The 57,671-nt window shown below is 66.4% G+C and carries 45 protein-coding genes and 4 pseudogenes (1 of these 49 running past the window's edge); 29 read left to right on the top strand and 20 right to left on the bottom strand.

The features are described from left to right. Nucleotides 1-686 carry the 3' portion of a tripartite tricarboxylate transporter substrate binding protein gene (locus A3A5_RS0123445; RefSeq protein WP_018312935.1) on the top strand. 289 nt of this gene lie to the left of the window's left edge, so the window shows 686 of its 975 coding nt (coding positions 290-975); its start codon lies beyond the left edge, outside the window; its stop codon occupies nt 684-686. A gap of 190 nt (nt 687-876) precedes the next feature. Here the strand turns inward: A3A5_RS0123445 and A3A5_RS45090 are convergent. The 3 genes and pseudogenes from A3A5_RS45090 to A3A5_RS0123435 all read right to left on the bottom strand — a co-directional run. Beyond that, nucleotides 877-1,079: pseudogene (locus A3A5_RS45090) on the bottom strand (fatty acid--CoA ligase); the annotation flags it as partial. A 15-nt stretch (nt 1,080-1,094) separates the two neighbouring features. Then, on the bottom strand, nt 1,095-1,943 hold the full coding sequence (locus tag A3A5_RS0123440; RefSeq protein ID WP_018312934.1) for a TauD/TfdA family dioxygenase: 849 nt from the start codon (nt 1,941-1,943) through the stop codon (nt 1,095-1,097). A gap of 25 nt (nt 1,944-1,968) precedes the next feature. Beyond that, nucleotides 1,969-2,949: a quinone oxidoreductase gene (locus tag A3A5_RS0123435; RefSeq protein ID WP_026201039.1), complete on the bottom strand. Its 981-nt coding sequence runs from the start codon at nt 2,947-2,949 to the stop codon at nt 1,969-1,971. Between the two features lie 192 nt (nt 2,950-3,141). Between A3A5_RS0123435 and A3A5_RS0123430 the strand changes: the two genes are divergently transcribed. The 4 genes and pseudogenes from A3A5_RS0123430 (at nt 3,142) to A3A5_RS0123415 (ending at nt 6,093) form a co-directional block, all read left to right on the top strand. After that, nucleotides 3,142-4,140 carry an AraC family transcriptional regulator gene (locus tag A3A5_RS0123430; RefSeq protein WP_018312932.1) on the top strand — a complete coding sequence of 333 codons (999 nt, stop codon included), beginning with the start codon at nt 3,142-3,144 and terminating at the stop codon, nt 4,138-4,140. 32 nt (nt 4,141-4,172) lie between these two features. After that, nucleotides 4,173-4,349 (top strand): annotated as a pseudogene (locus A3A5_RS39255) (type II toxin-antitoxin system HicB family antitoxin); the annotation flags it as partial. 103 nt (nt 4,350-4,452) lie between these two features. Further along, a pseudogene (gene pip, locus A3A5_RS39250) lies at nt 4,453-5,408 on the top strand (prolyl aminopeptidase). A gap of 31 nt (nt 5,409-5,439) precedes the next feature. Beyond that, on the top strand, nt 5,440-6,093 hold the full coding sequence (locus tag A3A5_RS0123415) for a glutathione S-transferase family protein (protein ID WP_018312928.1): 654 nt from the start codon (nt 5,440-5,442) through the stop codon (nt 6,091-6,093). Here A3A5_RS0123415 and A3A5_RS0123410 read toward each other — a convergent pair. Further along, entirely contained in the window at nt 6,051-7,358 is a 1,308-nt protein-coding gene (locus A3A5_RS0123410) for an SGNH/GDSL hydrolase family protein (protein ID WP_018312927.1), read from the bottom strand. The two genes, A3A5_RS0123415 and A3A5_RS0123410, sit on opposite strands and share 43 nt — an antisense overlap. A 135-nt stretch (nt 7,359-7,493) precedes the next feature. Here A3A5_RS0123410 and A3A5_RS0123405 point away from each other — a divergent pair, with 135 nt between their 5' ends. Then, on the top strand, nt 7,494-8,399 hold the full coding sequence (locus A3A5_RS0123405; RefSeq protein WP_018312926.1) for a LysR family transcriptional regulator: 906 nt from the start codon (nt 7,494-7,496) through the stop codon (nt 8,397-8,399). 101 nt (nt 8,400-8,500) lie between these two features. Here the strand turns inward: A3A5_RS0123405 and fabG are convergent, their stop codons facing one another. Then, complete coding sequence (gene fabG, locus A3A5_RS0123400; protein WP_011617927.1) at nt 8,501-9,232, bottom strand: 3-oxoacyl-ACP reductase FabG; 732 nt, start codon at nt 9,230-9,232, stop codon at nt 8,501-8,503. Nucleotides 9,233-9,302: 70 nt separating this feature from the next. Further along, a complete protein-coding gene (locus tag A3A5_RS0123395; protein WP_018312925.1) occupies nt 9,303-10,532 on the bottom strand; it encodes an NAD(P)/FAD-dependent oxidoreductase in 1,230 nt (409 codons plus the stop codon). A 299-nt stretch (nt 10,533-10,831) separates the two neighbouring features. Here A3A5_RS0123395 and A3A5_RS0123390 point away from each other — a divergent pair, with 299 nt between their 5' ends. Together A3A5_RS0123390 and A3A5_RS0123385 are read left to right on the top strand one after the other, a co-directional pair. Beyond that, nucleotides 10,832-11,866: an aldo/keto reductase gene (locus A3A5_RS0123390; RefSeq protein ID WP_018312924.1), complete on the top strand. Its 1,035-nt coding sequence runs from the start codon at nt 10,832-10,834 to the stop codon at nt 11,864-11,866. A gap of 224 nt (nt 11,867-12,090) precedes the next feature. Then, the gene (locus A3A5_RS0123385; protein WP_026201038.1) at nt 12,091-15,318 is read left to right on the top strand and encodes a transglycosylase domain-containing protein; all 3,228 of its coding nucleotides are present in this window, start codon (nt 12,091-12,093) and stop codon (nt 15,316-15,318) included. On the opposite strand, the gene A3A5_RS0123380 is transcribed toward A3A5_RS0123385, so the two are convergent. Together A3A5_RS0123380 and A3A5_RS0123375 are read right to left on the bottom strand one after the other, a co-directional pair. After that, a complete protein-coding gene (locus tag A3A5_RS0123380) occupies nt 15,291-15,542 on the bottom strand; it encodes a GlsB/YeaQ/YmgE family stress response membrane protein (RefSeq protein WP_018312922.1) in 252 nt (83 codons plus the stop codon). The two genes, A3A5_RS0123385 and A3A5_RS0123380, sit on opposite strands and share 28 nt — an antisense overlap. Nucleotides 15,543-15,664: 122 nt before the next feature. After that, complete coding sequence (locus A3A5_RS0123375; protein WP_018312921.1) at nt 15,665-17,221, bottom strand: methyl-accepting chemotaxis protein; 1,557 nt, start codon at nt 17,219-17,221, stop codon at nt 15,665-15,667. A gap of 415 nt (nt 17,222-17,636) precedes the next feature. Here A3A5_RS0123375 and A3A5_RS0123370 point away from each other — a divergent pair, with 415 nt between their 5' ends. The 11 genes from A3A5_RS0123370 to A3A5_RS0123325 all read left to right on the top strand — a co-directional run bounded on the left by A3A5_RS0123370 (nt 17,637) and on the right by A3A5_RS0123325 (nt 35,307). Continuing rightward, a complete protein-coding gene (locus A3A5_RS0123370) occupies nt 17,637-18,293 on the top strand; it encodes a PepSY-associated TM helix domain-containing protein (protein WP_018312920.1) in 657 nt (218 codons plus the stop codon). Between the two features lie 54 nt (nt 18,294-18,347). Next, a complete protein-coding gene (locus tag A3A5_RS0123365; protein WP_026201037.1) occupies nt 18,348-18,872 on the top strand; it encodes a DUF2271 domain-containing protein in 525 nt (174 codons plus the stop codon). Nucleotides 18,873-18,890: 18 nt separating this feature from the next. Further along, on the top strand, nt 18,891-19,730 hold the full coding sequence (locus A3A5_RS0123360) for a DUF4198 domain-containing protein (RefSeq protein WP_026201036.1): 840 nt from the start codon (nt 18,891-18,893) through the stop codon (nt 19,728-19,730). 14 nt (nt 19,731-19,744) lie between these two features. Next, nucleotides 19,745-20,752: an FAD:protein FMN transferase gene (locus A3A5_RS0123355; protein WP_018312917.1), complete on the top strand. Its 1,008-nt coding sequence runs from the start codon at nt 19,745-19,747 to the stop codon at nt 20,750-20,752. Between the two features lie 11 nt (nt 20,753-20,763). Further along, a complete protein-coding gene (locus A3A5_RS0123350) occupies nt 20,764-22,347 on the top strand; it encodes a sulfite reductase subunit alpha (protein WP_026201035.1) in 1,584 nt (527 codons plus the stop codon). A 125-nt stretch (nt 22,348-22,472) separates the two neighbouring features. Further along, nucleotides 22,473-24,905 (top strand): penicillin acylase family protein, encoded by a 2,433-nt coding sequence (locus A3A5_RS0123345; RefSeq protein WP_018312915.1) that lies wholly within the window; start codon nt 22,473-22,475, stop codon nt 24,903-24,905. A gap of 176 nt (nt 24,906-25,081) precedes the next feature. Then, nucleotides 25,082-27,394, top strand: a complete 2,313-nt coding sequence (locus tag A3A5_RS0123340; protein ID WP_018312914.1) for a type VI secretion system Vgr family protein — start codon at nt 25,082-25,084, stop codon at nt 27,392-27,394. Nucleotides 27,395-27,397: 3 nt separating this feature from the next. After that, on the top strand, nt 27,398-29,692 hold the full coding sequence (locus A3A5_RS39245) for a M23 family metallopeptidase (protein ID WP_018312913.1): 2,295 nt from the start codon (nt 27,398-27,400) through the stop codon (nt 29,690-29,692). Between the two features lie 500 nt (nt 29,693-30,192). Further along, a complete protein-coding gene (locus A3A5_RS42110; RefSeq protein ID WP_081623972.1) occupies nt 30,193-30,453 on the top strand; it encodes a PAAR domain-containing protein in 261 nt (86 codons plus the stop codon). 2 nt (nt 30,454-30,455) lie between these two features. Then, nucleotides 30,456-31,739, top strand: coding sequence for a hypothetical protein (locus A3A5_RS0123330; protein WP_018312912.1), 1,284 nt, complete (start codon nt 30,456-30,458; stop codon nt 31,737-31,739). Further along, nucleotides 31,720-35,307, top strand: a complete 3,588-nt coding sequence (locus A3A5_RS0123325; protein ID WP_051108573.1) for an ImcF-related family protein — start codon at nt 31,720-31,722, stop codon at nt 35,305-35,307. The genes A3A5_RS0123330 and A3A5_RS0123325 overlap by 20 nt, the downstream gene beginning before the upstream one ends. A gap of 24 nt (nt 35,308-35,331) precedes the next feature. On the opposite strand, the gene A3A5_RS0123320 is transcribed toward A3A5_RS0123325, so the two are convergent. Continuing rightward, the gene (locus A3A5_RS0123320; RefSeq protein WP_018312910.1) at nt 35,332-36,009 is read right to left on the bottom strand and encodes a type 1 glutamine amidotransferase domain-containing protein; all 678 of its coding nucleotides are present in this window, start codon (nt 36,007-36,009) and stop codon (nt 35,332-35,334) included. Between the two features lie 116 nt (nt 36,010-36,125). Between A3A5_RS0123320 and A3A5_RS0123315 the strand changes: the two genes are divergently transcribed. Further along, nucleotides 36,126-37,082 (top strand): LysR family transcriptional regulator, encoded by a 957-nt coding sequence (locus A3A5_RS0123315; RefSeq protein ID WP_018312909.1) that lies wholly within the window; start codon nt 36,126-36,128, stop codon nt 37,080-37,082. Here A3A5_RS0123315 and A3A5_RS0123310 read toward each other — a convergent pair. After that, on the bottom strand, nt 37,069-37,761 hold the full coding sequence (locus A3A5_RS0123310) for an SDR family NAD(P)-dependent oxidoreductase (protein WP_018312908.1): 693 nt from the start codon (nt 37,759-37,761) through the stop codon (nt 37,069-37,071). The two genes, A3A5_RS0123315 and A3A5_RS0123310, sit on opposite strands and share 14 nt — an antisense overlap. A gap of 184 nt (nt 37,762-37,945) precedes the next feature. Then, a complete protein-coding gene (locus A3A5_RS0123305) occupies nt 37,946-38,908 on the bottom strand; it encodes a LysR family transcriptional regulator (RefSeq protein ID WP_018312907.1) in 963 nt (320 codons plus the stop codon). A 220-nt stretch (nt 38,909-39,128) separates the two neighbouring features. Between A3A5_RS0123305 and A3A5_RS0123300 the strand changes: the two genes are divergently transcribed. From A3A5_RS0123300 to A3A5_RS0123280, 5 genes are all read left to right on the top strand, one after another. Further along, entirely contained in the window at nt 39,129-40,076 is a 948-nt protein-coding gene (locus A3A5_RS0123300) for a hydroxymethylglutaryl-CoA lyase (protein WP_018312906.1), read from the top strand. 8 nt (nt 40,077-40,084) lie between these two features. Further along, nucleotides 40,085-41,242: a CaiB/BaiF CoA-transferase family protein gene (locus A3A5_RS0123295; RefSeq protein ID WP_018312905.1), complete on the top strand. Its 1,158-nt coding sequence runs from the start codon at nt 40,085-40,087 to the stop codon at nt 41,240-41,242. Between the two features lie 76 nt (nt 41,243-41,318). Beyond that, on the top strand, nt 41,319-42,311 hold the full coding sequence (locus A3A5_RS0123290) for a tripartite tricarboxylate transporter substrate binding protein (protein WP_018312904.1): 993 nt from the start codon (nt 41,319-41,321) through the stop codon (nt 42,309-42,311). Nucleotides 42,312-42,362: 51 nt separating this feature from the next. Next, nucleotides 42,363-42,887, top strand: coding sequence for a gamma carbonic anhydrase family protein (locus A3A5_RS0123285; protein ID WP_018312903.1), 525 nt, complete (start codon nt 42,363-42,365; stop codon nt 42,885-42,887). Nucleotides 42,888-42,973: 86 nt separating this feature from the next. Beyond that, entirely contained in the window at nt 42,974-43,354 is a 381-nt protein-coding gene (locus tag A3A5_RS0123280) for a DUF427 domain-containing protein (RefSeq protein WP_018312902.1), read from the top strand. A gap of 277 nt (nt 43,355-43,631) precedes the next feature. On the opposite strand, the gene A3A5_RS0123270 is transcribed toward A3A5_RS0123280, so the two are convergent. The 3 genes and pseudogenes from A3A5_RS0123270 to A3A5_RS0123260 form a co-directional block, all read right to left on the bottom strand. Continuing rightward, nucleotides 43,632-44,051: a hypothetical protein gene (locus A3A5_RS0123270; protein ID WP_018312901.1), complete on the bottom strand. Its 420-nt coding sequence runs from the start codon at nt 44,049-44,051 to the stop codon at nt 43,632-43,634. Nucleotides 44,052-44,312: 261 nt separating this feature from the next. Beyond that, a pseudogene (locus A3A5_RS45085) lies at nt 44,313-44,360 on the bottom strand (hypothetical protein); the annotation flags it as partial. Nucleotides 44,361-44,902: 542 nt separating this feature from the next. After that, complete coding sequence (locus tag A3A5_RS0123260) at nt 44,903-47,065, bottom strand: TonB-dependent siderophore receptor (protein WP_018312899.1); 2,163 nt, start codon at nt 47,063-47,065, stop codon at nt 44,903-44,905. Between the two features lie 617 nt (nt 47,066-47,682). Between A3A5_RS0123260 and A3A5_RS0123255 the strand changes: the two genes are divergently transcribed. From A3A5_RS0123255 to A3A5_RS0123245, 3 genes are all read left to right on the top strand, one after another. Beyond that, nucleotides 47,683-49,353 carry a phospholipase D family protein gene (locus tag A3A5_RS0123255; protein WP_018312898.1) on the top strand — a complete coding sequence of 557 codons (1,671 nt, stop codon included), beginning with the start codon at nt 47,683-47,685 and terminating at the stop codon, nt 49,351-49,353. Nucleotides 49,354-49,441: 88 nt separating this feature from the next. Continuing rightward, a complete protein-coding gene (locus A3A5_RS0123250) occupies nt 49,442-50,536 on the top strand; it encodes a Zn-dependent alcohol dehydrogenase (RefSeq protein WP_018312897.1) in 1,095 nt (364 codons plus the stop codon). 71 nt (nt 50,537-50,607) lie between these two features. Next, nucleotides 50,608-51,540: a LysR family transcriptional regulator gene (locus tag A3A5_RS0123245; RefSeq protein ID WP_018312896.1), complete on the top strand. Its 933-nt coding sequence runs from the start codon at nt 50,608-50,610 to the stop codon at nt 51,538-51,540. A gap of 29 nt (nt 51,541-51,569) precedes the next feature. On the opposite strand, the gene A3A5_RS0123240 is transcribed toward A3A5_RS0123245, so the two are convergent. Then, entirely contained in the window at nt 51,570-52,076 is a 507-nt protein-coding gene (locus A3A5_RS0123240; protein WP_018312895.1) for a hypothetical protein, read from the bottom strand. 24 nt (nt 52,077-52,100) lie between these two features. Continuing rightward, entirely contained in the window at nt 52,101-52,790 is a 690-nt protein-coding gene (locus A3A5_RS0123235) for a helix-turn-helix transcriptional regulator (RefSeq protein WP_018312894.1), read from the bottom strand. 575 nt (nt 52,791-53,365) lie between these two features. Here A3A5_RS0123235 and A3A5_RS0123230 point away from each other — a divergent pair. Further along, nucleotides 53,366-54,178, top strand: a complete 813-nt coding sequence (locus A3A5_RS0123230) for an SDR family NAD(P)-dependent oxidoreductase (RefSeq protein ID WP_018312893.1) — start codon at nt 53,366-53,368, stop codon at nt 54,176-54,178. Nucleotides 54,179-54,246: 68 nt separating this feature from the next. On the opposite strand, the gene A3A5_RS0123225 is transcribed toward A3A5_RS0123230, so the two are convergent. From A3A5_RS0123225 to A3A5_RS0123210, 4 genes are all read right to left on the bottom strand, one after another. After that, a complete protein-coding gene (locus A3A5_RS0123225; protein WP_018312892.1) occupies nt 54,247-55,005 on the bottom strand; it encodes an SDR family NAD(P)-dependent oxidoreductase in 759 nt (252 codons plus the stop codon). A gap of 116 nt (nt 55,006-55,121) precedes the next feature. After that, entirely contained in the window at nt 55,122-56,093 is a 972-nt protein-coding gene (locus A3A5_RS0123220) for a quinone oxidoreductase (RefSeq protein WP_018312891.1), read from the bottom strand. 56 nt (nt 56,094-56,149) lie between these two features. Beyond that, the gene (locus tag A3A5_RS0123215) at nt 56,150-57,127 is read right to left on the bottom strand and encodes a tripartite tricarboxylate transporter substrate binding protein (RefSeq protein WP_018312890.1); all 978 of its coding nucleotides are present in this window, start codon (nt 57,125-57,127) and stop codon (nt 56,150-56,152) included. Nucleotides 57,128-57,202: 75 nt separating this feature from the next. Further along, nucleotides 57,203-57,671, bottom strand: a 469-nt coding sequence (locus A3A5_RS0123210) for a 3-keto-5-aminohexanoate cleavage protein (RefSeq protein ID WP_018312889.1), incomplete at its 5' end; no start/stop codon positions are given.

Genomic DNA, 57,671 nt, shown 5'->3' with positions numbered 1-57,671 from the left:
ATGTGCTGACCGAGATCCCGCATGTGCTCAAGCAGGGGTTCGACCCGCTGAAAGACGTCAGGCCCATCGCCGCCGTGGCGCGTTCGCGCATGGTGATGATTGGCGCGCCTGGCCTGCCCGCCAAGGACCTGAAGAGCCTGGTCAGCTACGTCCGGGCCAATCCGGGCAAGCTCAGCTTTGCCTCGTACAGCGCCGGCACCGCTTCGCACTACGCCGGCATGATCATGAACCAGAAGGCCGGGCTGGACTTGCAGCATGTGCCCTTCGCCGGTTCCGCGCCGGCGCTCACGCAAGTGATGGGCAATCAGATTGCCGTGATGTACGACGGCATGGTGACCTCGCTGCCGATGATCCGTGCCGGCAAGGTGCAGGTCTATGCCGTGGCGTCGAAGAGCCGCTCGCCGCTGCTGCCGCAGGTGCCGACCTTTGCGGAATTGGGTTACCCGGACATGGAGTTCAGCAACTGGGTGGGCGTGATTGCATCGTCAAAGCTGTCGCCCGAACTGGCCGAGAAGATCCACGCGGCTACCTACAAGGCCGCGGCTTCTGCCAAGGTGCGTGACCGGATGGAGGCGCTCGGCTATGAGCCGCTGCCGGCGCAGCCCCTGCCGCAACTTAGCGAATCAGTGCGCGCGGAGTTCGAGCGCAATGCCGGCATCGTCAAGGCATTCAATATCCAGCCCTGAGTCCGCAGCTGGGCTGCCCTTTTTTACTTGGTTCTTCGGCGATTAGCGGGGGATGGTGGGCTAGTGGTTTTGGTGTTGGGATTGCGGTTGGGTGTCGTGCTTGACGGGCGTGGGCCGTTTCGCCGGCGAAACGGGGCCCACGCCCGCCAAGCACGACACAACCGCAGTGCCGAACCCAAAAACCACGCGGGGTGCCGTGCGCTACCCCCTGCGCGGCCAGCGCGCTAGCCAGCCGGCCGACGCGCTGGCGGAATTCGCGATAGCTATGGCGCAGCTGCCCGCGATACGTGATCTGCTGGTCGCCGTAGAGCGACAGCGAATTGAGCAGCAGCTGCCTGACGAGCAAGGGATAGGCATAGGCCTGCGCGCCGCAGGCACAAGGTTTGGTTGGATGTCTGCCTGTCTCCGTCAGAACGGCACGTCGCCGATGATGCCGGCGCGCTCCATCTTGCGCACCGTGGGCGCATAGTCCTGCACCGCGTAATGCTGGGTGCAGCGGTTGTCCCAGATCGCCACGCTGTTCTTCTTCCAGCGCCAGCGCACCTGGTACTCCGGGATCTCCGCCTGCGCGCACAGGTAGTGCAGCAGATCGCCCGCGCCGGGCATGAAATCCTTGCCGAAGCGGACCACGTCGTCGCGGTGGTAGTTGGCAAAGTGCGAGGTGAAGGCGTTGACGAACAGGATCTTTTCGCCCGTCTCCGGGTGGGTGCGCACCACGGGATGCTCTACCATCGGGAACTGCGCCGCCAGCGCGGCACGCTTCTCCGGCGGCATATTGGCGCCGAAGGTGTGTTCGATGCTGTGCTTGGCGCGCAGGCCTTCAATGCGGGCCTTGATGTCCTGCGGCAGGCGCCGGTACGCCTCGCCCATGTTCACCCAGATGGTGTCGCCGCCCACTGCGGGTGTTTCCACGCAGCGCAGCACGCAGCCCATCGGCGGCGCCTGGCGCCAGGTGGCGTCGCAATGGAAGGAGTTCTCGTAGTGCTCGACCTTGCTGTCGGGCGACTTGTAGATCTGCACCAGGCCCGGGTGTTCCGGGTCGCTGCCCACCACCGGGTGGTCTTCCAGTTCGCCGAAGCGGCGGGCAAAGGCAACGTGTTCGGCGCGGGTAATGTCCTGGTCGCGCAGGAACAGCACCTTGTGCTGCAGCAGCAGCGCCTTGATCTCGGCGAACAGGCCGGCGTCGCGTGATGCATCGGCCAGGCTGACGCCGGTCAGTTCGGCGCCGATGGTGCAGGTCAGGGGTTCTGCGTGCATGGTGTTGTCTCCTCTGTTGTTGTTCTCAGATGACGAAGATCGACGAACCGGTGGTGCGGCGCGCCTCCAGGTCCTGGTGCGCCTGGACCGCGTCTTCCAGCGCATAGCGCTGGTTGATGCCGATGCGGATGCGGCCCGCGCCTACGTGGTCGAACAGCTCGCCCGCCAGAGCTTGCTTCTCCGCGGGGTCGGCGATGTAGTCGGCCAGCGCCGGGCGCGTCAGGAACAGCGAGCCCTTCATTGCCAGCAGCACCGGGTCGAACGGCGGAATCGGGCCCGACGCGGTGCCCACGCACACCATGGTGCCGCGCCGCTTGAGCGAATCCAGCGACGCCATGAAGGTGGTCTTGCCGACGCTGTCGAACACCACCGAAACCCCCACGCCGTCGGTCAGCTCGCGCACGCGCCCGGCCACGTCTTCGCGGGTGTACTGGATGATGTGGTCGCAGCCGTGCGCGCGCGCCACTTCGGCCTTGGCTTCGGTGGACACCGTGCCGATCACGGTCAGGCCCAGCAGCTTGGCCCACTGCGACACGATCAGCCCGACCCCGCCCGCCGCGGCATGCAGCAGGATGGTGTCGCCCTGGCTGAACGGATAGATGCGGCGCATCAGGTAGGCCGAGGTCAGCCCGCGCATGGTCATGGCCGCGGCGGTTTCGAAGGCAATGCTCTCGGGCAGGCGGATCAGCGGCGCGGCCGGCACCAGGCGCTCGGTGCTGTAGGCGCCCAGCGTGTTGACGAAGCCGGTATAGGTGACGCGGTCGCCCGCCGCCACGTTGGTCACGCCCGGGCCGACGGATACCACCACGCCGGCGGCTTCCACGCCCATGCCGCTGGGCAGGGGCACGGGATAGGTGCCGTTGCGGAAGTAGGTGTCGGCGTAGTTCAGCCCCACCGCCACGTGGCGGATGCGGACCTGGCCCGGGCCCGGCTCGCCCACTTCCATGTGTTCGTAGCGCAGCACTTCGGGGCCGCCGGTCTCGTACATGCGGACAACATTTGCCATGGTCTTGTCTCCTGGAATCTCATTGGTGCAGAACACGCTGCACATGCAGGGAACTGTAGAGATTGCCGCCCCGGCCCGCTTTGCATTGGCTACCGATGACTTTGCATTTCATGCCACATGGCCCTATGATCGCTGCTGCGGCGGGCAGGCTGCCCGCCGGCAACAGACAACGCATCGCAAGGCAACGCTGGCTTGGAAACCCTGATACGTGCTGCCGCACTGACCAACTTCCTGGAGGTTTCGCGCGACCTGGGCCTGGATCCGCAGCCGTTGCTGCGCCAGGCGCGGTTGCGGCGGGCCTGGCTGGACGATCCCGACCAGCGCATCCCGGTCAGCGCCTGCGTGGCGCTGCTGGAAGCCGCCGCGCAGGCCTCGGCCTGCCCGACCTTCGGGCTGCGCATGGCGGAGTCGCGCCAGTTGTCGGACTTTGGCGTGATGAGCCTGCTGATCAGCCAGCAGCCCACGCTGCGCGCCGCGCTGGCCACGACCATCCGTTACCGGCACCTGGTCAATGACTCGGTGGCGCTGTTGCTCGAAGATGCCGGCAGCGCCGTGGTCATCCGGCAGGAAGTGCTCAGTGACGCGCCCTCGCGGCAGGCCACCGAGCTGGCCATCGGCGTCGTATTCCGCATGTGCGCGCTGCTGCTGGGCCCGCGCTGGCAGCCGATCGGCGTGAGTTTCACGCATGCGGCGCCGGCCGATCTGCGCATCCATCGCCGCCTGTTCGGTTGCCCGCTGGAATTCAACGCGGAATGCAATGGCATCATCTGCCGCGCGGCCGACCTCGACGCGCCGAACCCGACGGCGGACCCGGTCATGGCACGCTACGCGCAGCAGTTCATCGACACGCTGCCCCGCGCCAACCCGCGGTCCATCGGCCATGAAGTGCGCGCCGCCATCTACCTGATGCTGCCGATGGGCCGCGCCACCTGTGAAGCCGTGGCCGAAGGCCTGGGCCTGAGCCTGCGCACCATGCAGCGCCAGCTCGACGACGCGGGCGAGACTTTCACTGAGATCCTGAACGACGTGCGGCGCGAACTGGCGCGACGGTACGTGGAGAATCCGCGCTATTCGCTGCTGCGGGTGTCGCAGTTGCTGGGGTATGGGTCGGCCAGTTCGTTTACACGGTGGTTTTCGGCGCAGTTCGGGATGGCGCCAGCCAACTGGCGCAGGGATCGCGCAGGGGGGTAGGAGGGCAGGGCGTCGTGCTGGCGTGCGGCCGCGGTGTCTGGATGCTCGTCGATATCGACCTGTCGCGCGTCAACACGAAGGCGGTGCGTGTGAATATCAGCCTGCCGGAGCGTCTGGTGCAGGCCATCGATGATGCTGCCAGAAACCGGCCTATGAGCCGGTCCGCATTCCTCGCAATGGCGGCGCAGCATGAGATGGAACATCACTAGACACGAGTCAGGTTGCGGGAGACGGCGTTGAGTCGCGGTTCCTGACGAAGGGCCATTCCCGCCAGCGTACACTGTGGCTCCCGACCTCCGGAGCCCCGCACCGATGCCTGACCTGCGCACCCTCTATCCTGAAATCGAGCCTTATGAAACCGGCACGCTGGATGTCGGCAACGGGCATGTCATCTATTACGAGCGCGTCGGCACGCTTGGCGCCAAGCCGGCGGTATTCCTGCATGGCGGCCGGGCGGTGGCATTTCCGCTGACCATCGGCGGCTGTTCGACCCGGCGCGCTATGACGTGCTGCTGTTCGACCAGCGCGGCTGCGGGCGCTCGACCCCGCATGCCGGGCTGGAGGCCAACACCACCTGGCACCTGGTCGACGATATCGAGCGCCTGCGCGCGCTGGCCGGCGTCGAGCGCTGGCTGGTGTTCGGCGGCTCATGGGGCTCGACGCTGGCGCTGGCCTATGCGCAGAAGCACCCGCAGCGCGTCAGCGAGCTGGTGCTGCGTGGCATCTACACGGTGTCGCAGGCGGAGCTGGATTGGTATTACCAATACGGCGTGTCCGAAATGTTCCCCGACAAGTGGGCGCGTTTCCAGGCGCCGGTGCCCGAGGCCGAGCGCGGCAACATGATGGCCGCGTACCGCAAGCTGCTGACCGGCGACGACCCGGACCAGCAGGTGGAGGCGGCGCGCGCGTGGAGCGTTTGGGAAGGCGAGACCATCACGCTGCTGCCGGACGCGGGCAATAGTGCCAAGCATGACGACGGGCACTTCGCGCTGGCGTTCGCGCGGCTGGAGAACCACTACTTCACGCACCGCTGCTGGCTGGAAGACGGGCAGCTGCTGCGCGACGCGCACAAGCTGGCCGACATCCCCGGCGTGATCGTGCACGGCCGCTATGACATGCCGTGCCCGGTGCGCTATGCCTATGCGCTGCACCAGGCGTGGCCCACGGCTGATTTCCACCTGATCGAAGGCGCCGGCCATGCGTGGACCGAGCCGGGCATCATGGACCAGCTGATTGCCGCGACCGATCGCTTTGCGGCGCAGCGGTAGCCGCCGCGTGCCGGAACCACAGGAGACCACGATGGAGCTGTTTGCCCACCCGTTTTCATCCTATTGCCAGAAGGTCCTCGTCGCGCTGTACGAGAATGCCATCCCGTTCAAGCTACGCATGCTATCGCCCGAGCATCCGCAGAACCTGGCCGAGCAAGCCAGGCTGTGGCCGCTCAAGCGCATGCCGGTGCTGGTCGACGGCAGCCGCTCGGTGCTTGAATCGAGCATCATCATCGAATACCTGGACCTGCATCACCGCGGTGCGGTGCGCTGGCTGCCGGAGTCGCCTGACGCCGCGCTGGACGTGCGCATGCTCGACCGCTTCTTCGACCAGTACGTGATGACGCCGATGCAGCGCATCGTCGCCGATTACCTGCGCCCGGCGGAGCACCGCGATGCCTTTGGCGTGGCCGAGGCACGCAAGTTGCTCGACGCGGCCTATGCCTGGCTGGAGCCAACGCTGGCCGACCGGGAATGGGCTGCGGGCGGCGCCTTTACGCTGGCCGACTGCGCCGCCGCGCCGTCGCTGTTCTACGCGGATTGGGTGCAACCGATCCCGGACGCGTACGGCAATGTGCGTGCCTATCGCCGCCGGTTGCTGTCGCGGCCATCGTTTGCGCGCGCGGTGGACGAGGCGCGTCCCTATCGCCCGCTCTTTCCGCCGGGTGCGCCGGACCGGGACTGACGGGCAAGGTCAGGCAGCGTCAGCGCGATCCGCGCCGCCATGGCGCGATAGCCCGCGTCGCCCGGATGCAGGTGGTCGCCGCTGTCGAACGCTGGCAGCAAGGCGCGCGGGCGCGCGGGATCACGCACCGCGGCGTCGAAGTCCACCACCGCATCAAACGCGCCGCCGTTGCGGATCCAGTCGTTGACCGCCAGCCGTACCGCTTCCTTGCCCGGGCTGTCATAGCCGCGGATGGGCGTATCGCGCAGCGCCCCCGCAAACGGCGTGATGGTGGCGCCGATCACGCGCACGCCGCGCGCATGGGCGCGCGCGATCAGGCGGCGATAGCCCTCGATCAGCTCGGCGGCCTGCGGCACCGCATCGCCCGGTGCAAAGGTGGAGCCAGGCCAGGCGATATCGTTGATGCCAATCGCGGCGATCACGGCGCGCACATGCGGCTGGCTCAGCACGTCGCGATCCAGTCGCGCCAGCGCGGACACCCCCATGCCATCGCGCAGCAGCCGGCCGCCGGAGATGCCGGCATTGAGCACAGCCACGCCGTTGCCGGCCGCACGCTGTGCCAGCACGTCCGGCCAGCGGCGGTTGGTGTCGGGGGTGGAGCCGTTGCCCTCGGTGATCGAATCGCCGATTGCCACCACGGCGCCCGCGTGCTCGGGCGCTTCGACCTGCACCTCGCTGAGCAGGACGCGTGCGCTGAATGATTGCGGCGCAGGCAGCATGGCCTGCGTGGCCGCGTTGCCGGCCGCGAGCCACGCGGTCTGACGGCCATCCCAATGGAACGACTCGATCGCGGTGGCTTGCGGCAGGTAGAGGCTGAGTGCAAGTTCGCCCAGTGCCGGGGCCTCGATGGCGACCGGATCGCTTGCCACGGCCTGGCCAGCCGGGATGATCACCGACGCGCTGCCGCCGAACGTCACCGCGCGGCTGCCCGCCGCGTCGATACTGCCCCCGCCGGCATGGTGCGCGAGTTGCGCCGCGCCGACCGCGACCGGGTGGTGGCCGTAGGGGTTGGACAGCACCACGCGCACGCGCTTGCCGCCCACGCTGAGGCGCACCACCTGGCGCAGCGTCTGGCCGGACAGCACCGTGGGCACGCCGGTCGGCAGCGGCTGGGCGCCGGGCTGCCACACCGGCTGCTGGCTTGCCATCCAGCTGGTCAGCCAGGCCGGGTCCTGCAAGGGGCTGGCCAGCGCCGCAGCGCTGGCGATGGTGGCTGAGAACGTCAGCGCGGTCAGGCGGCGCACGATGCGGGGAATGCGGAACATGGATTTGCCTCGGTTCGTGGACCGGCGTTGGTGCCGGGATGACGCCAAAGGTAGGTCATTCCAGAAATGACAGCTAGCGGGCAGAATGGCATATCACTCATTCCATGATGGAATGAGGTGGCACAAAGAAACAGCATGGACACCATCAGGGCAATGCAGATCTTCGTGCGCGCCGTGGAGCTGGGCAGCCTGTCGGCGGTGGCGCGCGAGCAGCAGTCGACCCAGCCGACCATCAGCAAGGCCGTGGCTGCCCTGGAGAAAGACATGGGCGTGCGGCTGCTGGAGCGCAGCACCACCAGCCTGTCGCCGACCGAGGCGGGGCGGCGCTTCTATGAGCGCGCGCGCCGCATGCTGGATGAATACGGCGAGGCGGTCAGCGATGCGCGTGGCATGTCCGGGCACCCGGCCGGGCGGGTGCGCGTCAGCGCGCCGGCCAGTTTCGGCGTGCTGCGGCTCAATGCGCTGGTGCTGGCGTTCCAGCAGCGCTATCCGGAGGTGGAGGTGGAGTTGCGGTTCGACGACCGCTTCGTCGACCTGGTGGAAGAGGGCGTCGACGTCGCGGTGCGCCTCGGCGCCTCGCTGCCGCCCAACGTGGTTGCGCGCCGCATCGCGGTGTCGCCGCGGCTGCTGGTGGCCTCGCCCGATTACCTCGCACGCCATCCGCGCATCCGGCAGCCGGCAGACCTGGCGCGGCACCAGATCCTGCGCTTCACCTGGCTGGCCGCTGGCGACAAGATCGTGCTCGACGGGCCTGGCGGGCAGGCGCTGGTCAGCGCGCCCGGCCGCTACCGCGTCAACAACTCGCTGGCGATGCGCGAGAGCTTCCTGGCCGGCGCCGGCTTTGGCATGACGCCGGCATGGCTGGTGCAGGACCTGCTCGACAGCGGTGCCTTGCAGCGCGTGTTGCCACGCTGGAGCGGTCCGGCGCAGGAAGCCTTCCTGGTCTATCCGTCGCGGCGCTACCTGCCGGCGCGGGTGCGGGTGTTGCTGGAATACCTGGCGCAGGCGATGGCAGGGTTGCCGGGGTTGATCCCGGTGTGAGCGGCCGGATGGCGCTTGATGCAACCGGCCCCGCGCCACCAGCATCGTCAACGGCAACGATGCTGACCCCGTTCATCGGGCCACGCTGGCGACGACGTTCTTTATCCGAACATCCCGCCGTTGACCGAGATCACCTGGCGCGTGATATAGCCGGCGTCGGGCGACATCAGGAAGGCCACGGTCGCTGCCACTTCATCGGGCGTGCCGAGCCGCCGCGCCGGGATCATGCGCAGCGCCTCGTCGCGCACGTGCTGCTCGACCATGTCGGTGTCGATCAGGCCGGGCGCCACGCAGTTGACCGTGATGGCGCGTTTGGCAAGTTCGATCGCCAGCGCCTTGGTGGCGCCGATGATGCCGGCCTTGGCCGCGCTGTAGTTGGTCTGGCCGCGGTTGCCCACCAGGCCCGAGACCGACGACAGCGTGACGATGCGCCCGGGCTGGCGCCGCTGCACCATCGGCATCACCACCGGGTTGAGCACGTTGTAGAAAGCGTCGAGGTTGGTGTGCACCACCTCGTCCCATTCGGCGCCGCTCATGGCCGGGAAGGCCGCGTCGCGCGCCAGGCCGGCGTTGCAGACCACGCCGTAGTAGCAGTCATGCGCGGCAATATCGGCCAGCAGCGCGGCGGCTGCTTCCTCGCGCCGGGCCACGTCGAAGCACAACACGCGGGCCTTGCGGCCGCAGGCGCGCACCGCGTCGGCGACCGAGTCGGCTTCGTCGCGGCGCGAGCGGCAATGCACCACCACGTCGTAGCCGTCGCGGGCCAGCCGCAGGGCGATGGCGCGACCGATGCCGCGCGACGATCCCGTTACCAGCACGGTCGGATTGGTCATACCTGGTGTCCTTGAAAAAAGTCCGCTGCGGGCGCAGGTGCGAAAGCGGAACGCGTGCGGATGCGGAGCATCATACGCGGCAGAATTCTTCCAGCACCGCCAGCCGGCGGCGCGGCTCGGCCACGAAGGGGTTGCTGCGGTCCCACGCGTAGCCGGCCAGGATCGACGAGATCATGTCGCGGATTTCGGAGTTGGCATTGGGATGGAAGATCAGCTGCTGGAAGCGGCCTTCGTACCAGGCTTCGACAAAAACGCGGAAGCAGTCCACGCCGGCCTTGAGCGGCTGGGCGAAGTCTTTCTCCCAGTCCACGGTGTCGCCGGCAAGCTGGCGCACCAGGCATTGGGCCGCCAGGCTGGCCGACTTGAAGGCGATGGTCACGCCGGACGAGAACACCGGGTCCAGGAACTCCCCGGCATTGCCGAGCAGCGCATAGCCGTTGCCCCACAGTGACTTCACATTGGCCGAATAGCCCGCGATCTGGCGCGCCGGGGTGTCCCATTGCGCCTGGCCAAGCAGCTTCGCCAGGCCGGGTTCCTCGGCCACCAGCGCCCGCAGCCGTTCGGTCTCGGTGCCGGTGTAGCGGTCCAGCAATGCCTTCTCGGCAACCACGCCCTGCGAGCAGCGGCCGTCCGAGAACGGGATGGTCCAGTACCAGACGTCCGGGTGTTGCGGATGCACGCTGATCAGGATCTTGTTGCGGTCGAAGGCGCCCGGCGCGATGCGGTCTTCCACGTGGGTGAAGAGCGCGCTGCGCACCGGGAAGCCCGACGGCGATTCCAGCTGCAGCAGGCGCGGCAGGATGCGGCCAAAGCCGGAGGCATCGAGCAGGAACTTCGCGCGCACCGTGTAGCGGCTGCCGTCTGGCGCACGCACGGTCACCTCCGGCTGCGTGCCGCTGACGTCGACGTCCTCGACCAGGTGCGAGAAGCGCACCTCGGCGCCCTGGCGCGCCGCCTCGCGGATCAGCACGTCGTCAAAGCGTGCGCGCTGTACCTGGTAGGTGGTGCCCCAGCCGGGCGAGAACTTCTCGCGGAAGTCGAAGGCGGTCTGCTGGTCGCCGCGCGAGAAGGCGGCGCCGTTCTTGTACTGGAAGCCGGCTTCCACCACCGCGCGCAGCATGCCTGCCTCTTCGATATAGGCCATGCTCTGCGGCAGCAGGCTTTCACCGATGGAAAAACGCGGGAACGTCTCCTTCTCGATCACCAGTACCGGAATCCCATGCTTGCGCAGCAAGCCGGCCGCGACCGAGCCCGCGGGCCCTGCGCCGATGATGACGACATCCGTGGTTTCCGTTTTCATGAGCTTCGATTCTTCTCTTCTATTGCATGGGGACGGTGGCGAGGGTTGGGCAAAGCGTCATCCTCGCGCGGCAGACGCAAGAATATGACTGCAAATTGGCTCCTGTTGGCCGGCCTGCAACATATTGAAACCATTCTCCCGGGCTGGATTATCGATGGACCGCGCAGAAAGCGCGGGGGGCCAGCAAGCCACGCCAACTCGGGGCAAAATGTGGAACCGTGGTCACAGCCTGCCATTTCCGTCTGTGCCCTGCGCTTACACCACCCCGAGGCCATCCCACCCCATCCGAAGGAGCCACCATGCCTGCCACCACTATGCCCTACCGCCGCCTAGGCGCCAGCAACCTGCGTGTTTCGGCACTTTGCCTGGGCACCATGATGTTCGCCGACCAGACCGATGAGGCCGAAGCCGCCCGCATCGTCGCCAGCGCGCGCGACCACGGCGTGAACTTCATCGACACCGCCGACGTGTACACCAAGGGCGCGTCGGAGCAGATGGTCGGGCGCCTGCTGACCGCCAACCGCCACGACTGGGTGCTTGCCACCAAGCTGGGAAACGCGATGCAGGCGGCGCCCAACCACGGGCACTATTCGCGGGTCTGGATCCTGCGCGCGGTGGAGGACAGCCTGCACCGGCTGGCGACGGACTACATCGACATTCTCTACCTGCACCGCGACTATCCCGGCACGAACCTGGAAGAGGCGGTGCGGGCAATGGGCGACCTGGTGCGCAGCGGCAAGATCCGCTACTGGGCGGTGTCGAACTTCCGCGGCTGGCGCATTGCGGAAATCGCGCGCCTGTGCGGCGAGCTGGGCGTGCCGCGCCCGGTGGCGTGCCAGCCCTACTACAACTTGCTGAACCGGATGCCGGAGGTGGAGATCCTGCCGGCATGCGAGCACTACGGGCTGGGCGTGGTGCCCTACAGCCCGGTGGCGCGCGGCGTGCTGACCGGCAAGTACGCGCCCGGGCAGGCACCGGGCGAGGGTACGCGCGCCGGCCGCGCCGACCGCCGCATGATGGAAACTGAGTTCCGTGAAGCATCGCTGGTGATTGCACAGCAGCTCAAGGTCCATGCCGAAGGGCGCGGGCTGACGCCGGGCCAGTTCGCCACGGCGTGGGTGCTGGCCAACCCGATCATCTCGTCGGTCATTGCCGGTCCGCGCACGCTGGCGCAATTCGAGGACTATCTGGGCGCGCCCGCTGCCGTCATCACGCCCGAGGAAGAATCGATGGTCGATGCGCTGGTGTCGCCGGGCCATGCCTCGACGCACGGCTACAACGACCCGGGCTACCCGTTCGGGGGACGACCCGTGGCACGCGCGCAGGCAGCCTGATGACCCGTTCGGACAGGGGGCGCAATGTGGCGCAGGCGCTGCCTGGAGTGATGCCTGTATGCAACGGCACGCTGCGCGTGCGCGCGCTTGCTGCAGGCTGCCTTTACTCCTACTAATATCAAGACAGGCGGCGCGCCGCGTGCGTGCGCCGCGAGAACATTGCGCTTCGAGCCGGTGCATGACAGCGCCTGCGCGCTGCATCGGCCCAACAGGGAAGCCCAAACGTGTCGCGTCGTGGCTGGATCTTCGCTGGCTTGGCGGTCGCCCTTGGTGGGGGCGCCTATGTCGTGTACAGCTTTGTCGCAAGCGAAGTGCGCAACTCGCACTTGCAGGCGCGGCTGATCGGTAGCCTGGGGCAGCGGCTGACATTCGAGATCCAGCCGGGCGCCAGCGACAGCATCCGTTTTCCGCATTCCGGCCCCTATGACGCCCGCATGGGCTACGGCCGCATGCCGCTCTTCGCACAGCGGCTGGAGCAGCGCGGCTACGTGCCCGCCGAGCAGGCGCGCATGTCGCCCGATATGGTGCGGATGATCGACGAAGGCCTGTTCACGCCCTATCGCGAGAAGAACCAGGCGGGCCTGCTGCTGCGCGACTGCAACGGGCTGACGCTGGCGTTCGAGCGTTATCCGCAGCGCCAGTACCCGGACTTCGGCGCAGTGCCGCCGCTGCTGGTGAGCGCCTTGCTCTATGTCGAGAACCAGGGCCTGCTCAACCCGGAATACCCCAATATGAACCCGGCGCTGGACTGGCGCCGGCTGTCGCGCGCGGTGCTTGACCAGGTGATCCGGCTTGCCGACAAGTCGCATGACGCGCCCGGCGGCAGCACGCTGGCCACGCAGATCGAGAAATACCGGCACTCGCCCGAAGGCCGCACCGCATCGGTCCCCGAAAAATTCCGCCAGATGGCGTCGGCGTCGCTGCGTGCCTACCTGGACGGCCCCGACACCCAGCGCGCGCGCGAGCGCATCGTGGTCGACTACCTGAACACGGTGCCGCTGTCGGCGCGCGCCGGCTTCGGCGAGATCAGCGGCATCGGCGACGGGCTCTGGGTCTGGTATGGCGAGGATTTCGGCGAGGTCAACCGGCTGCTCAAGGAAATGGACGTGCGCGCCCCTGAACCGCGCCAGGCGCAGGCCTTCAAGCGCGCGCTGTCGCTGATCATCTCGCAGCGCCGCCCGTCCTACCACCTGCGCCGCGACGACACCAACCTGGATGCGCTGACCGGCAGCTACCTGCGCCTGCTGGCTGCCAACAACATCATCACCGCCGAGCTGCGCGACGCGGCGCTGGCGCAGCCGCTGGACAAGGCCGCGCCGCCGCAGCGCCCGCCGCAGGAGCCGTTTGTCACGCGCAAGGCCGTCAACCGCGTGCGCACCGATATCACCCGGCTGACCGGGGTGGAGAGCCGCTACGACATGGACCGGCTCGACCTGACCGTCGACAGCACCATCAACCGCGAAGCGCAGCGCATCATCACCGAGACGCTGCAGCGCGTGAACAACAAGGCCGATGCGCGTGCCATGGGCCTGTACGGCCACAATCTGCTGCGCGACAATGACGATCCCTCCAAACTGGTCACAAGCTTCACCCTGTATGAGCGCGTGGGCAATGCCAGCGTGGTGCGGGTGCAGGCCGACAATATCGACCAGCCCTTCGATATCAACAGCGGCGCGCGCCTGAACCTGGGCTCCACGGCCAAGCTGCGCACGCTGGTGACCTACCTGGAAATCATCAGCGAACTGCATGCGCGATACGCCGGCATGACCCCCGCCGAGCTGGCCGCGGTGCCGCTGGCGCGCCAGGACGCGCTCAGCCGCTGGGCCGTCGATTACCTGGCCAAGGCGCGCAAGCCTGCCGAGCGCGAGCTGATGGCGATGCTCGAGGCCTCCATGGAACGCAAGTATTCCGGCAGTGCCGGCGAAGGCTTCTACACTGGCGGCGGCCTGCAGAGCTTTTCCAACTTCGAGCGCTGGGAAGGTGAGCGCATCATGACCGTGCGCATGGGCTTCCAGCATTCGGTCAACCTGGTGTTCATCCGCATGATGCGCGACATCGTGCGCTATGAAATGTTCCACGCCAAGCCGGACATGGGCGACCTGTTCGAAGACCGCAACGCGCCCGGCCGGCGCGAGTACCTGGAGCGCTTTGCCGACCAGGAAGGCAGCGCCTACATGACCGGTTTCTACCAGCGCTACCGCGGCAAGGATTCCGCGCAGCGCCTGGACACGCTGCTGGGCCGCGTGCGCATGACCATTCCGCACCTGAATGCGGTGCGCATGTCGGTGACGCTGCTGAGTGCGCGGCCGCACCTGGATGAGGAAAGCTATGTCCGCATCATGCGCGCGCGCCTGGGCGACAAGCAGCTGGCCAAGGAAGACCTGGCGGCGCTGTACCGCAAGTACGGCAAGGACAAGTTCAACCTGAACGACCGTGGCTACCTGTCGCGGGTGCACCCGCTGGAGCTGTGGATGGTGGAGTACCTGGACCAGCATCCCAACGCCACGCTGGCGGAGATCCTGCGCGCCAGCACCGCCGAGCGCCAGGAAGTATACAAATGGCTGTTCAAGACGCACAGCAAGGCGGGCCAGGACAACCGCATCCGCACGCTGCTGGAGCAGGACGCGTTCGCTCGCATTGCCCGGCGCTGGCAGCGGCTGGGCTATCCGTTCGATTCGCTGACGCCGTCCTATGCCAGCGCCATCGGCGCCTCGGGCGACCGACCGGCCGCGCTGGCGGAACTGGCGGGCATCCTGATGTCAGGCGGGATCGCCTCGCAGAACGCCGCGGTGTACAGCCTCGCCTTTGCCGATGGCACGCCCTATGCCACGCGCTACGTGCTGCAGCCGGCGCCGGGCAAGCGCCTGCTGCCGGAAGAAGTGACCGCCGTGGTGCGGCGCTCGATGATCGATGTGGTGGAAGGCGGCACCGCCAGGTCGATCCGGGGCGCCTTCACCATGCCGGGGCGCAATGGCGCCACGCTGACGGTGGCGGGCAAGACCGGCACCGGCGACCAGCGCTTCCAGGTTTACGGCCCGGGCGGACGGCTGATCTCGTCGCGCTCGGTCAACCGCTCGGCGACCTTCGTGTTCACGCTGGGCGATCGCTTCTTCGGCACCGTGGTAGTCAATGCCAGGGAACCCTACGCGGCGCGCTACAGCTATACCAGCGCGCTGGCGGTCAGGGTGCTGCGCGCGATCGCGCCGCAGATCTCGGCGATGGCGCCAGGCGGCGACCGAGCACTGCTGCGTTGCCGCGATACGTCGCCGGGGCTGCGCGCCCCGCGCACGCCGACACTGACCGAGGCCGTGCCCGGCGCGCCGCTGGCCCAGGCACAGCCGGCCAACCCTGCCAGCCCCGTGCGCGCACCGGACACGCCGGCGCTGGCCGACGCGCAGGACGCCGCCGGCGTGCGCCGCGCCAGTCAGCCCTTGCGCCGGACCATGCCGTAGATCACGAGCAGCACGATCGCGCCAATTACCGACGCAATCCAGCCGGCCGGCTGACCCGGCTGGTACCAGCCGAGGGCGCGGCCGACGTAGCCGGCAGCCAGTGAGCCCAGCACGCCCAGCACGATGGTCATGATCCAGCCCATCTTGTCGTCGCCGGGTTTGACCGCCCTGGCGATCAGGCCGACGATTAGGCCAACGAACACGGTGCGAATGAATGCCATCATGATGCGCCCTCCTGGTAGTGGTCTGAGTCCATGCCGGCCGCATGGGGCGGCCGGCTGCGCTTCATGATACACGCAGCAGTCTGGTGCGTATGACGCTCAAGTGACAAACGGCGGCGCTGCCGTCAGGCCTGCGCCAGCCGGAACTGGCCGACCGCGTGATGCAGCGCATCCGCCTGGTCTTCCAGCGAGGCGGCGGCGGCCGCGGCTTCTTCCACGAGTGCGGCGTTCTGCTGCGCCATCTGGTCCATCTGCGACACCGCCTGGTTGACCTGCTCGATGCCGCCGGTCTGCTCCTCGGTGGCCGCGCGCATCTCGGCCATCAGGTCGGTCACGCGCCTGACCGCGCCGACGATCTCATCCATCGCCTTGCCCGCGCTTTCAACCAGCACCGCGCCGTCGTCCACGCGCTGCGCCGAGTTGCCGATCAGCGCCTTGATCTCCTTGGCCGCGGTGGCGCTGCGCTGCGCCAGCGTGCGCACCTCGCCGGCCACCACCGCGAAGCCGCGGCCCTGGTCGCCGGCACGCGCCGCTTCCACGGCCGCATTGAGCGCGAGGATGTTGGTCTGGAAGGCAATGCCCTCGATCACGCCGATGATGTCGACCACCTTGCCCGAGGCGTTCTTGATCTCGCCCATGGTGTTCACCACCTGGCTGACAATGGTGCCGCCGCGCACCGCAATGTCCGACGCGCCTTCGGCCAGCTGGCTGGCCTGGCGTGCGTTCTCGGCGCTCTGGCGCACGGTGCTGGTGAGCTGCTCCATGCTGGCGGCGGTTTCCTGCAGCGACGCGGCCTGTTCTTCGCTGCGGCGCGACAGGTCGGCGTTGCCCGCGGCGATCTGCTTGGCCGCGCCCGCGATTGAATCGGCCGAGCCGCGGATGCTGCCGATCGCGCCGGTCAGGCGCGCCTGCATGCGCTGCATCGCATAAAGGACGCTGTGCTCGTCGCCGGGGCGAACCGCGACCTGGCTGCCGAGGTCGCCTTCGGCAATGCGCCCGGCGATGTGCGCCGTGGTGGCGGGCTCGCCGCCCAGCTGGCGCTGCAGGCTGGCGGCCACGCGCACCATCACCAGCGACATCAGCAAGCCAACCCCCAGCAGGATGCCGAACGCCTTCATCAGCTCGGCGCGGAACGCCGCCTCGATGTCATCCAGGTACAGGCCCGCGATGAAGTTCCAGTCCCATGGGCGGAAGTTGGCCACGTAGCTCAGCTTGGGCTGCGGCGCCTCGGCGCCGGGCTTGGGCCACAGGTATTCGATAAAGCCCTTGCCAGGCCCTTTGCCGAGCTCGGCGATTTCGCGGAAGAGGTAGACGCCGTTGGGGTCCTTGGTGCCTTCCATGGCCTTGCCGTTCATCTCGGGCTTGAACGGATGCATCAGCACCACCGTGTCCGAGCGCATCAGCGTGAAATAGCCATCGCTGCCGAAGCGCATCGCGCGCACGCGCTCGATGGCCTGATTCCTGGCCTCATCCTGCGTTAGCTTGCCGGCCTTGGCCAGCGCCTCGTACTCGGCCACCACCGAGAACGCGGTGTCGGTGACGTGGGCCAGGTCCAGGCGCCGCTCTTCCATGCGCAGCGTGCGGATCTGCCATGCGTTCCACAGCGTGATGCCGAGCAGGCAGACCCAGCTCAGCACCAGCGGCAATAACAGCTTCTTCTTCAGGCTCAGGTTGTGCAGCATTGCTTTCACTCCTCCATTCCGCGCTCTGCGCGTTTCTTATCGGCGACACGCCGGCGGCGTCATGCATCGGTGGCGCCTGTCGCATGCGTGTGAGTCATCGCCTTAACGGCGGAGGAGGCAACTAACTTGATTGGGGTAAATTCACCCCTTCAGGTGATGTGGTTGATTGGCTTACATCGTGCCGTCGTGCTTGTGCTTGCCGCCGCCGCTTCACGTTGTAATGCGCTGTAATCCAGCGCCATCCCCGGTTCGTTGCGATTTCAAATGCGAACGATTATCCTTCTCTCTTCCGCTAGCCATTGTGCAGACAATGGCACACCCGAGCGCCATGTGATGCGCACAAGGGGGCGCTCCAGCTATCCATACACAGGGCAAGACCGGGCCGCCACTTGGCTGCGCCCGCCGGCCAACCGCAATGACCGAACCCCAGCCGGCCTCCGGCCAGCAGCGCCGTGCGTTCTGGCTCAAGCATCTCCACCAGTGGCACTGGATCAGTTCCGCGATCTGCCTGATCGGGATGCTGCTGTTTGCCATCACCGGCTTCACGCTCAACCACGCCGCACAGATCGAGGCCAGGCCCGCGGTCGAGACGCGCCACGCCACCATGCCCACGCGCGTGCTCGACAAGGTGCGAGCCGAAGCACCGGCGGGCGATGCCCCGGCGCGTGACAAGAAGGCGCCGGTGCCGGCGGTGCTGGCCGACTGGCTGGCGCAGGCGCTGGCCATCGACGCCAGCGGACGCGAGGCCGAATGGTCCGCCGACGAGATCTACGTGGCGCTGCCGCGCCCGGGCGGCGATGCCTGGGTCAGCCTGGAACTCGACAGCGGCGAAGCCCAGTACGAGAAGACCACGCGCGGCGCCATCTCTTACCTGAACGACCTGCACAAGGGCCGTAACACCGGCGCGGCGTGGAGCCTGTTCCTGGATGTGTTCGCGCTGGCGTGCCTGATCTTCAGCGTGACCGGCCTGTTCCTGCTCAAGCTGCATGCGGCCGGGCGCGTGGCGACCTGGCCGCTGGTGGGGCTGGGACTGGTGGTGCCGGTGCTGCTGGCGATCCTGTTTATCCATTGAGTCAACCGTTCCAACCGTTTTCCTTCTGCATCTCACTGACGAGGTTTCTCCGATATGCGCCGAATGCTCTCCGTCACCCTGACCGGCATGGCCGCGGTTCCCCTGGCCGGCCCCGCGCTGGCCGCGGACCTGAACGTCAAGGTCGAAATCCCGCGCCTGACCGTGGCCGAGTACCACCGCCCCTATGTGGCGATGTGGGTCGAGCGTGCCGACCAGAGCCCGGTGCAGACCCTGGCGGTCTGGTACGACGGCAAGCTCAAGGACGGCGAAGGCACCAAGTGGCTCAAGGACATGCGCCAGTGGTGGCGCAAGGCCGGCCGCGACCTGCACATGCCGGCCGACGGCATCTCCGGCGCCACGCGCGCGCCGGGCGAGCACAGCGTGAGCTTCAGCGAGGGCAAGGCGCCGCTGGGCAAGCTGCCCGCGGGCAACTACCAGCTGGTGGTGGAAGCCGCGCGTGAAGTGGGCGGGCGCGAACTGCTGCGCGTGCCGTTCACGTGGCCGCCACAAGCCGCACAGACCGCCCGCGCCAAGGGCGAACACGAACTCGGCGGCGTGACCGTGGAACTGAAGCCGTAATCCTTCCGGAGCCAGACGATGAAACCTTCCCTTATCTCCGCCGCATCTTCCCGCATGGCCACACGCGTGACCGTGCTTGCCCTGGCTGCCCTGGCCCCGCTGGCCGCGCACGCGCATCGCCAGTGGCTGCTGCCGTCTGCCACCGTGCTGTCCGGCAGCGATCCGTGGGTGACCGTGGACGCTGCTGTCTCCAATGACCTGTTCTACTTCGAGCACGTGCCGATGCGGCTCGACAACCTGCAGGTGACCGCGCCCGACGGCAGCGCCGTCAAGGCCGAGAACGCGGCCACCGGCAAGTACCGCAGCACCTTCGACCTGCACCTGACCCAGCCAGGCACGTACCGCGTGGCGGTGGTCAACAACGGCCTGTTCGCCAGCTACAAGGTCGACGGCCAGGCCAGGCGCTGGCGCGGCTCGGCCGAGAACTTCGCCAGGGAAGTCCCGGCCGATGCGCAGGACCTGCAGGTTACCCAGGCCGAAGGCCGCATCGAATCCTTCGTCACCGCCGGCAAGCCCAGCGAGAAAGGCCTGCGCACCGTCGGCCGCGGCCTGGAACTGGCGCCGATCACGCACCCGAACGACCTGGTCGCGGGCGACACCGCCAGCTTCCGCCTGCTGCTCGACGGCAAGCCTGCCGGCAACCTGAAGGTCTCGGTGGTGCCGGGCGGCATCCGCTACCGCGACCAGCTGCAGGAGTTCAGCGCCACCACCGACGCCGACGGCAAGTTCAGCGTCAAGTGGCCGGCCCCCGGCATGTACTGGATGGAAGCCGAGGTCAAGGACGACAAGACCACCTTCAAGCAGGCCAGGTCGCGCCGCGCCGTCTATGCGGTGACGGTGGAAGTGCTGCCGCAATAAGCCGGTTGCCGGGTTTGCACCGCGTCCTGGTCCCCGTTGCGCTGTCCGCGCCTGCGCCGCCGCCCGCTGCCGACACGCGGCTGCAGCGCTGGACCGGCGCGACCATGGGCACGACCTGGTCGGTGGCGGCGCTGCTGCCGGCCGCGGCGGATGCCCACGGCATCGCAGCCGGCATCCGGGCCGTGCTCGATGGCGTGATCGCGCAGATGAGCAACTGGGAAGCGGGTTCTGACCTGAGTCGCTTCAACCACGCGGCTCCCGGCAACTGGCACGCGCTGCCGGACGACTGCTTCGCGGTGCTGCAATGCGCGCTGCAGGTGGCGCGCGACAGCGGGGGTGCCTATGACCCGAGCGCCGGTCCGCTGGTCGACCTGTGGGGCTTTGGCCCCGCCCCGGCGCGCACCGCGCCGCCGTCGCCAGACGTGGTGCAGGCCGCGCGCGGCCGCTGCGGCTGGGCGCGCATCGAAGTCGATGCCGTGGGCCGGCGTGCCCGGCAGCCAGGCGGCGTGTCGCTGGACTTCTGCGCCATCGCCAAGGGTTTTGCCGTCGACGCGGTGGCAGCCTACCTGTGTGAACAGGGCCTGGACCACCACCTGACCGAGATCGGCGGCGAACTGCGCGGCCATGGCGTCAAGCCCGACGGCATGCCGTGGTGGGTCGCGCTGGAATCACCACCCGGCCTGGACTGCGACGCCGGGGGGCAGACGCTGGTGGCGCTGCACGGCCTGTCCATCGCCACCTCCGGCGACTATCGCCGCTATTTCGACCGTGACGGCCGCCGCTACGCTCATACCATCGATCCGCGCACCGGCTATCCGGCCAGCCACGCGCTGGCCTCGGTCACGGTCATCCATGCGCAGTGCATGCTGGCCGATGCGATGTCCACCGCGCTGACCGTGCTGGGCCCAGAGGCCGGCATGGCGCACGCGCGCCGCCACGGCATTGCCGCGCGTTTCCTGGTGCGCACGCCGGGCGGTTTCGACGAACATCTTTCCCCGGCCTTTGCCGCGATGCTGGCATGAGCGCGAAGGCCATGCCGTCCGCCATCGCTGGCGCAAGCTGGCTTGCCGTTGCCGGCGGCGTCGCGCTGTCCGTGCTGGGGCCGTCGCGCATGGCCATGGCGGCCGGCGTGGTGGCAGCCTATGCGGGCTTCTGCAGCGCGGTGGTTGCCCACTATCGCCAGCGGCACGCGCGCGTGGCGGCACTGGCTGGCACGGAAGAAGGCGCAACGCTGATTGCCTATGCCTCCCAGACCGGGTTTGCCGAACAGCTGGCGCTGCAAACCGCCACCGCGCTGCAAGGCGCTGGCGTGCCGGTGCAACTGCTCTCGCTGGCCGATGTCGATGCGCGGCGCCTGCAGGCATGCCGCCAGGCGCTGTTCCTGGTCAGCACTACCGGCGAGGGCGACGCCCCCGACAGCGCATCCGGTTTTTCACGCCGCTTGCTGGCCGGCGCGGATGGCCTGCAGTCTTTGCGCTACGGCATCCTCGCGCTCGGCGACAGCAGCTACGCGCGCTTCTGCGCTTTCGGCCACACGCTCGACGGCTGGCTGCAGCGCCACCGTGCGCAGCCGCTCTTTGACCTGGTCGAAGTCGACAACGGGGACGCCGGCGCCCTGCGCCACTGGCAGAACCACCTGTCGGCCCTGAGCGGCGGCGCGGAGATTGCCGACTGGGAACGCCCGCGCTATGACAGCTGGCGGCTCGCGCAACGTCACCATTTGAACCCCGGCAGCCAGGGCGCGCCGGCGTTCCACCTGTCGCTGGCGCCGCAGGGTGATGCGGCAATGGACTGGCAAGCCGGCGACATCGCCGAGATCGGCCCGTGCCACGCGCCGGCCGAGGTTGAACGGCTGCTGGCGCGGCTTGGCCTGGACGGCGCCACGCCGGTGCGTTGCGATGGCCACGACACCATCCTGGTCGAGGCCATGGCCACGCGCATGCCATTGCCCGAACCGCACTTTGCGGCGATGCAGGGCCTGCCGCCGCAGCAACTGGTGGACACGCTGCCGCCGCTGCCGCACCGCGAGTATTCGATCGCCTCGCTGCCGCAGGACGGGCAACTCGAACTGCTGGTGCGGCAGACCCGCTACGACGACGGCCGCCTCGGCCTGGCCTCCGGCTGGCTGACCGAGCACGCGGCCGTGGGCGCCCGCATCGCGCTGCGCATCCGCACCAACCGCAGCTTCCACCCGCCGGCCGATGACCGGCCCCTGATCCTGGTCGGCAACGGCACCGGGCTGGCCGGGCTGCGCGCCCAGCTCAAGGCCCGCGCCGTGGCCGGGCAGCGCCGCAACTGGTTGCTGTTCGGCGAGCGCTCGGCACAGCATGACGCGCTCTTTGCCGGGGAACTGGCCGCATGGCAGGCCGACGGCACGCTGCAGCGCGTGGACCGCGCCTGGTCGCGTGACGGCGGCGCGCCGCGCTACGTACAGGACGCCCTGCGCGCACAGGCCGAGAGGGTGCGCCAGTGGGTGGCGGACGGCGCGGCCGTCTACGTTTGCGGCAGCCTGCAGGGCATGGCCGGCGGCGTCCATGACGCACTGGCAGGGATCCTCGGCGAAGACGCGCTGCGCCGGCTTGCCGATGACGGCCGCTACCGGCGCGACGTCTACTGAGCGAACCCGCAGCGGCACGCGCCGTGCGGAGATCGGCCGCGCGGCTCGCGCGCCGGCCGGGGATGCACTATCTTCGGTGTGAACTGCAAGACATCTGCAGCCAATCACAACACCGAGGAGACCTGATGTTACGCACCCCCCGCCGCCTGGCCGCTGCGCTGGCCCTGCTCGCCACCACCATCCCGGCCGCCATGGCCGAAGCTCCCGCCCGCAACAACGTGCTTGCCGTGCCCGGCCTGGAAAAGCCCGCCAGCGTGCTGGTCGACCGCTGGGGCGTGCCGCATATCTATGCCGGCACGCTCTACGACGCCTTCTTTGTGCAGGGCTTCATGGCCGCGCGCGACCGCCTGTGGCAGATCGACCTGTGGCGCAAGCGCGGACTCGGCGAGATGGCCAGGGACTTCGGCCCGGCCTATGCCGATGGCGACCGCATGGCGCGCGCGGTGCTGTTCCGCGGCGACATGTACCGCGAATGGCTGGCCTATGGCTCCGACGCCAAGCGCGTGGCCGAGGCCTTCGTGGCCGGGGTGAACGCCTATGTGGCGCTGACCGAGCAGAAGCCCGAGCTGCTGCCGCCGGAATTCCGCAAGCTCAACTACAAGCCTGCGCGCTGGCAGGCCGAAGACATCGTGCGCATCCGCCACCACGGCTTGACGCTCAACTTCACCGGCGAAGTCGAACGCGCCCAGCTCTATTGCCAGGCCAGGCAGGACGCCCCGCGTGCCGACTGGCTGCGCCGCGAACTCGATCCGCAGATCGAGCCCAGGCTCAACCCCGGCGTCGACCCCTGCACCGTGCCCGCAGCGGAACTGCGCCGCGCCTATGAACTGGCCACCGCCGCCGCGCGCTTCCCGAAGGAGGCGTGGGCCGCGGCACAGGCCGGCAGTATCCCGCTCGACCAGCTCTACGCACTGGTGGACCCCAACAGCGACACCGGCCGCAGCCTCGGGTCGAACAACTGGGTCATCGGCGGCAAGCGCACCACCACCGGCCGCCCGATCCTGGCCAACGACCCGCACCGCTCGCACGGCGCGCCCAGCCTGCGCTATATCAGCCACCTGAACGCGCCAGGGATGTCGGTGATCGGCGCGGGCGAGCCGTTCCTGCCCGGCATCTCGATCGGGCACAACGGCACCATCGCCTTCGGCCTGACGCGCTTCTACATGGACCAGGAAGACCTGTACGGCTACGAGCTCAATCCGGCCAACCCGCATGAGTACAAATACAAGGGCCGCTGGGAGCCGATGGAGACCATCACCGAAGAGATCGTGGTCAAGGGCGAGTCCACGCCGCGCAAGGTCACTATCGACTTCACCCGCCACGGCCCGGTGCTGGTCGCCGATGCCGGCCGCGCGCAGGCGTGGGCGCTGCGCGCCGCGTGGCTCGACTACGGCATGGCGCCGTACTTCGGCTCGATGGACTATATGCGCGCGCGCGATTGGGACCAGTTCCGCGCCGCCATGAACCGCTGGGGCGCGCCCGGCGAAAACCAGGTCTATGCCGACACCAGCGGCAACATCGGCTGGATCCCGGGCGGGCTGACCGTCAAGCGGCCCAACTGGGACGGCCTCACGCCGGTGGCGGGCGCTGGCCGCTACGAGTGGGCCGGCTACCGCAACATGGACGAGCTGCCGTGGGCCTTCAACCCCGCGCCTGGCTATATCGTCACCGCCAACGAGAACAACATCCCGCCCGAGCACCCCGCCGCGAAACTTGGCGTAGGCTACGAATGGAGCGACAGCTCGCGCGCGCGCCGGCTCAAGGCTCTGGTGGGAGCCAATACGCGCAGCTCGGTGCAGGACTCGATGGCGTGGCAGAACGACACTGTGTCGCTACCGGCGCAGCGCGCGGTCGCGATGCTGAAGGATGTGCGCAGCGACGACCCGCAACTGGCCCGCGGCCTGGACCTGCTGCGCAACTGGGACGGCAACGAGCGCGCGGACAGCGCCGCCGCGGCACTGTTCGAGGTCTGGTTCAGCAAGCACCTGCGCCAGGCCGTGGTGCGCGCCGCGCTGCCGCCAGAAGCCGCGCGGCTGGTGGGCGCAGGCGATGCCGCGCGCGTGCTGGCGGTGCGGGAGCAGCCCGGGCCGCGGATGCCGGCGGAGCGGCGCAATGCGGTGATGCTGGAATCGCTGAAAGCCGCCATGGCGGAACTCGAAGCCAAGCTCGGCCCCGATCCGCGCGCATGGCAATGGGGCAAGCTCCATACCGCCGTGTTCACGCATCCGATGGACCCGATCCTGAGCGACGCGGAACGCGATCAGTTCAACGTCAACGCCGGCCCGATCGGCGGCTCGGCCTTCACGCCGATGAACACCAGCTACCGCAATACCGACTTCCGCCTGACCGCCGGCGCGTCCTTCCGCATGGTGCTGGATGTGGGCAACTGGGATGCCTCGCGCGTGGTCAACACGCCGGGACAGTCAGGGAATCCGGCCAGCCCGCATTACCGGGACCTGGCGCCGTTGTGGGCGAAGGGGGAGTATTTCCCGCTGGTGTATACGCGCAAGGCGGTGGAGAAGGCTAGTCGGGAGCGGTTGGAGTTGGTGCCGCAGTGAGGGTGGTGCTGTCGTACGCCCGTATTTGATATAGGCTAATGCGCCTTGTGAAAATGGCCCTCTTCCGCGAGCGGGAGAGGGCCGTTGCATTTCTTCGACCCCAATTTCAGCATTGTCCGATTGAGTCTTCGCCAAGGCCACTTCTATGATCGGCCGTTGGCTACAACGGCGAAGACATGGACGCAATTGACGAATTCAACGGATACGGCGCCAGAGTGCCTGGGCGTCAGGCATATCATCTGATCGTCCCTGGTGCGGCCAGCGCGCCGGGGCTATCGGTAGTGTCATTCAAGGCGGTCGAGCGGCTGGGTGAGCCCTATCGCGTAACCGTCCAGCTGACCCACCCGCTGGCGGTGGATCGCGCCGAATACCTCAACCGGAACGGCACCTTTGTGATTGACGCAGGCGACGGCAGTGCGCCGCGCCAATTCGCTGGCTGGATTTCAGAATTTTCGCTCATCCGGCGCAGCCGCGATTTCATCGGCTACGAAATCGTGCTTCGGCCCCTCGTGGCACGGCTCGAACTGACCCACGCAAGCCGCATCTACCAGCACAAGACCGCTCCGCAGATCATCGAGGCGATCCTGCGTCAGCATGGTCTCGAGGGCCATCAATTTGCCTTCAGGACGCGCCGGCGCTACCCGGAGCACAAGTTCCGCCTTCAGTATCAGATGACAGATTGGGACTATGTCGGGCTGCTGATGAGGCAGGAGGGCCTGTACTGCTATTTCATCCCCGGCAAGTTTGGCGAGATGATCGTATTCGGCGACGACATCGATCACTACGTCTACCAGCCTGAACTACGCATGCCATATCGCGAGACTGCCGGCCTGGAGGCCGGCATCGAAGCCGTATTCGACATCCGCGTTCATGCGAAAACGGTGCCGCAATCCTTCTGCGTCGCGGACTACAACCCGGATCTGGCATGGGAGCGCCTCAAGCAGGAGGCGAACGTCGCCCGCAAGGACAGCACAACCTATGGCCAGCCTTATGTCTTCGGCACACACCATCTGGACGAGGCCAGCGCGAAATGGGAGGCGCAGTTGCGCCATGAGGCGGCATTGGCCAGTCAATGCCTCCTTGAGGGCGAGAGCAACGTCCTGGAGTTGCGCCCCGCGCGTGTCCTGCGCATGGACGAAGCCCTTTCGGATGCCCCCAACGGCCAGGTCGTCATCGAGGTCAGCCACAGCGGCGGGCGCGATCAGGCTTACCGCAATAGCTACAAGGCAATTCCCTCAGACCGGCGCTACCGACTGCCGCTGGAAGAGGAAAAATGGCCACGCATCCACGGCACCCTGAGTGCGCGCATCACGTCGCCGGGGCAGTACAAGTATGCGTACCTGACGCAGGAGGGTCGTTACGTCGTCCGCTTCGACCTGGACTTCGATGAATGGCCGAACGGCGGCGAGAGCGTGCCGCTGGCGCTCGCCAAGCCGTTCGCGGGAGCGCTGCAGACTGGGTTCCACTTCCCGCTGATCGACGGCACCTACGTGGAGGTGTCATTCCGGGACGGCAATCCGAACAAGCCGTACATCGCCCATGTCCAGCACAACAGCCAGCACGGAGACCTGATCACCAATCAGGACCGCTGGCTGTCGCGCAACGTGATCCGCACGCAGAGCGACAACAAGGTCGAGCTGGAAGACTGGGAGGGCCAGGAGCACGTCAAGCTGTCCACCGAGCATTCGGGCAAGAGCCAGCTGACCCTGGGCCACATTGTCAACGGCAAGCGCGTGCCGCGCGGCGAAGGCTTCGAGCTGCGCACCGATGCGCAGGGTGCCCTTCGGGCGGGCCGAGGCTTGCTGCTTACCGCATGGACGCAGCAGCGAGCCAACGGGCAGCAGCTCGACATGGATGTGGCCATGCAAGAGATGCGCGCCGTCCTCTCCCAGGCGCAGGCGCTGGCGAATGCGGCCACACAGTCCAAGGCCGAAATCGCTGACCTGAAGGCCGAGAACGCATGGCTGCGCAGCAGCGTGAATGAGCTGAAGCAGGCCGTCATGATGCTCACCGCACCCCATGGCATTGCCCTTGCCACCCCAGACCGCATCTCGGTCGCCGCGGGACGGGACGTCAATGTCGCCACGAAGGCTGGCTTCCACGTCAGCGCGCTCGAAAAGGTTGCCATCGCCGCCGGTGACGCGTTGTCGCTGTTCGCCTCGAGGCTGGGCGTCAAGGTGTTCGCAGCGAAAGGCAAGGTGGAAATCCAGGCGCAGAACGGGGCGCTCGATTTGTTCGCGGACAAGCAGGTGCATATCGCAAGCGCTGGCGAAGAGGTGGTCATCAACGCGGCCAAGAAGGTCGTGATAGGCAGCAGCGGGGCCCACCTGGTTTTCGACAACCATAGCGCCACATTCCATTGTGCTGGAGCGTTCAAGGTAAAAGCCGCCTCTTTCACATTCGAAGGTCCGGAAGGGCAAAGCCATGCATTGCCGAACCTGCCGAAGACCTGCCTGCAAGTCAGCGACCAGTATCCGTCGTCCCACTGAATCATGATCATCAGCCCTCCCTTCCTGCCGGCCGAAGTCCTGCAATCCACGGATCGGGCCAAGACCGATCCGATGATGGATCTCGTTGACCAGTACGAACTTGGTCATCATGGTGTCTACCCGATTGCATTTGACCGGCGCTGGCATCGTGGTGCGCATCTCGCACCCTCGTTTCAAAACGAACCCGTGCGCGCGATTGCCGATGGTGAAGTCGTTGCCTATCGTGTCAGCCAGAGGCCCATTTGTGATGGGAAGAAGAATAGCGACGGCAGCGACAGCCTGAACTCGAACACCGGCTTTGTGCTGCTCAGGCATGCCACTGACACGGGGGAAGGCCGGACCATCACCTTCTATTCGCTGTACATGCACTTGCGGGACCTTGACGGCATTCGAAATGCCGTGGGCCCGTTGCCAAACAATCCGCCCGAGACAGGATCATCCACCGTCCTGCCGGAATGGTTGTCCAATTCCATCGATGGCGTGCAGGTGCCCAAGAACCTGAAGGTCTATCGCAAGGACATGTTGGGCTACGCCGGTGCGTGCCACGGCCAACCGCACCTGCACTTCGAGATCTTCATGACCGAGGGTGACTTCAGGGCGTGGTTCGAGCAGTCGGGCCATGTCGTGGAACTTGGAAGCAGGAATCCCACTACGCCAGCATCGAAGGACTACTGGGGCCATAGCTACTTTGTGATCCCTGGTGGGCAGGTATTCGTCAGCAAGCCACCCAATGCGGTAGGCACGGCGGCAGCGTATTTCCCACCACTACAGTCGGGCACGCTGGACACCGGCAGCAAGCTGTACGTTGAAGCCTATTTCCACAAGGGGCAACGCTACACGCGCTCCTGGGTTGAAATGGCCGGAACTCTTATGCCCCTGACTCCCGCGCCTGTACCGGACACCTACGCCGACTACGAATACAAGATGTACGAGCGAGCCACCGCGCTCTACCCGCAATGCCCAAGCGATGGCTACGAACTGCTCCGCTTCGGCCGGATACTGAACGACCACCCCACACTGCCGGCAGCTGCCCAGCAGACCTGGGTGGCCGCGACCTTCGAGGCAGGCAAGCAGGGCTATATCGACATCAGCCAGCCGGCAATCCAGAAGCTGTCCGACGCGGACTTCCCGTTCTTTATGGGCTGGCAGAAGATCGAAGAAGGCAACACGCCATTCAGCCAGGATGGCATCTGCGATTACGACGCGTTGAGAAAAATCGTTGCTGTGGTTGAGGATGCCGAGACCTCTGCCGAAAGAGTGCGCCCCGCCCATGAACAGGAAGCCAAGCTGGCCGCTTACATAGCACACCATCGAGAGGTGCGGGAGAAGTTCAGGGGCTTCGTTTGCCAAGCGCCAAGCGAGTGGGATGCGAGCGGCAACGAGGCGCGCTACAAGAGGCTGAAGGATCCGGATGGGTTCTTCGGGAAGCGCAAGGAACTTGATCCGAATGGGTATGACGACTTCATCAGGTTCCTGAAGCGGTTTCAGTTTCTAGAGAAGACCTCGCTCGGCGGCGGCAAGAAATTTTGGTTCTTCCACCCGCTAGCTTTTATCCGTCATTTCAGGAAGTGCGGGTGGTTGAGTCAAAATGATTTTAAGAGAATCTATGATGAGAAAAACTATATATCGGTTGGGAAGCGTGGGATCGAATATAAGGAATGTTATAGGTATTCAATAAATCTCGTCTTGCGAAAGTATGCGCTAAATACTCAGGTTAGAGCCTCGCATTTTTTCGGGCAGTGTGCAATAGAATCATTCTATATGATGGTTGTGCGTGAAAGTTCTGTGGCGATTGCCAAGGCGGTTAAATCTAATCATGTGTCCATAGCGCCAGAAACGAATGGATATCTGCAGTCTCCACCCGCAGCACCATCTGATGTTGCGTATTTTATAAAATACGATGGTATATCTCAACTTGGCAACACTGATCCCGGAGATGGCGTTAAATTTAGAGGAAGGGGATTAAAGCAACTCACGGGAAGATATAACTATTCTCAGTACAGGGTATTTCGGGGGTGGTTGGATGCAAAATCCTATGATCATGCGTGGTTTAAAAAGAAAAAATCTGGCCCTGCAATGGATCATCCAGAGGTCGCTGGCAATGACCCGTTCACATGTGTCGACACCGCCGGTTTCTACTGCGCATATCGACACGTGGCGAAGGCGGCTGATGCGGGCGTTAGAGAGTTCGTTTCGCTCGCCGTATCAAAGATCGTGAACCCGTATGACGTGAAAAGCCCATCTTTGCGATGGGATGAAACAAAAAAGGCATATGCGATACTGGGAGACTCAAAATGAGGGGATTTTTCGTTATTGCAATTCTATTTCTTTATTTTGGCTTTGCGTTAGCTGCGCCTTCCATTCAGTCGTGTGATGGGTTGTACGCGGCCAAAATGGATGGTAATGGGGTATTGTTAATAAATCACGGTTTCCGGCGATTCGCATCGAAACGAATAGATCATAATCTCTCGGGTGGGGTGTTTAGCCTGGATAACTCGATATTAATCGTGTTCGGATCGCCAAGAAATGTAAATTCCAAAGGTCCCCAGGTCACCCGTCTCTCAATTATTAGTGTAAGACGACGGCCTTTTGTCATTATGAGGCAAATTTATGGTGGTGGAGTATATGATGCCGCGTTCAGCTCCGATCAGAATTTTGTTTCTGTAGAAAATAAATTTGGGATTGATGTATTGGATCTGACTCACAAGACATCCAAAATGTTCGCCCCCACGTATAGGGTTGGCTTCTCGACGCAGAAGTGCCTAAGTAAATAGGAATTAATAAAAACCGCAATAGACGTGGAATCTCCCATTCGCCTCGGCGACAGACTCGAAAACGGCGGCCAAGTCACAACCGCCTCGCCGACCATGACATTCATGAACCGCCCGCTCGCGCGCAAGGGGGATGCAGCGCATTGCGCCCGCCACGGCGCGACGACGATTGCAGAGGGTCATGACGGCTTTCGCGACCAGGACGGACGGCCCGTAGCCATGCACCACTACCGTTGCACGTGTGGCTGCCGGCTGATTTCGTCGCTCCTGAATGTCCATATCGCTTGAACATGCCCATCGATTTGTCCCCGGGTGGTGAGGCGAGTCCGTACCCGGCAGACGTTCGCCGCTTCTTGTCGTGGCTCGTCATCTGGGCCTTGTGCGTCGTCGTCGGCGCGGCTATCGCCTTGCTGCTGTGGCCCGTAGGGGTACCGGCACGTGGGACCCTGTTTTGGTGGCGCATTGCTGGCATACCGAATGGCGTCTTTCTGATCCTGCTAGGCATCGCGCGCGTCGGATACGAAGTGCAATGGCATCGCGCCAATCATTGGAATGTCCACAGGCAGAAATGGATCGACGCGCGCGTGCGAGAAGCGCAGCGCCCATTGCAGGTACTGGGGGCCAGCTATTGCCTGCCCCTTCAAGGGCACAAGGATCTTTCCAGCGCGTTGCGTGCGGCAAAGCCTCTGGTCGATCAGCGCGCACCGCGCACTCGTGCAGCACTGATCGCGCATAGCCGGTTCGATGAGGATTCGCTGTGCGCCCGTCTATTGGAAGGTGAATCACCGGCCGGGGACCATCCGGACGAGCCTGTGCAGCAAACGTTCGAGACGGTTTCCACCATTGTGCTGAAGATGGTCGATGCGCTGGTTCCGCTCGCGCAGCACCTGCAAGTGTTGTCCCAATATGGGCCTGGCCACGCCCCGGCGGTGCGCGTATTGGCCGAGGCCGAGATGGCGACGATTCGTCTGGCCCAAGTGCAGGAAGCGCTGGGCCGCATTGGATTTCCGCACCTCGAATGCCAGACAGTACCGGCGTCCGATGCACTGATGGTTGCCGATGCATGGCTCGATCTGCGTGAATGGCGGCCGCTACTGGTGATTGCCGCTGAATGGCACGATGCCAATCCTCCGGCCAACAGTGGGGAGGGGTGTGTTGCCGTGTTGCTCAATCCCGGCTGCTTTCAGTTGCCCGAGCCGGTGAAGGTGGTCGGGCTACTCCATCGGCCCCTTGCCGACGCAGCCGGCGCATCGGGCGATCTTGTCGCCAACGCGATCCGATGGGGGAAAACCGAACCCGCGGCGTTGCAGCGGGCATGGATCACCGGCCTGGGAAGCCAGCAAGACATAGCGCTTTCTGCCGCGATGAAGGCAGCCTCCCTGCCGCAACTCAACGAGTGGGAGGCCCAATGCCGCGTGGATCGCATCGTCGGCAATGTCGGCGCGGTCGATCCCTGGCTTTCCGTTGCGGCCGCCATCGAATCCCGCGAGACCGGCTCGCATCTCATCCTTGACCGCGCGCAGGCAGCGGTCCTTCACGTCCTGACACCACCGCATGACGAATCCAAGTACTGATCTGAAGGCCGAGACGGCGAACTCGAAGACTCCCGGCGCCATATCCCTGTGGGGTGGTCCCCTGGTCCTGGCGGGAACGGGAGCGTTGGCGGCCCTCGTTGTTTGGTTCCATGGCGAGAGCTTCGGGCTGATTTCGCGCGATGCCAGGATGTCTGTGCTGCTGTGGATTCCCCTTGTGGTTATCTTTGCCATTCTCGTGTACTTGGTCTCGGTTCTGCTCGGTGCCGATCGGGCCACGGCGCGGCTTTTCGCCCGCGAGGCGGGTGACGCGCGCTCTCCTTGGGGCAGAAGGCCTCGGCGCGACACCCGGCTGGAAGAACTACGCCATGATCTGCGCAGCTCCTTGGGCTGGCGCTGGCGTTCGCGCATGCCGTGGCTGATGTTGTGCGGCGACGATGCATCGATTGATGAAGTCGCCCCTGGCCTGAAGCAGGCCGGCGTGTGGCGCTCGGAGGAAGCCGTTCTCGTCCATGCCTCGCCCGCCGGCAGCGAGGCGGCCACATGGCTCCGACAAGTGCGGAAGTTGCGCTACCGTTGTCCGGTCGATGCCATGGTGCAAGTGGTATCGGGAAACAATGCGGGTGCGGCGCACACGCAGGCGCTGCGTGCCCTGGCCGCGACCCAGGGTGAATTAGGCTGGGCCGCGCCGGTGATCTTCGTCCACCCCGTGACGCTGCAGGGCGCGCACCGGGGGGAATTCACGGCCATCGGCGCATTCCTCGATGAGGCAAGTCATCGGACCCGTGGCGCAGCAGCCAACGCCATGGATGACTTATTGGTATCGCTGGAGGCTCGCACCGCTGTGCTTGGCGTGCAATGGTGTGCTGAACCTAGAAAGTCACCATTCATCGCGAGAATTTCAGCCTACATCGGGGAGCACCGGGCTGGCATCGTGAATCGGTGGGCGGCGTGGCATGCGTCAGCCTGGCGGCGTGCGCCGATGGCCGGCGTCATGTTTGCTCCGGTGTTCGCCGCGCCTTCGATGCCGGTACCCGTGCCCGCAGCGGATGCTTCGGCCGAAGTGGCCAGCCTGGCCGCCGCAATCCACGGGCCGGAGGCGGCCGGCATGCAACTGGTTACGCTATTAGCGACCTGGCGAGAGATTGGCGAGCGTGCCGCAAACTATCGCGCGCGCAGAATCGGAATACATCCGCTTACGGTCCTCACCTTGGTTGCGCTGGTATCGGTCGCTTTTTGGAGCGCTGGCATGCTGGCTTCCGGTTTGCGCAATACCCAAGACCTGCGCACGGCGCGGCAGACGATTCAGGACATGCAGACGGCCTCCACTCCTGCCGCTCGCCTGAAGGCACTGCTTGCGCTGCAGCAACAGATCGAGCGCTTCGAATACCGAACGCAGCATTACGCGCCGTTGCTGACCCGCTTCGGGTTGAATCGCGATCCGGAGGTGCTGGCCGTCCTGTGGAAGCCATACGCACAGGCCAGCCGCCAGTTGCTGGTCACACCGGTCCAGGAAGCGCTGGAGGCGTCGCTGACGGACCTTGCGCAGATGCGGACCGATTCGCTGGACGAGCAGACCAGCCGTTGGGCACTGGAGGGCCATCAGGGACTTAAGACTTACCTGATGCTGGCATATCCCGAGCGCGCCGATGCAGCGTTCCTGGCCCCGCAACTGGCGCAGCACTGGTCCACAGACGCGCGGATCACCCCAGGCGAGCGTCAGGACCTTGCCGGACGCTTGCTCAACTTCTATGCCAATCACCTGAAGGCCAACCCGGGCTGGCATATCCAGCCCCGCCCTGAACTGGTAGCTGGCGCGCGCCAGACTCTGCTGGCGGTCATCGGGCAACGCAACGCCGAGGAGACCATCTACCAGGGCATCCTCACCGCGTTCGGAGAGCTTGGCGGCAGCAAGTATCCCGATCAAAGCCTGGCATCGCTGACCGCGGGCACGGATCCACGAGGGCTGCTGCGCAGCGCCGCCATCGTCCCCGCAGTGTTCACGCGTCAAGCTTACGAGGGCTATGTCGCCCCCGCGATCGAGACGGCTGCCACACGCAGCGAAATTGCCAGCGACTGGGTGCTGGCGGATGACAAGGTGCAGGCAAATGCGGCAATACATCGCACTGCACAGACCCTGCAAGCTGCGTTGACCGAACAGTATTTCTCCGACTACGCGGACCGCTGGCAGGGTTTTATGAACAGCCTGCAATGGGAGCCCGCGCCGACGCTGCCGACCGCGATCGACCAGCTCAAGCTGATGGCGGACGCGCGCCAGTCGCCGGTTATGGCATTGATGAAGGCATTGGAATACCAGGGCGGCGCCGGGGCCCGCAAGGAATCGCTTTCCGATACCTTGGTCGAGAAGGCGCAGAACCTGCTGGGCAAACCGGCCGAACCCGGTGCGATCAAGCCGGATCCGGCGGGGCCGCTTGGCACTGCCTTCGCACCGGTACTGCGCCTGATGGGGCAGGGCCAATCCGCCAATCCCGGCGCCAACGGTGACATGAGCTTGCAACGTTTCCTTGACCGGGCGACGGCACTGCGCCTGCGCTTGCAGCAGGTCAGCAACAGCGCCGATGCCGATGCACAGTCTCGCCAGATGGCGCAGGCGCTATTCCAGGGAAAAGGCTCGGAGTTGGCTGACACGCAAGCCTACGCGCAGTTGATGGCCGCCAGCCTTGGCAGCCAGTGGGCGGGCATGGGCGAGACGCTGTTCGTGCGCCCGATTGCGCAAGCGACGCAGACCGTGCTGCAGCCCGCGCAAGCGAGCCTGAACGACTCGTGGCGGCAAAGCATCGCGATGACGTGGGGCCGGGCATTCGCCGGACGCTATCCGTTCGCGGACAGCACTGAGGATGCCTCGCTGCCCGAGCTGGCGCGCTTCCTGCGGCCGCAGAGCGGGCTGATTGGCGCGTTCCTTGGCACACAACTGGCCGGCGTGCTGGAATTGCGTGGGGACCAATGGGTGCCAGCCGCCACCAGTGGTCAGGCAATGGCTTTCGATCCCGCCTTCCTGAGGGCGGTCAACACCCTGCAGCGCATCGCCGCGCATCTGCTGGCGCAAGGACAGCCCGGGTACCGCTTCGAGTTCCAGCCGGTTCCGACTCCGGGCCTGACTGATACGCTCCTGACTGTCGACGGACAGAAGCTGCACTACTACAACCAGCGCGAGATCTGGCAGGCGATGACCTGGCCGGGCAATAGCCCGCAAGACCTGGGGACGCACCTGCAATGGCGGACCGAGAAAGCCGGGCTCAACAAGAGCTATGAGTTCGGTGGCCGCTGGGGACTGGTGCGGATGCTGGAGCGCGCGCACATCGAGCCGCTGAGCAGTGCGACCTATCAACTGACCTGGCAGGCCGTCCCGGACACGTTGGCGCCGATAGCCGACCCGGGCGAAACGGACCCGGACAGCCTGACGGCACGCGCCGCGAAGCTGGCGGCTGCAGGGGACATGATCTATCCCATCCGCTACCAGATGCGCACAGAGATCGGCCAGGGGCCGTTGGAGATGCTCGCGCTGCGGGGCTTTGTGTTGCCTGGCCGGATTTTTGCCGCCCGCGAGCCGCAAGCCCCGGTGCCTGCCGCCCCGCCCCAGCGCAGGTAGGGGCGGCGCGCCATCGGGAAAGCCTTACTTCAACATCTTCAACAAAGCCGCCGCCGCCGCATCGGACGACGCGGGATTCTGCCCCGTCACCAGCCGGCCTGCCACCACGACATGACTGGCCCAGTCCTCGCCACGCGTAAAGCGCCCGCCATTGGCCTTGAGCATGTCCTCCACCAGGAACGGCACCACCGTGGTCAGCTGCACCGCGTCTTCCTCGCTGTTGGTGAAGCCGGTCACTTCCTTGCCGCTGACCAGCGGTTTCCCGTCCGCGCCCTTGGTATGGCGGAACACTGCGGGGGCGTGGCATACCGCTCCCACCGGCTTGCCGGCGCGGTCGAACTGCTCGATCAGGGCGACCGAGCGCTGGTCTTCGGCCAGGTCCCACAGCGGGCCGTGGCCGCCCGGATAGAAGACGGCGTCAAAGTCTTCCGCCTTCACCTGATCCAGGGTCAGCGTGCTGGCGAGTGCGGCCTTGGCGGCCGGGTCACCCTGGAAGCGCCGGGTGGCGTCGGTCTGGGCGCCGGGGTCGTCGCTTTTCGGGTCGATCGGCGGCTGGCCGCCCTTGGGCGAGGCCAGCGTGATGTCGGCGCCAGCGTCCCTGAAGACGTAGTAGGGCGCGGCGAACTCCTCCAGCCAGAAGCCGGTCTTGTGGCCGGTATTGCCCAGCTTGTCGTGGGAGGTCAGCACCATCAGGATTTTCATTGTTCCGCTCCATTGGTTCACAGGCAGCCGGGCTGAAATGCCGCGGCACTGGCAACATCCTAGGCAGCGGACTATGATTCGAAAACTTCTATTATTCGATCTCTGCTATCCAAAAAATGAATATCGGCAGCAAGGACCTCAACCTGCTGTACGTGTTTCACGTGCTGTACCAGGAAGGCAATGCCTCGCGCGCGGCCGCGCGCATGGCGCTGAGCCAGCCGGCGCTGAGCCACAAGCTCAACCGCCTGCGCGATGAGCTGGGCGATCCGTTGTTCGTGCGCGCGCCGCGCGGACTGACGCCAACGCCGCGTGCGCATGCGCTGGCGCCGCAGGTGCAGCGGCTGGTCGGGGACCTCGACGCGTTCTATGACGCCTGTGCCGGCCACGATTACCTGGCGCGCAGCGAGCACCTGCATATCTATACCACCGACTACATGGAGCAGTTGCTGCTGCCCGCCCTGCTGCCGCGGCTGCGCAGCCAGGCGCCGGGCGTGGTGCTGGTCACGCACAACACGCGCGGCGAGCTGCCGCGCGAGGAACTGGAGAAGGGCACCTGCGACCTGGCGATCGCGGGCTTCTATGAGAACCTGCCCGACACCTTCCACCAGCAGCGGCTATGCAGCGAGGACTTCGTGGTGCTGGCTTCGCGCGCCAATCCACGGATTGCCGATGGCCTGGATCTCGACGCCTTCCTGGCGTGCGAACACCTGCTGACCACGCTGACCGGCGACCTCAACGGTGTGGTCGACCGCGCGCTGGCCCGGCAGGGGCACAAGCGCACAGTGGTGGCGGGTTTGTCGAGCTTCCTTGCCCCGAGCCGGCTGGTGCGCGGCACGGAACTGCTGCTGACCTGCCTGCGCTCGGTCGCGGAAGAGGCCGTGGCGCGCGACTCTGACCTGGTGCTGCTACCGGTTCCCTTCACGCTGCCCCAGGTCGACATGATGCAGATCTGGCACGCGCGCACCGATGCCGACCGGCTGCGGCGCTGGTTGCGCCAGCAGATCCAGGAGGTGGCCAGCGCCATCAGCGCGGCCGGACCGGCCGCGCGCAAGCCCCGCGTCAGGCGCGGTTGACCACCGGAACCAGCGCGCCCTGCACGGCGCGTGCCGCATCCGAGGCCAGGAACAGGATCACGTCGGCCAGCGCATCCAGGCTGACCCAGCGCGTGGCATCGGCGTCAGGCATGGCCTGGTGGTTCTCGGGCGTATCCAGCACGCTGGGCAGCACCGCGTTGATGCGGATGCCCTGGTCGCGCAGCTCTGCCGACATCGATTCGGTCACGCGCGCCAGCGCGTCCTTCGAGGCGCAATAAGCGCTCATCTGCGCCAGTCCGCGCGCGGCCGAGTTGGCGCCCACGTTGACGATGGCGCCGCCGCCCGCGGCAAGCATGTGCGGCACCACCGCGCGCGCCATGTTCAGCACGGTACCCACATTCATGTCGAACAGGTGGTTCCAGGTATCGGCGCTGGTTTCATGCACGTTCGGGCCCATTGAAAAGCCGCCGGCCAGGTTGCACACCACGTCGATGCGTCCGCATGCCTGGATGGCCTGCGTGACGGCCTCGCCGAGCTGACCGGCATCGAGCAGGTCCGCCTGCAGGGCCAGGTGGCCGGTGCCCGCTTCGGGCAGCGGCGCCACATGCCGGTCCAGCAGCACCACGCGCGCGCCTGCCTGCGCAAAGGCCTGCGCCACGGCGCGGCCCAGGTTGCCGCGTGCGCCGGTGATCAATACGTTCTTGCCGTTGAAGTTCATTTGCGTGCTCCTGCGCCGTCGTGGCGCACATGGTCGGGGTCAGCCATCGCCCGGGGCCGGCTTTTACCTCGTGGGCCGGGGCGAAAAACGCAAGCCAGTCTACGCACCGCCCCCCAACATTTGCTTGCGAAATTGCCTCGGGCTAACCCTTGAACGGCACAGGAAGTTGCGCGGCGGGCCGGCGTCATTGCCGATTGCGCCGTGGCTTGCGCGCTGGCGCGGTGTCCGCGGGGGCGGCCGCCGCTTCCGCTGCCGCGGTCTGCTCAAGGAACCCCACCAACAGCCGCGCCGCCGGCGACAGCAGTTCCAGGTCGCGGAAGCAGATCGCAAAGCGCCGCCGCGCCCAGTCGTTGCGCAGCGGGATCACGCGCAGGCTGAAGGTGGGCGCGATCGGCGCGGCGATCTCAGCCGGGATGATGGTGATGCCCAGGTTGGCACGCACACAGCGCAGCGCAGCGTCGAAAGTCGAGACCACCGCGCGGTAGGCGATGCCGCGCCCGAGGATGGCCGCATAGCGCGTCAGCATGGTCTGCACCGCGGTCTGGGCGGGCATGCCGATATGGTCGTAATCCAGCGTGTCCTCGAAGCGGCAGTCGGCGGCCTGCGCCAGCGGATGCGAAGCATGCACCACCGCCGCCAGGTGATCGGTGCGGTAGGGCCGGGTCTGGAAGCCTTCCAGGTCGGCCGCGTCCCAGCAGATCCCCAGCGGCGCCGAGCCCTCGCGCAGCGCGCGCACCACGTCGCTGCTCAGGCTTTCCTCGATGGTCACGCGCACGTCGCGGTTGGCCGGCTGCTGCAGGAAGGCGGCGATATCGTCCGGCAGCGATTCCGCCATTGAGGACACCGTGGCCAGCAGCCGTACCTGCCCGCGGATGCCCGCGCCGTAGTCGGCCATGTCGCGCGCGACCCGGTCCGCCGCCGCCAGCATGGCGCGCGCATGCGCCAGCACCATCTCGCCCGCGGGCGTCGGGATCACGCCGCGGCGGCGCCGCTCCAGCAGGGTCGCGCCTACGGTCTCTTCCAGTTGCGCGAGCCGCTTGCTGATGGCGGATGCCACGATGTGCTCCTGCTCGCCCGCGCGCGCCATATTGCGGGTTTCGCAGACGGCGACGAACAGGCGCAGGGTGGTGAGGTCGAGGTCTCGCATGGCTGTGAGGGACTGCGAATTTCCGGAATGGAATGGTAAGCCTATTTGGGTGGCGGTAATCATTCATCCGGGAACTCCTTGAATTTTCTGTGCGGCGCCAAGAAGACATTCCGATTCGGAATTTTATCGTGCGTAAATCACCGCTTCAGCTCTTTGGCAGAAACTCATAAAGTTCTTCCATCGCTCCCGCCTCAGGGCGCAAACCGGAAGCCGCTGAATCATGTCTGTTCCCTTTCCCCGCCACGCCGTCATCCGCGAAGTCGGATTGCGCGACGGCCTGCAAAGCATCCGCACCATCCTGCCCACGGCAAGCAAGGAGGCCTGGATCCGCGGCGCCCATGCAGCCGGCCTGCGTGAGCTGCAGGTGGGCTCGTTCGTGCCGGCGCACCTGCTGCCGCAACTGGCAGATACCGCGCAGCTGGTCGCATTCGCGCGCACGCTGGCGGACTTGTTCGTCTCGGTGCTGGTGCCCAACCTGCGCGGCGCGCAGGATGCGCTGGCCAGCGGCGCTGACCTGATGATCGTGCCGCTGTCGGCCAGCCACGCGCACAGCCTGGCCAACCTGCGCAAGACGCCGGACGAGGTGGTGGCCGAAGTGGCGCGCATCCGTGCCGCGCGCGATGCCAGCGGTGCGAAGACGCTGATCGAAGGCGGTGTCGGCACCGCCTTCGGCTGCACGCTGCAGGGCCATGTCGATCCGGACGAAGTGCTGCGCCTGATGCAGGCGCTGCTCGATGCCGGCGCCGACCGCGTCAGCCTGGCCGATACCGTCGGCTATGCCGACCCGCGCATGGTGCGCGAGCTGTTTGCGCGTGCGCTCGATATAGCCGGCGATCGCTTCTGGTGCGGCCATTTCCACGATACCCGCGGGCTTGGCCTGGCCAACGTCCACGCGGCGCTGGAAACCGGCGTGACCCGCTTTGACGCCTGCCTGGCCGGCATCGGCGGCTGCCCGCACGCGCCTGGCGCCAGCGGCAATGTCACGACCGAAGACCTGGCCTACATGCTCGGCAGCATGGGCATCGACAACGGCATCGATATCGGCCGCCTGCTCGCGCTGCGTGAAGACGTGGCTGGCTGGCTCAAGGACGAAACCCTGCACGGCACGCTGTGGCGCGCCGGCCTGCCCAAGACCTTCCCGGCCCAGTCCGCTGGCGCCGCTGCCTGAGACACAAGATGATCCAAGACAAAAGCAACTCCCTGCCGCTGGCCGGCATCCGCGTGGTCGAATTCACGCATATGGTGATGGGCCCCACCTGCGGCATGATCCTGGCCGACCTGGGCGCCGAGGTGATCAAGGTGGAGCCGCCCGGCGGCGACAAGACGCGCAACCTGCCGGGCCTGGGCATCGGCTTCTTCCGCGCCTTCAACCGCAACAAGAAGAGCGTGGTGCTGGACATCACCACCGAGGAAGGGCGTGCCGCCGCCGCCGAGCTGGCGGGCCAGAGCGACGTGCTGCTGGAGAACTTCCGGCCCGGCCTGATGCAGAAGCTGGGGCTGGACTACGCCACGCTGTCGCGCGACTACCCGCACCTGATCTACGTTTCGCACAAGGGCTTCCTGCCCGGCCCCTACGAGAACCGGCTGGCGCTGGACGAAGTGGTGCAGATGATGGGCGGGCTGTCTTACATGACCGGGCCAAGCGGGCGGCCGCTGCGTGCCGGCACCTCGGTCAACGACATTATGGGCGGCATGTTCGGCGCCATCGGCGTGCTGGCCGCGCTGCGCGAGCGCGACCGCACCGGGCGCGGCCAGGAGATCCAGAGCGCGCTGTTCGAGAACTGCGTATTCCTGGCCTCGCAGCATATGCAGCAGTTTGCGATGACCGGCGAGGCGCCGCCGCCGATGCCGTCGCGCGTGTCGGCGTGGAGCGTGTACGACGTCTTCACGCTGGCCGGCGACGAGCAGCTCTTCATTGGCGCGGTCAGTGACAAGCAGTTCGTCATGCTGTGCCAGGTGCTGGGACATCCGGAGCTTCTCGACAAGCCTGAGTACGCCAGCAATACCTCGCGCGTGGCAGTGCGTCCGCAACTGCTCGACGAACTGGGCGCGATCCTGCGCCACCACCGCAGCGCAGAACTCGCGCCCAAACTCGAAGCCGCCGGCATCCCCTATGCGCCGATCGTGCGCCCGGACCAGTTGCTCGACGATCCGCACCTGCTCGCCAGCGGCGGATTGGTGCCGATGCAGGCCGACGACGGCTCGACCACGCCCACGGTGCTGCTGCCGCTGCTGATGGGCGGGCGCCGCCCGGGCGTGCGCCGGCCGCTGCCCCGGGCTGGCGAGCACAACGAAGAAATCCTGTCGCAGCTGGGCACGGGCCGCACCGGCTGAGCCGCAACGCAGCGTGCATGCCGCGGCACAGCGGCAGTCCGCAAAGATCCTACGATAACGATACGGAGACAACCCCATGCACCCCCGTCGCATCCTTCTCAAGTCAGGGCTGGCACTGGCCGCCACCGTTGCCACCGTGCTGGCGGCGCCGGGTATCGGCGCGCTCGCGCAGGGCGGCACCGGCAAGCCGGTGCGACTGATCCTGCCAATCAGCGCCGGCTCCGGCGTGGACACCATCGCGCGCGCGGCCGGACCCGCGCTGGGCAAGGCCTTCGGCCAGCCGGTGGTGATCGAGAACCTGCCCGGCGCCGGCGGCATCACCGGGGCCGCGGCCGTGGTCAAGGCGCAGCCGGACGGCAGCACGCTCGGGCTGGTCTCGAACAACCATGTCATCAACCCGAGCGTGTTCCGCACAATGCCGTTCGATGCCATCAAGGACATCACCCCGATCAGCGTGATCGGCACCACGCCGCTGGTGCTCGTAGTGAATCCCAGGGTGCCGGCTAGGAACGTGAAGGAACTGGTGGCGCTGCTCAAGGCCAGGCCCGACGGCTACAACTACGGGTCGTCCGGCAATGGCACCATCATCCACCTGGCTGGGGAGATGTTCCTGGACGAGGCCGGCGTGAGTGCGCGCCATGTGCCGTACAAGGGCACCGGGCCGATGATGAATGACCTGATCGCCGGCCAGGTTGAGCTGGGCGTGGTCGCACTCAACGCGGTGACGCCGCACCTGAAGGCCGGCACGCTGCGCGCGATCGGCGTGTGCGGCGACAAGCGCTCGGCGGCCGCGCCGGACATCCCCACCATCGCCGAACAAGGCTTGCCCCATTACAACGTCGCCGGCTGGTTTGCCGTGGTTGGCCCTGCCGGCATGCCGCCGGCAGAGGTGAAGCGCGTGCATGACGCATTCGCCAGGGCCTTCACCTCGCCTGAAGTGCTGGAAGCGATGAAGAAGCAAGCCACCGTGATCGAGCCCGGCACACCCGAAGCCGCCGCGAGCTTCTTCCGCAGCGAGGCCACACGCTACGCCGCGCTGGTGAAGAAAGCCAACGTCAAGATCGAATAGCGCCCCACTTCGCTGCGGCACCACACCTGATCCATCCTCACGCTCTCATTCATGACCCTCTACAAACTTGGCGACCTCGCGCCCGCCATCGCCGGTACCGCCTTTGTCGCGGCGCAAGCCACCATCATCGGCCGCGCGGAACTGGCCGAACACGTCTCGGTCTGGCCCGGCGCGGTGATCCGCGCCGACAACGAGCCGGTGACCATTGGCGCCGGCAGCAATGTGCAGGAAGGCGCGGTGCTGCATACCGACCCGGGCTGTCCGCTGGCGATCGGGGCCGGCGTGACCGTGGGGCACCAGGCCATGCTGCATGGCTGCACCGTGGGCGATGGCGCGTTGGTCGGCATCCAGGCCGTGGTCCTGAACAACGCGTCGATCGGCGCCGAGTCGCTGGTGGCCGCCGGCGCGCTGGTGACCGAGGGCAAGCAGTTCCCGCCGCGCTCGCTGATCCTGGGATCGCCCGCCAAGGCTGTGCGCGAACTGACGGATGAGGAAGTGACGCACCTGCGCGTGAATGCCGAGGACTACGTCCGGCGTGCCGCGTATTACCGGACAGCGCTGGAAAAGATCGGCTAAGTGACTGGGCACGGTGGCCTGCAGGATGCGCGCCAAGCGCCTAGAATGCCAGCAGCCACCGTGGCGATGCCCCCAGGAGGACGACCATGTCCGACAAGCCCGTCAAGATCCCCGGCCCCGACCACCCGATCACCATCACGCCGACCGCCGGCAGGGTCGTGGTCAAGGTGGCCGGCGTCACCATTGCCGACAGCGACGCTGCGCTCACGCTGAAAGAGGCGGCCTACCCGCCGGTGCAGTACATCCCGCGCGCGCATGTCGACATGGCGCAGCTGGAGCGTACCGCGCACGCTACATACTGTCCGTACAAGGGCGACTGCAGCTACTTCTCCATTCCCGCAGGCGGCGAGCGTTCGCGCAATGCGGTGTGGAGCTATGAAGCGCCTTACGCCGCGGTCGCCGCCATTGGCTCGTACCTGGCCTTCTATCCGGAGCGCGTCGGCAGCATCGAGATCCTCGGCAACTGAGGGATCGCGCGCCGCGCGGCATGGCGGCGGCACCAGCAAAGGAACCAACCAAGGAACCAGCGCGCGCGGGTTCCAGTGGCCAGGGCTTTCGAAGCCCCAGAAGCGCCAGAACGCCAGCGAAACCCAGCAGCACCATGATCGCGGTGATGATGCCTTGCCGATAGCCGTTGAGCACCACTTGCGGCGCTGGCTCGGGTGAAGCCGCTGGATCGGAAGCGTTCAGGGCGTCTCCAGTGTGGCGTTGCGTCGCCGCAGTGTTGCCAGGCGGGCCGCGGATTCAGCCGCCGCGGGCCGGCAATTGCACCACGGCCAGCGTGGCATCGGCTGGCCCGACGACCTTGCTCAGGTGCCCTTTGCCCGTGGTGTCTTCCAGCAGCAGCGCACTGCCTGCCGATAGCGGCCGGCGTTCGCCGTCGCTGGCTTCGAACTCCATCGCACCGGCCAGAACGAAGATCCACATGCGCAGCGGCGACGGGTGCAGTGCGCCCGCCCAGCCGGCCGGCACCAGCAGGAAGCCCTGCCGCGCGGCTTCGTCCAGCGGCGACACCCAGAAGGCGCGCGCCGGCGGCGCGAACAGGCGCTCCGTGATGGCAACGGAAAGCGGGGCAAAGTGGGACTCGCCGGCGGCATCCGCGTAAAGCCGCTCAAAGGCCAGCGGCGCACGCGCACTTGTGACGGGTTCGGCAGTGGCAGCCATGGCGCACCTCCCTGCGGCGCATTGCGCGCGGCATTGTTATGCAGCCAGTCTAGGCTGCCGGGCGCGGAGTGCAATGCCTGCCTGGAACGTGCGAGGGCAGGGCATCAGCCCTTGCTGAAGATGCTGTAGAAGTCCGGCGCGCCGCTGTCGGGCACGCTCAGGTCGAGCGAGCCTTCGATGTGTTCCAGGTGTTGCGCCATCATCGCGCTGCTCGATGGCGTCGATCAGCTGGCGGTGCTCATGCTCGGCGCAGGCCGGCGCGCCGGGGCGGTCGTACAGCGTGATGATCAGGCAGGTCAGCGACACCATCTCGCGGATCAGTTTTTCGAGGATGGCATTGCCGCATCTACGCGAGCGGTACCCGCGCTCTTATCGCATCAACGCCTTCGGCTGCGCCCCGCGCAAGCGCAGAAAAAACCAACAGGGCACTTTGAGCCGGCGCAGCAGCCGTAGGCGTCCCCGCGATGCGGCTGGCAGCAGGCGGCCTACGCCCTCCATGGGGATCGTTCAATAGTGGGTTAGCGCAGGCACTATCCCTGACTCACATGGCGTTAGCAGGGTCGAACGGGCAACCACATCGAACGGCAAGCACCACCGTGGGAACCACCAACGCCGAGGAATTGATTGCCAGCCGCACAGGCGACGCGTTTCTTGGTTACTTCTTGTCGCTCGGCCAAGAAGTGACTCGCCGGCTGCGCCGGCGAAACAGCCCACGCTAGTCAAGCACGACACCCCACCGCATTGCCAATGCCCCCAGTACCACAACCACCCCCACCAAATCAGCACAGAATCAAAAGAACCCCACTCCCAAGAGCGCAGTTCTTTGCCACGACCCCGCCGCCGACGGGATCTCAATATGCAATCCTCGCCGTCAGGCTCACGCTGCGCGGATCCGCAGGCTGGATGTAGTTCTCATACTGGAAGCCCCAGTAGCGCTTGTTGGTCACGTTGTTCAGCGCGGCGCGCAGCGTCAGGTCCTTGCCGGCGACGCGGGTGTTGTAGCTCGCGCCGAGATTGAACACCGTGTAGCCGCCGGCCTCCAGCGTATTGCCCGCGTTCAGCTTGGTATTGCCGGTGTACTTGCCATCGACACCAAGGCGCAGACCCGGCACGAACGGCATGCGGTAGCTGATGCGTCCCGCCAGCACCAGGTCCGGCGCACCGGCGACGCGCTTGCCGTTGTTGGCCATGCCCTTGTCGTAGTACGAGTCCAGGTACATCGCGCTCGCGCCGAATTCCCACTGCGTGCCCAGCCGGTACACGCCGGCCAGCTCCAGCCCCTGGTAGATCGAGGTGCCGTCCTGCTGGCGCGTCGGCACGCCGCCGTTGATGCTGTCGTACTCGGCGCCGCGCTCGATGCGGAAGGCGGCGGCAGTGGCGCTCCAGGCGGCCTGGTCGGCCTTGACGCCGATTTCATACTGCTTGCTGCGGATCGGGCTGAGCAGCTGGCGTGCGTTGGTGTAGCCATCCGGCACGATCGAGCCAGGCTCCAGCGCTTCCACGTAGCTGGCGTAGACCGTGGCCGTGGGCACCGGCTTGAACATCAGCGCCAGCGTGGGCGTGACCACGCCGTTCTTGCTGTAGCTGGAGGTCACCGGCACGTAACCGTTCTGCTCGAAGTTGGTCACGCGCAGGCCGGCCAGCGCCGACCAGCGCTCGCTCAGCTGCACGGTGTCGCTGGCGAACACCGACTTCTGCGTAATGTCGCTATTGCGCACCTTGTTGAAGGCGGTCGAGCTGTAGTACGTGTTGGTGTTGGGCTCGAAGATGTTGCCGGTGCCGATGACGGCGCCGAAGCCGTTGTTGTCATAGCGGTCGATCTGCTTCTGCCATGACAGGCCGGCCACCAGCTGGTGCCCGAACGGCCCGGTGCGGAACTTGCCTTCCAGCATCGCCTGCCATTGCCCCACCTGCTGGTTCTGCGCGGTGTCGTAGCGCTGGTCGCTGTAGTCGCCGGCCTGGTTCAGCAGGTTGTAGGTGCTTTCGTTGCGGTCGCGGTTGACCTTGGTGAAGCTGTAGCTGGTGCTGACCGCCCAGTCGGGATTGATCTGGTAGCGCAGGCCGGTGCTGTACAGCTGCAGGTTGGTGTTCAGGTGCTGGTCGGCACCGGCGAAGTTGCGGATGCGGCCGGACACCGCGGCCGGCAGGGCCGTGTCGCCGTAGCTCCACAGGCTGAACGACGGCATCTGGCCAGTGGCGCGGCGGTCCTGGTAGAGCGAGTCGAAGGTCCAGATCAGGTCCTTGGTCAGGTGCGCATCCAGGCCCAGCGAGACGCTGTCGCGCTTGATACTGCGCGCGTTGTAGGGCGTGCCTTCCTCATGCGTCACGTTCAGGCGGTAGCCGAACATGTTGTCCGGGCCGGCGCGCCCGCCCAGGTCGACGTGCTCGCTCCAGACATTGGCGGCGCGGTAACCCAGTTCGAACGAGGCGGTGAAGGTGTCGGTCGGCTTCTTGGTGACGTAGTTGACGATGCCACCCGGGGTGGCGAAGCCGTACATGAAGCCCGGCAGGCCCTTGAGCAGTTCCACCTGCTCCATGTGCTCGTACGGCAGCGTGATGCCGTAGGCGATGAACGGCAGCCCGTTGATCTTGAAGCCGTTCTGCCAGTCGATCTGCAGGCCGCGCACGCTCAGGTAGCTGGACCAGCTGTTGTAGCCGTTGCCGTTGTCGCTGACCGACGCATCCATCGCAAACACATCGCCCAGCTTGGCCACCTGGCGGTCGGCCAGGTCTTCGGCGGTGACGATGGTGGTCGAGTACGGGGTGTCGAGCTGCGCGCGCGCGCCCAGCGCGCCGGTGCTGGCCTTTTTCTCAAGCTGCAGGCCGGAATCGTCGACTGCCGAGGCGCTGACGGTCACCGCGGGCAGCGGCTGCGCATCCGCCGGCGCCGCGGCTTGCTGCGCCAGCGCGGCGGTTGTCGGAAAGCCAGCCAGGACGGCCAGTCGCGCCAGCACGGCGAAATGGCGAGTTTGGGGTGCGCGCAGGCGCGCGGCGCGAATGACTTGGCGGTTCATAAGGCGACAGCAGGAGACAGGCGGGCCTGTATTTGAATGTAAATACAAATGCGAATAATTCGCATTTGAGAAAAGACTGAATGATGCCTACGCTCGTTGCGGGGGTCAAGGTGGGGGGGAGGGGGGTGTTGCGGTGGAAACAACGTTGGCTGGCGTAGCCGGTTCGCGCCTCCCTGACTCCCCTATCGATTGCTGGAGCCTGCCATGGCCATGTCGAACATTCGTGTCCGGATTGACCTGCGAACCAAGGAGGAGGCTGCTGCACCGGGCGGTCCGACACCGCCGCGTCCAGCTCGGCCGCGGTCTGGAAGCGACCCAGCTTCCAGTTCACCTGGCCTCCTCCCGGTTCTACCGGCCGATATATTGGGCGGCAACATAAGAGAAATCGCTGTGCAGGGAAAGCCGCTGCGCGGGGCCGTGCGCCGCTAGATGTGCCGTATCAGGCGCGTGGCGCGCTGCCTTTGTGTGAGGTGTAGGACAAACACCCGGCGCGGAACAGGAAGGGCACCGCTGCCGCGGCCACGGCGCGCGGTATATCGTGCGAGGTAGCAGGCGCTGCACGCCGGCCGGCGCGCGGAGCCAGCCCTATCCCATCCCGCCGCAGGGGGACCTCACGGATGTTCCAGACGCTCTGCCATGTCCCGTTCGCTACCCGGCCACGCGGTGCCGCGGGGCATGCGGGCGCCAGCCGCCGCCGGGGCCTGCGCCGGCTGACGGCGGTGATGCTGGGCTCCGTGCTGGCGGCCGGGGTGCTGGCAGGGTGCGCCAGCCTGCCGGCCTCGGCGCAGCGCACCCCCTCTAACGCCCCGGCCAGTACCACCGATACCCCGCTGGGCAAGGTGCTGGCGCCGCGCCTGGCGCAGCGCCCCGGCGAGTCGCTGTTCTATCCGCTGTCATCCGGGCCCGACGCGCTCGCTGCGCGGCTGGCGATGGCGCGTGCGGCGCAGCGCAGCCTTGACCTGCAGACCTATATCTTCGAAACCACCGGCACCGGCGCCGCCGTGCTGGGCGACATCATCAACGCGGCCGACCGCGGCGTGCGCGTGCGCATGCTGCTCGACGACCTGCATACCGGCGGCATGGACCAGATTCTGTCGGCCATCGATTCGCATCCCAATATCGAGGTGCGCCTGTTCAATCCCTTTGCCAACCGCAGCGTGCGCTGGCTGGAAATGCTGGCCGGCTTCAAGCGGCTGGACCGGCGCATGCACAACAAGTCGATGACGGTGGACAACCAGATGTCCCTGGTGGGCGGGCGCAATGTTGGCGATGCCTACTTCTCCGCGCGCACCGACATGGACTTCAGCGACCTCGATGTGCTGATTGCCGGACCGGCGGTGCCGCAGGTGTCGGCCGTATTCGACGAATACTGGAACGACCCGTCCTCATATCCGGTGGTGGCGCTGATCCCCGCAGGCAAGGAAGCGCCGGTTGAGATGCGCAGCCTGCGCAAGGGTCTGGAAGCTCGCGGCGACCAGGCGGTCGCCAGCCCCTACGTGAAGGAATTGCTGGAGTCGGGCCTGGCCAAGAGCATCGAGAGCGGCCATATGCCTGCTTACAGCGGCAAGGCTGTCGTGGTCTCCGACAAGGCCGCCAAGATCACGCACCAGACCGACGACGATCCCGGGCACGCCACCGCCCGTCTCGAGAAAATGATCAACGGCGCGCAGAAGGAAGTGCTGCTGACCTCGCCGTACTTCGTGCCGGACGACGACGGCGAGGCCTGGCTGATCGCCCTGGCAAAGCGCGGCATCCGCGTGCGCATCCTGACCAACTCGTTTGCCGCCACCGATGTCAGCCCGGTGCATGCCGGCTATGCGCCGCACCGGCTGGCGCTGGTGGCCGCGGGCGTCGAGCTGTATGAGCTCAAGCCCAGCGCCTATGCCGAACTGGCAAGCAGCGGCAAGGCCGCGCGCGGTTCGCGCTCATGGCTATCGTCCAGCCGCGCCAGCCTGCATGCCAAGAACTACATCGTCGACCGGCGCCTGGTATTCATCGGCTCGCTCAACATGGACCCGCGCTCGGCCAAGCTCAATACCGAGATGGGCATCGTGCTGGACAGCCCGGCGCTGGCCGAGCGCATGATCAAGTCCACCGAGAACGGGCTGCTCGACATGGCCTACCGTGTCGGGATGCAGGCCGATGGCGACGGCGGCAACCGGCGCCTGACCTGGACCACGCGCGAGAAGGGGCAGCTCATGGTCTACGACAGCGAACCCGGCATGGGTCCGCTGCAGCATCTGGGCATCGGTGTGCTGCGCGTGCTCCCGATCAAGGAAGAGCTGTAAGCCTGGCCTCGGTGCTGCACCGCGCCTTTCCTGAACCTGGGTTTGGGCGTATGGTTTTCCGCTTCGTTGCCTTTCGCAAAGGAGCTTCATGAAAGCCGCTGTCCTGCATCAACCCAAGACCCCGCTGGTGATCGAAGACGTTGCCATCGGCAAGCCCGGCCCGCGCGAGGTGCTGGTGCGCACCGCCGCCGTGGGCGTGTGCCACTCGGACCTGCATTTCCTGGACGGTGCCTACCCGCACCCGATGCCGGCGATCCTGGGCCACGAGGCCGCGGGAGTGGTCGAGCAGGTCGGCGCCGAAGTGCGCACGGTCAAGCCCGGCGACCATGTGATCACCTGCCTGTCGGCATACTGCGGCCATTGCGAGCACTGCCTGACCGGCCACCTGTCGCTGTGCACCGAGCCCGATACCCGCCGCCGCGAAGACGAAGAGCCGCGCCTGATGGCCCGCCAGGGCGGGCCGATGAACCAGTTCCTGAACCTGTCGGCGTTTGCCGAGCAGATGCTGATCCATGAGCACGCGCTGGTGGCAATCCGCCGCGACATGCCGCTGGACCGCGCCGCGCTGATCGGCTGCGCGGTCACCACCGGCATGGGCGCGGTGATCCATACCGCGAAGGTGCAGCCGGGCGAGACCGTTGCCGTGATCGGCTGCGGCGGCATCGGGCTGGCCACGGTCAACAGCGCCGCCATTGCCGGCGCCGGGCGCATCATCGCCATCGACCGCGTGCCGGCCAAGCTGGAACTGGCGCGCAGGTTCGGCGCGACCGACGTGATCGACGCCGCTAATGCCACCCCAGCTGACGTGCTGGACGCCGTACGCACCCTCACCGGCGGCGGCGTGCACCATGCCTTTGAGGCCATCGGCCTGAAGCAGACCACCGAGCAGGCCTTTGCCATGCTGCGCCGGGGCGGCACCGCCACGGTCATCGGCATGATCGCGCCGGGCGTCAAGATCGAACTGAAGGGCAGCGACTTCCTTGCCGAGAAGCGCATCCAGGGTTCACTGATGGGATCCAACCGCTTTCCGGTGGACATGCCGCGCATGGTGGACTTCTACATGGCCGGCCGCCTGCACCTGGACGAACTGATTGCGCAGCGCCTGCCGCTGGAGCGCATCAACGATGCCTTCGACGAACTGCGCCGCGGCGAGCTGGCGCGCTCGGTGATCCTGTTCGATTAAGGGCCGCCGCCCCCAGCGCCATTGTTCGCGCTGTGGGACAATCGCGGCGCACCGCAATGACGAGGCGCCGCATGAAGACAATCGAATGGAAGGACTGGGAGATTTTTTGCCGCGTGGTGGAAGGCGGCGGCTTCACCCAGGGGGCCGAGCTGGCAGAAGTACCCAAATCTTCCGCCAGCGCCGCGGTGGCGCGGCTGGAAAGCCAGCTTGGCATCCGCCTGTTCGAGCGCACCACGCGCCGCGTGCGCGTGACCGAACGCGGCCAGCGCCTGTATGAGCGCGTGGCGCCGCTGTTCGCCGAACTCCATGAAATCAGCGCCGAGGCCGCCTCGGACAGCGCCGAGGTCAGCGGCCTGCTGCGTATCTCCACCCCCTATGAAGTCGGCTCCCAGCATCTGTCCGAAAGCCTGACGCGCGTGCTGCGCGCCCACCCCGGCCTGCGCGTGCAGGTCGATGTCAGCTGGGACCAGCCCGACCTGATCCGTCACGGCTACGACCTCGCGTTCGTGATGACCGACACCGCGCTGCACGACACCTCGTTCGCCAGCAAGCGCGTGGTCCTGATTGAACGCGCTTTCTATGCCGCGCCGGCACTGATCAAGGCGCGCGGGCTGCCGCGCACGCCGCAGGACTTGCAGGGGTGGCCCACGCTGGGCAACGCTGACGACCGGCACTGGGAGTTCCTGCGCGACGGCGTGGAGATTGCACGCCTGGATGTCGAGCCGCGCATCTGCACCCATAACGCCGAGCTGCGGCTCAAGGCGGCGCTCGACGGCCTGGGCGTGACGCGGCTGTCGCCGCGCTTCGTGCAGGATGCGGTCGGGCAGGGGCAACTGGTGCGCGTGCTGCCGGGCTATGCCTCATCGCCGCTGAAGGTCTACGTGCTGATGCCGGCGCGCAAGCTGATGCCGGCCAGCGTGCGGCTGCTGCTGGACGTGCTGGAGCAGACGCTGGGCGTGCCGGAGACGCGGCGCCCGGCCGGCAAGCGGCGGGAGAACGCTTAGCTGCCGGGGCCTGCGCCCTCAGGCATCGGTCAGTAAGGCTGCCCGGCCGGCCGCACGTCAAAGTGCAGGACTTCGGCAAGATCCAGCATCTCCTCATCGTCCTCGCTGCGCGTGATCCAGCCGCCGTAGGCATCGCCGCCCGTATCCCAGTTCCACAGCGTATAGCCGGCCACGCGCAACTGGTTGTGCACCAGTTCCATCAGTTCCGGCACGCTGGTGCTTTCCAGGAAGGCCTCGTCCTCGGGGTCGTCGCTGCCCCAGTCGATCTCCAGGTCCATCCGTTCGCACAGCTGGTTCAGGCAGCCGATAAAGGACTGGGCATCCTTCCAGTCGACAAAGAACCCGGACTGCCAGTCGATGACCTCGCGGATCACCCACAGCAGTTCCTGGCCATCGGTGTCATCGTCCTCGGCATCGAGCAAGGCGTCTTCAAACATCGACAGCTGCGCCGAGGTCTGTGCGCTGTCGCCAAGGTTGATCAGGGCGAAGAAACGCGCAATCGCGTCCTGCGTGTCGTCGTCCAGTGGTGTGGCCATCTTGATTTCTCCTGTTGCTGCGGTCTAGGCCGCGATGCGCATGATCTCGCGTTGGCCAGCCGGTGTCACGCGCAACGCGCGCGAGGTGCGCGTAGGCTCGACCCAGCCGCGCGCCAGCAGGCTGCCCAAGAGCGCCGCGCCCAGGGCGCCGCCCAGGTGCGGCTTGCGCTCGCTCCAGTCCGGGCAGGTGCAGGCAAACTGGCGCCGCTTGCGCCGCGCCGCCTCGACGTCGACGCCCAGCCCCGCCAGCGCCTGCGCGCCGTCGCCGCTCAGGTCTACGCGCTGTCCGTCCAGCATCAGCCAGCCTGAATGCGTCATCCGCTCGAACAGGCCCACGGCCAGCTCGCCCGCCAGGTGATCGTAGCAGGTGCGCGCCTGGCGCAGCGCCGGTGGAGCGGTGCGCGATACCGGCACGTCGCGCAGCCGCGGCGGCCGGCTGGCCAGCGACGCCGACGCCAGCGCCTCGATCGCCACGCCGATCTCCGGCGTGGCCAGGCGGTAGTAGCGGTTGCGCCCGCGCGTCTCGGCCACCAGCAGCCCGCCTTCGGCCAGCCGGGCCAGGTGGCCGCTGGTGGAAGAGGCCGACAGCCCGGCAATCAGCGCCAGTTCGCCGGCGGGCCGGGCGCTGCCATCCATCAGCGCCCACAGCATGGCCGCGCGGCCGGGATCGGCGAGCAGGCCGGCGAGGTGGCTGATGCCCGGCGTGTAATCCATGGTTTGGCTCCGGATGAAGGGTGGCATGCGGAGTATAGGTGATGGGCCGGTCGTTGACCTCGGACATTAAAGCCCTTGCAAGACATTAAAGTCCCGTTCTAAACATTGATGTCCTTTCCGTAGACATCAGTGTCCTTGTGAAATGTCCCGTTCTGTGCGGTAGCTTCCCGTTGTGGTGGTCAAGTAATTTCGGACAGGCAGATAGGTTCTTTCACTGTCGATTTCGCCTCGTGGGCAATGGGCGACAGTATCCGGCTTCGTGCTTTCCCTAACTGCCCCGAACTGTCAATTGGGCGCCCCAGATTGTCAAAGCGCTTCGCATCGTTGCTGGATACTTGTTGGGTTCGAATGCCGCGGCCTCCGGGTTCGGCGAGTGGCCGATGGCTGACGCACTCATCGCGCGGCCATCGAGCCATGGCGTTGCGGCCCAGCTTCGCTGACAAACACAAACACACTCAGGGGCGACGGTGTTTTCCCCTCTCCCGCCCGGCGGGAGAGGGGGAGAAAACCGCTCGCCAATCTCACCAGGCGCGCGCGGACTTTGACATCCGGCGCAGGTTTGCAAGGAGAAGACCATGGAGCTGAAGGACAAGGTTGCAATCATCACTGGCGCCGGCCAAGGCGGCGGCGAAGGCATCGCACGCGTGCTGGCGCGTGAAGGCGCGAAGATCGCTGTGGTGGACCTGAATCTTGACGCCGCCCGGCGCGTCGCTTCCAGCATCGACCCGGACGGCAAGCGTGCGATTGCCATCCGCGCCGACGTCAGCAAGAAGGCAGACGCGCAAGCCATGGCCAGCCAGACCCTTGAGGCCTTCGGCGCGATCGACATTCTGGTCAACAACGCCGGCGTCGGCGGCGCGTCCGCGCTGGTGTGCGACGTCACCGAGGAGAACTGGGACCGCGTGATGGGGGTGAATGCAAAGGGCATCCTGTTCTGCTGCCAGGCCGTCATCCCCGCCATGAGCGCACAGGGAAAGGGCAAGATCGTCAATATCGACTCGATTGCCGGCATCCGCATGGCTTACTTCAGCAGCGTGGATTACACGGCATCAAAGCATGCGGTCACGGGACTGACGCAGCATCTCGCATGGGAGCTGGCGGACCAGCGCATCAACGTCAATGCGGTATGCCCTGGCGGCATCCTGACACCTGCGATTGAAGCCTATGCAAGCCCGGAAAAGCGCGAAGCCCTGATCCGGCGGACGGTGCCGCTGGGCAGGTTCTGCAAGCCCACGGAGATCGGCGAAGCGGTATCTTTCCTCGCCAGCGAGCGTGCGGACATGATCACGGGCCAGATGCTGGCGGTGGACGGCGGCACCCTCACCGGTTACGGGGAAGACCTGCGCGCGGTATTGCGGCAGCGGCTTCAGGAAGAAGGGAGCCATTGACAGCAGCGCTGCCGGCAGCGCCTCGTCAGAAGCAGGGGCGAAGCTGCCGGCGGTGGTTCACGGTGAGCTTAGTAGTGGATGATGCCGGGGCTCCCCCCGCCCACGGGGATGGCTTCACCATTGATTGCCACGCTCAGCGGTGACGCGAGGAAGGTCACCACGCTGGCGACCTCGCTGGCATCGACCATGCGACCAAGGGTGCTCTTGGTCGCCGCCCACGCCTCGGTTGCGGCGTCGGTCTTCTCGGTGCGCGTGGGTCCGGGATGGACCGCCGTGACATTGATGCCCTTCGGGCCAAGTTCATCAGCGAGGTTCTTGGTGATTGCCGCCACACCGACATTGCGCAGCGTGGCAATGGGCCGGCCCGTGTGGTAGATCGCCAACCCGCCGATATTGATGATGCGGCCCCAGCCGTTTGCGGCCAGGTGCGGTGCCAGCGCCCTCGCGGTGCGAAGGTAGCCGATAACCTTGATGTCGATGTCTTCGAGCGCTTGTGCATCGACGATCTCATCGAGCCGCGTGGCTGGCGAGATGCCGCCCGGCAAGGCTGCGGCGTTGACCAGGATATCGATGCCACCGAGGGCCTCGATAGCCTGCTTCACCATGGCATCAACGGAAGCCTTGTCGGCGGTGTTGACCGTCAGCGGCACGATGCGCCGGCCGGTCAGTGCCGCAAGTTCCGCGGCTGTCTCGGCCAGGGCGTCTTGCCCGCGCGCTGCGAGCACCACGTCGACCCCCTCCTGTGCGAGCTGCAGTGCAATGGCCTTGCCGATGCCGCCGCTGCCGCCTGTCACGATTGCGCGCTTGCCTTTTAACCCCAGGTCCATGATGTCTCCGATTTCATGCAAAGGAGCGGGGCGAACGTGCCATGAACACGTCGCCCCGCGATCGTTTCTTGGTCCAGGCGCACAGGCGATGAGGTCCGCGCGCCAGGCTGCAAGCGTTACGGTACCAGGACGGTAGCGCCGCTGGTCTTCCTGGATTCGAGCGCGCGGTGGGCCTCGGCGGCATCGGCCAGCGCGAAGCTCTGCTTGGGCTCGCTCGTGATCTTGCCGGCCAGCACCATGTCGAATAACTCCCTGGCCATGTCCAGCATGTGCGAACGCGGCGTGGCGTAGTGCACCATGGCCGGACGCGTGACCCACAGCGAACCCTTGGCCGCGAGTGTGCGGCTGTCGATTTCCACCGGCCCGGAAGTCGTGCCGTTGCTGACCAGGGTGCCCCGCACCTGCAGGCAGGACAGCGATGCATCCAGTGTCGATTTGCCGACCGAGTCGAACACGACCGGGACCTTCTTGCCGTCGGTGATTTCCATCACGCGCTCGACGATGTCTTCGCGCGAAGTGACGATGGTGTGCGCGCAGCCATTGGCCCTGGCGATCTCGGCCTTTTCATCCGAGCTGACCGTGCCGATCATGGTCACGCCAAGCGCGCGTGCCCACTGACACGCGATCAGGCCGACGCCGCCAGCCGCGGCGTGATAGAGGATGGTTTCGCCACCCTTGAGCGGGTAGACCTGGCGGAACAGGTATTGGGCAGTCATGCCCTTCATGATGAGCGTCGAGGCAGTACGGTCGGAGACGCCATCGGGCAACGGGATCAGGACTTCCGCAGGCATCACGCGCACGTCCGAGTAAGCGCCCTGGGGCCCGAGCAGATAGCCGACGCGGTCGCCGACACGGATGTCGGTCACGCCCGGGCCGACGGCCTCGACCACGCCAACCGCATCCGAGCCCAGGCCGTTGGGCAGCTGAAGCGGATAGTGGCCGGTGCGGAAGTAGATGTCGATGAAATTGACCGCGATATAGGTGTGGCGAACGCGCGCCTGGCCCGGGCCGGGATCGCCGACCTCGACTGTTTCGAGCTTGAGGACGTCGGCGCTGCCGGTCTCGTAGAAGCGAATAGCTTTTGCCATAAAGGTCTCCTGGTAGAAAGTCTATGCCTGACTGCCGGCCGCGGGGGCGGCGCAAGTCATGGCTGAATATGGAATGCCTTCACGATGCCGGCATTGCGATCGAACTCCGTGCGCAGTGCCTGGCTGAGTTCCGGCAGCCCCTGCGCGGGCGCTGGCTCCATGCCGAGTGCCATGAACCGTTCCTGCACACGGGGTTTCGACGCCGCCTTGTAGACCGCCGCCTGGATCTTCTGGCTGAGGTCTGCCGGCACCTTGGCGGATACGAAAACACCACCCCAGTTGCTGAAATCGATGTCCGGATAGCCGAGCTCGGCGAAAGTCGGAACCTGCGGCAGCAGCGGCGAACGCTGCTTTGCCGCCAGCGCATAGGGCCTCAGCTTGCCGGCCTTGATCAGTGGCAGCGAAGTCACCATGTTGTCGTACATCACAGTGATCTGCCCGCCCATTACTTGTGTCAGTCCCGGCGGTGAGCCGGGAAACGGCACGTGCTGCAGATCCATGCCGGCCTTCTGGTTCATGATCATGCCGGCATAGTGGCCGACCGTGCCCGCACTGGGCGAAGCAAAGCTCAGCTTGCCGGGGTTGGCCTTCACATAGCGGATCAGGCCCGGCAGATCCCTGGCCGGCAGGTCAGTCGATGCGACCAGCACCATGGTCACCTTGCTCACGGCGGCAACGGGCCTCACGTCCTTCACCGGATCAAAGGAGACCTTCATCACATGCGGAACTTCGGTGAAGACATTGGTGAGCGTGACCAGGATGGTCTGGCCGTCAGGCGGCGCCGCCAGCAGGGTATTGATCGCGATGCCACCACTGGCGCCCGGCTTGTTGTCGACCACCACGGGCTGCCCGAGGTCCGCCGAAAGCTGCTCGGCCAGCACGCGGGCGATGACGTCCATGGTCCCGCCGGCGGGGGCAGGCACCAGCATGCGCACGGGCTTGCTGGTCCAGGCCATGGCCGCGGGCATCGCTGCGGCCAGCATGACGGCAACGGCAACCTTGCGGAATGCGAAGAGCGCAGGACGATTGGACATGTTGGTCTCGATTAAGGACAGGGAAGCCTGCCGCCCCGGCCGCGGCGATGCCCGCGGCCGGGGCGGCAGGTTGCATCAGGCCGCGCGCAGCGGCAGGTTCCTGACGCCGGCCTGCCGATTGGGTGCCATGCCGTGGGCGGCCAGCGTCTCGTCGGCGCTGTCGTACCAGGTGCCGATGCGGTAGATCTCGCGCGCTTCCTTGCCCGAGGCGATCTCGCGGCCCAGTTCCTCTGCCACGCGCACGCACTGCTCGATCTGCTGCACCGAGGTCATGCGCTTGCCGTGCTGGTCGATGATGGTGTCCTCGATGCCGCAGCGCGGATGCAGGCCCATCGCCATGGCCATCATGTTGAACGGCAGCACGTTCTTCAGCAGCGACTCGGCGGTCAGCGTGCAGCCGTCCGGCGCGCGGTGCACGAAGTTGAAGAAGTTGAACGGGTTGGGGCCGTCGAAGCCGCCGCCGATGCCGATCCAGGTCAGGTTCAGCGGGCCGGTGTAGGCGCCGCTGCGCACCAGGCGCTCGAGCGTTTCGAGTGCGTGGATG

It is taken from the genome of Cupriavidus sp. UYPR2.512, assembly GCF_000379565.1.
GTDB lineage: Bacteria > Pseudomonadota > Gammaproteobacteria > Burkholderiales > Burkholderiaceae > Cupriavidus.
This window is presented reverse-complemented; position numbering and strand designations above follow the sequence as displayed.

What these genes read in the sequence shown, in the direction of transcription:
- A3A5_RS0123440 (WP_018312934.1), bottom strand. Translation starts at nt 1,943, where the DNA reads ATGCACGCAGAACCCCTGACCTGCACCATCGGCGCCGAACTGACCGGC.
- A3A5_RS0123435 (WP_026201039.1), bottom strand. Translation starts at nt 2,949, where the DNA reads ATGGCAAATGTTGTCCGCATGTACGAGACCGGCGGCCCCGAAGTGCTG.
- A3A5_RS0123415 (WP_018312928.1), top strand. Translation starts at nt 5,440, where the DNA reads ATGGAGCTGTTTGCCCACCCGTTTTCATCCTATTGCCAGAAGGTCCTC.
- A3A5_RS0123410 (WP_018312927.1), bottom strand. Translation starts at nt 7,358, where the DNA reads ATGTTCCGCATTCCCCGCATCGTGCGCCGCCTGACCGCGCTGACGTTC.
- A3A5_RS0123405 (WP_018312926.1), top strand. Translation starts at nt 7,494, where the DNA reads ATGGACACCATCAGGGCAATGCAGATCTTCGTGCGCGCCGTGGAGCTG.
- fabG (WP_011617927.1), bottom strand. Translation starts at nt 9,232, where the DNA reads ATGACCAATCCGACCGTGCTGGTAACGGGATCGTCGCGCGGCATCGGT.
- A3A5_RS0123395 (WP_018312925.1), bottom strand. Translation starts at nt 10,532, where the DNA reads ATGAAAACGGAAACCACGGATGTCGTCATCATCGGCGCAGGGCCCGCG.
- A3A5_RS0123390 (WP_018312924.1), top strand. Translation starts at nt 10,832, where the DNA reads ATGCCTGCCACCACTATGCCCTACCGCCGCCTAGGCGCCAGCAACCTG.
- A3A5_RS0123380 (WP_018312922.1), bottom strand. Translation starts at nt 15,542, where the DNA reads ATGATGGCATTCATTCGCACCGTGTTCGTTGGCCTAATCGTCGGCCTG.
- A3A5_RS0123375 (WP_018312921.1), bottom strand. Translation starts at nt 17,221, where the DNA reads ATGCTGCACAACCTGAGCCTGAAGAAGAAGCTGTTATTGCCGCTGGTG.
- A3A5_RS0123370 (WP_018312920.1), top strand. Translation starts at nt 17,637, where the DNA reads ATGACCGAACCCCAGCCGGCCTCCGGCCAGCAGCGCCGTGCGTTCTGG.
- A3A5_RS0123365 (WP_026201037.1), top strand. Translation starts at nt 18,348, where the DNA reads ATGCGCCGAATGCTCTCCGTCACCCTGACCGGCATGGCCGCGGTTCCC.
- A3A5_RS0123360 (WP_026201036.1), top strand. Translation starts at nt 18,891, where the DNA reads ATGAAACCTTCCCTTATCTCCGCCGCATCTTCCCGCATGGCCACACGC.
- A3A5_RS0123350 (WP_026201035.1), top strand. Translation starts at nt 20,764, where the DNA reads ATGCCGTCCGCCATCGCTGGCGCAAGCTGGCTTGCCGTTGCCGGCGGC.
- A3A5_RS0123345 (WP_018312915.1), top strand. Translation starts at nt 22,473, where the DNA reads ATGTTACGCACCCCCCGCCGCCTGGCCGCTGCGCTGGCCCTGCTCGCC.
- A3A5_RS0123340 (WP_018312914.1), top strand. Translation starts at nt 25,082, where the DNA reads ATGGACGCAATTGACGAATTCAACGGATACGGCGCCAGAGTGCCTGGG.
- A3A5_RS39245 (WP_018312913.1), top strand. Translation starts at nt 27,398, where the DNA reads ATGATCATCAGCCCTCCCTTCCTGCCGGCCGAAGTCCTGCAATCCACG.
- A3A5_RS0123330 (WP_018312912.1), top strand. Translation starts at nt 30,456, where the DNA reads ATGCCCATCGATTTGTCCCCGGGTGGTGAGGCGAGTCCGTACCCGGCA.
- A3A5_RS0123325 (WP_051108573.1), top strand. Translation starts at nt 31,720, where the DNA reads ATGACGAATCCAAGTACTGATCTGAAGGCCGAGACGGCGAACTCGAAG.
- A3A5_RS0123320 (WP_018312910.1), bottom strand. Translation starts at nt 36,009, where the DNA reads ATGAAAATCCTGATGGTGCTGACCTCCCACGACAAGCTGGGCAATACC.
- A3A5_RS0123315 (WP_018312909.1), top strand. Translation starts at nt 36,126, where the DNA reads ATGAATATCGGCAGCAAGGACCTCAACCTGCTGTACGTGTTTCACGTG.
- A3A5_RS0123310 (WP_018312908.1), bottom strand. Translation starts at nt 37,761, where the DNA reads ATGAACTTCAACGGCAAGAACGTATTGATCACCGGCGCACGCGGCAAC.
- A3A5_RS0123305 (WP_018312907.1), bottom strand. Translation starts at nt 38,908, where the DNA reads ATGCGAGACCTCGACCTCACCACCCTGCGCCTGTTCGTCGCCGTCTGC.
- A3A5_RS0123300 (WP_018312906.1), top strand. Translation starts at nt 39,129, where the DNA reads ATGTCTGTTCCCTTTCCCCGCCACGCCGTCATCCGCGAAGTCGGATTG.
- A3A5_RS0123295 (WP_018312905.1), top strand. Translation starts at nt 40,085, where the DNA reads ATGATCCAAGACAAAAGCAACTCCCTGCCGCTGGCCGGCATCCGCGTG.
- A3A5_RS0123290 (WP_018312904.1), top strand. Translation starts at nt 41,319, where the DNA reads ATGCACCCCCGTCGCATCCTTCTCAAGTCAGGGCTGGCACTGGCCGCC.
- A3A5_RS0123285 (WP_018312903.1), top strand. Translation starts at nt 42,363, where the DNA reads ATGACCCTCTACAAACTTGGCGACCTCGCGCCCGCCATCGCCGGTACC.
- A3A5_RS0123280 (WP_018312902.1), top strand. Translation starts at nt 42,974, where the DNA reads ATGTCCGACAAGCCCGTCAAGATCCCCGGCCCCGACCACCCGATCACC.
- A3A5_RS0123270 (WP_018312901.1), bottom strand. Translation starts at nt 44,051, where the DNA reads ATGGCTGCCACTGCCGAACCCGTCACAAGTGCGCGTGCGCCGCTGGCC.
- A3A5_RS0123260 (WP_018312899.1), bottom strand. Translation starts at nt 47,065, where the DNA reads ATGAACCGCCAAGTCATTCGCGCCGCGCGCCTGCGCGCACCCCAAACT.
- A3A5_RS0123255 (WP_018312898.1), top strand. Translation starts at nt 47,683, where the DNA reads ATGTTCCAGACGCTCTGCCATGTCCCGTTCGCTACCCGGCCACGCGGT.
- A3A5_RS0123250 (WP_018312897.1), top strand. Translation starts at nt 49,442, where the DNA reads ATGAAAGCCGCTGTCCTGCATCAACCCAAGACCCCGCTGGTGATCGAA.
- A3A5_RS0123245 (WP_018312896.1), top strand. Translation starts at nt 50,608, where the DNA reads ATGAAGACAATCGAATGGAAGGACTGGGAGATTTTTTGCCGCGTGGTG.
- A3A5_RS0123240 (WP_018312895.1), bottom strand. Translation starts at nt 52,076, where the DNA reads ATGGCCACACCACTGGACGACGACACGCAGGACGCGATTGCGCGTTTC.
- A3A5_RS0123235 (WP_018312894.1), bottom strand. Translation starts at nt 52,790, where the DNA reads ATGGATTACACGCCGGGCATCAGCCACCTCGCCGGCCTGCTCGCCGAT.
- A3A5_RS0123230 (WP_018312893.1), top strand. Translation starts at nt 53,366, where the DNA reads ATGGAGCTGAAGGACAAGGTTGCAATCATCACTGGCGCCGGCCAAGGC.
- A3A5_RS0123225 (WP_018312892.1), bottom strand. Translation starts at nt 55,005, where the DNA reads ATGGACCTGGGGTTAAAAGGCAAGCGCGCAATCGTGACAGGCGGCAGC.
- A3A5_RS0123220 (WP_018312891.1), bottom strand. Translation starts at nt 56,093, where the DNA reads ATGGCAAAAGCTATTCGCTTCTACGAGACCGGCAGCGCCGACGTCCTC.
- A3A5_RS0123215 (WP_018312890.1), bottom strand. Translation starts at nt 57,127, where the DNA reads ATGTCCAATCGTCCTGCGCTCTTCGCATTCCGCAAGGTTGCCGTTGCC.